This window comes from Pseudoduganella aquatica (assembly GCF_009857595.1).
GTDB lineage: Bacteria > Pseudomonadota > Gammaproteobacteria > Burkholderiales > Burkholderiaceae_D > Rugamonas > Rugamonas aquatica_A.
Genome location: NZ_WWCU01000043.1, coordinates 1 through 49412, shown reverse-complemented (window position 1 = coordinate 49412; position 49412 = coordinate 1). Strand labels below are relative to the sequence as shown.

Sequence of the window (49412 nt, the reverse complement as noted above, 5' to 3'; positions counted from 1 at the left end):
CGCGGCCGGCGCGGCGGTCTCGGCGGCCGGCTCGTGCAGGCCCAGCAGCGTGCCCTTGGTGGCGCCGCCGGTCACGCCCGGCCGCGGGTCGATCTGGTTGCGCAGCGCCAGCGACAGGCTGCCCACGCTGCGCGCCAGGTCCAAATGCTCGGCCTGCTCCGGCGTCACCTCCAGCGTGACGGCGTTCACCACGCGCGGCTTGGTGTCGTCGCGGCTCACTTCCTGCGCCACCGCCAGCACCAGGATGCGCTCGAGCACGATCTTGGAAATATCGCGCTGCTGTTGCTGCTCGCCGGCCTGGGTGTGCACGATGATGTCGACGAAATTGCCGGGCAGCGCAAAGCCGGCCACGCCCACCACGTCGTTGACGCGCACGGTGATGGCGCGCTTGCCCTCGGCGATCAGCGCCGACAGGCCGCCCAGCGTGCCGGCCGGGGCCAGCTTGGCCTCGCTCAGCGGTTCGCCGCGCAGCACGCTGGTCTTCAGCACCCGGCCGCTGAGCCGGGCCGGATCGCGCAACGCGCCCGGCGGCAGCGCGTCGGCCGGCCAGTCCGCCAGCTTGAACATGTCCGGCGCCAGGCGCTGGCCCAGGTTGACGTCGGCGGCGGCCACCACGATGCGGCCGGCCGCGCCCGGCGTTTGCCGCAGCAGCCAGCGCGACGCCAGCAGCACCGCCGCCAACCCCAGCACCGCCGCCAGCCCCAGCATCAGGTACGCGCGCCGGTTTTTCATGCCGCCCTCGCCCGCCAGCAGGCTTGCTCGGCATCCGCCTGGGCCTGCACTTCGGCCGGCCAGCAGGCGGCGAACATGCTGGACCAGGCCTGGTCCAGCGCCGCCACCGACAGGCGCGGCGCCTGGCCCGCGTAGCCGGCGAAGTCGGCGATGCGGCCCAGGATCTCGCGCGGATAGCTGGCCAGCAGCGGCTGGCCGCTGCCCCGGTGCAGCTCCTCGATCAGGTAGCGCAGGCCGGCGTCGTCCAGCGCCACGCCGGCGGCGCGGCACTGCAGGCGGAACAGGCTGCGGTAGCTGGCCTCGCTGAGCGCGCCCACATGGATCTTGTAGCCCAGCCGGCGCAGCGCCGAGCCGTCCAGCAGCGCCTGCGGCGCCAGGTTGGTGGCGAACACCAGCATGGCCTGGAAAGGCATGGAGAATTTATGGCCGCCCTGCAGCGACAGCTGGTCCTGGCCCGCGTCCAGCGGCTGGATCAGGCGGTTCAGCAGGGCCGGCGCGCTCAGGCGCTGGCGGCCCAGGTCGTCGATAATGAACAGGCCGTGGCTGGCCTTGCAATGCGGCGGCGCCTGGTAGCAGCCGGAGAAGGCGTCATGGCGCAGCTCCAGCATGGACTCGTCCAGTTCCGCGCCCAGCTGCACCACCGGCCGCTGGCACAGCACCCAGCGCGCGTCGGTGCTGCGCCGCTCCAGCGGCTGGCGCCCGGCCGCGCCCGGCGGCAGCGACGGCGGCAGGTGCACCGCCGGGTCGTACAGCTGGATAATCTCCTGCCCCACCGCCACCGCGTGCGGCACCAGCACCGTGCCCTGCAACAGCCGGCCCAGCTTGCGCGCCAGCGTGCTCTTGCCGCTGCCGGGCGGACCGTACAGCAGCATCGAGCGCCCGGCGTGCATGGCCGCGCCGATCAGGTTGCGCACCGCCGGCTCCAGCCCGGCCTCGCCGAACACCGCCTCCACGTCCTCGGCGCTGGGCACCGGCAGCTGGGCCGCCTGGCGCGCGGCCATGGCGCGCCAGGCCTCCAGCGTCACCGGCGCCGGTCCCTGGTAGGGCGAGCGCTCCAGCCAGCCGGCGGCGCGCAGCTTGCCCGCCGCCGTCAGCTGGTACTGCACGTCGATGTCGGCGTCGCCGCGCCAGGCCACTTCGGCCAGCTGCTCGGCCACCATGAAATCAAGCGCCTCGCGCAAGACATTGATCGACAGCCGCAGCCGCGTGGCCAGGATGGGCAGATGGGTGCGCCCGGCCACATACATGGCCTTGGCGGCCAGCTCCACGATCAGCTGCAGCTCCAGTCCCGTTTCACGCAAGCACTTGGGCTGGGGCGGCAGCAGCGCGCTCTGGATGTCCTCCTCGCAGCGGGCAGCGGGCAATGCAGGGGCAAACTCCATCATGCGATTCTCCTGAAAAATGTTGCGATGAGGAATCGATACTAGCAAGGGCGAACGGGGTCGATATTGAGCTACAGCAAAGGCTAAGCGCGGCAGTGCGGCGCCAGCACCACGCCCGCCGTGCCCAGCGCCACGGCCACGCCGTAAGGCATGCCGCCGACGCTGCGGCCAGGCTGCAAGGGCACCGGCTGCAGGGGCACGCCCGCCAGGCGCAGCAGGGCCGGCAGCAGCATGGCGCGCAGATTGGCCAGGCCGCGCCGCCACTGGCCGCTGGCCGCCATCAGCAGCAAGCCCAGCACGCCGCCGGCCGCAAAGCTCAGCAAGGCGATATCGACCGCCTGCAGCGGACCGCTGAAAGCGCCCACCATGGCCATCAGCTTGACGTCGCCGGCGGCCATGCCGCGCAGCAAGTACAGCGGCAGAAAGAGAAAGAAGCCGGCCAGCAGCCCCGCCAGCCACTGCGTCAGCAGCGCGTGCGGCGGCCCGGCCAGGCCGTGCAGCACCAGCGCCAGCAGCAAACCGCCGAGCACCAGGGCGTTGGGAATCTTGCGCAGCGCCAGATCAGTGGCGGCCGCTTGCAGCACCAGCCACAGCAACAGCACCTCGGTCGCGGTCCACATCGGGTCCTCCCAGTGGTAGTGGGCGCGCCGCACCGGATCAGCGGCGCGCCCGGCAGCGCGTCAGACCACGTTCATGGCGGTGATGATCTCGCCGAACGCCGCCACGATGGCCGCCCTGAGCGGCGTGAACGCGACCGCGATCACGCCGGCCATGGCCGCCGCGATCAGGCCATACTCGATCGCGGTAATCCCTTCTTCATCCCTGGCAAAGTCCCGGGCTGCCTGCATAAAACTGTTCATGATGGTCCCCTTGAAAAGAAATCAAAGCTACGCCCTGGCGCAGCCGGTCTGCAGTCCGGCGGCCATTGAATGCACTATATCCCTGCCAGTTTCGGCGGCGTTGATTGAGCGCAAGTTTTCCGCACGGAATCATTCGAAACGCGCGTGCAGGGCCAGTGTGGTAAGAAGGAAACTGTTTTAAATCAAACTTTCGAGGGATGGTGGCGCTAGCACGCGCTTGTGTCCGTCATTGAGGGGTAGAATCGTGGCGTTTCAGCAGAAATATCGCACGCTGGAATTGCCTATCTTACAAAAAGCGATTATTCTGCTTAGCTGTCTTTTGGAAAGGCCTCGTGCTTATGAGCACTGTGCGCCTTGGTGCCGTGATCAGAGAACGACGATGGATTCCCTACTGAAACACATGGTGGATATGACTGGCCACCGCGACCACACGATGCTGGACGTCTCGGTGATATCGGCCGTCCAGGAGCTGGCCGGTGCGCGCCAGACCCGCGTGCTGACGCTGACGTCGGTGCGCGGCCAGCTGTTCGTGCGTCCGCGCGCCATCATCGTGTGCGGCAGCCCGGCGCGCATGGAGGATCACGCCGATCCGTCCTGCGCCGGCGATCCCATCAGCCTGTTCCCCGCGCTCGCGGCCTGCATCGCGCGCCACGAACAGTCGGCCGACCAGGTCGACGCCGACGGCAACCACACGCTCTGGCTGCCCATATGGCTGGGCGACAAGGCCAACACCTGCCTGGAAATCGTCAATCCCACGCCCTACACCAGCGAAACCATCCACGTGGTGGGCGGCATCGTCAGCGTGTACCGCAACTTCCAGAACCTGCTCGACTACAGCGAGCGCGACTCGCTGACCGGCCTGCTCAACCGCAAGACCTTCGACGACCAGCTGGCCAAGATGCTGCAGGCCAGCACCGCCGAGCAGGACGCGCTGGCGCTGCCGCCGGGCGAGCTGGAGCGGCGCCGCCACAACGACGAGGAACGGCAATGGCTGGCCGTGGTCGACGTGGACCACTTCAAGCACGTCAACGACAAATTCGGCCACCTGTACGGCGACGAAGTGCTGATTCTGATCGCCAACCTGCTGACCTCCTCCTTCCGCGCGCAGGACCGCGTGTTCCGCTTCGGCGGCGAGGAGTTCGTGGTGCTGCTGCGCTCGACCTCGCAGGCCAACGCGGCGCGCATCATCGACCGCTTCCGCAGCAATGTGGAAACGCACGAATTCCCGCAGGTGGGCAAGGTGACGGTCAGCATAGGCTATGTCAGCATCAGCGCCTACCAGGCGCCGGTAATCATCCTCGGCCAGGCCGACCAGGCGCTGTACTACGCCAAAAGCCATGGCCGCAACAAGGTCTGCCACTATGACGAACTGGTCAGCGGCGGCCTGCTGCAGCTGATCGAATCGAACGACGAGGCCGAGTTCTTCTAGCCCGCCAGGGTGAGGAAACGCATCGGATCGACATTCCACTTGGCGGGCGATTCGTGGCCGACGATCTTGTCGCCGCCGCCAAAGCCCACCCCGCGCGCCAGATCCACCGTCTCCGGCTTGATGTAGACATTCTTCTTGGTGTGGAAGAACACATTCACCTTGGGCGCCAGCAGATTGGTCTCGTGCGGCTCGATCACCACGCCCAGGCGGCCCGACTCCAGCATCACCATGGTGCCCACCGGATAGATGCCCACGCAGCGCATGAATTCCTGCGCATACTGCGGATTGAAGTGGAACTTGCTCCACTCGTAGATCTTGCGCAGCGCGGCCGCCGCCGACATGCCCTTGTGGTAGCAGCGATCGGCGGTGATGGCGTCATATACGTCCACGATGGCGGCCATTTGCGCCAGTTCGCTGATGGCGTCGCCGGACAGCTTGTTCGGGTAGCCGCTGCCGTCGCGCCGCTCGTGGTGGTGCAGCGTGATGTCGAGCGCGATGTCGTTCACCTCCGGCGACTGGCGCAGGATGTCGAAACCGTCCTGCGGATGCTTGCGGATAATGGCGAACTCCTCGTCCGTCAGCGCGGCCGGCTTGTTCAGCACCTCGTCCGGCACCAGCGCCTTGCCGGTATCGTGCAGCAGGCCGCCCAGGCCGGCCTGGCGCGTGATTTCCGCATCCATGCCGCGCGAATTGCAGAAGGCCACCAGCAGCGCGCACACGCTGACCGAATGCAGGAACGTGTAATCGTCCTTGTTCTTGATGCGCAACAGCCCCACCAGCGCGCCGGGATTGCGCAGGATGGATTCGGTAATGTTCTGCACCACCGGCTGCACCTGGCCGATCTCGATGGCCTTGCCCAGGCGGGCGTCGCGCATCACCGTGCGCACCAGCGTCGAAGCCTGGTGGCGGATCTGCGCCGCGCGCGACAGCTCCTCGCCCAGCGACACCCGGGTCACCACCACCGGCTTGGCGGCCAACTCGGTCAGCTCGCGCTCGGTGGCCTGGTTGGCCTCCTCCAGCGTGGGCGCATCCTGCACGTCCAGGCCTTTCGAACTATCGATCACCACATCGTGGATGCCGGCCTTGAGGATTTTGCGGATCTCGTCTTCGCTCGTAATCACGAAACGGTTACGGATGAAGGGATGGGTCATCCAATCGCAACTCAGGTCATGAATGAACATACCCACGGTCAACTGGGAAGAATCAACTTTCTTGAGCATACGCGGGCCTGCGGGAGCTGTGGAGATCGGGAGGGGTTAGAATCAGTATAACAAATAGTTTCTCCCCGGATTCATACTTTTGTCCTAAACATTGCACCCGAGCCACATGGAATTACGCCAACTCCGCTATTTCGTCGCCATCGTCGACCACGGCTCGCTGTCGCGCGCAGCCACGGTGCTGCACGTGGCGCAGCCGGCGCTGACCCAGCAGCTGCGCCAGCTGGAAGAAGAACTGGGCGCCCAGCTGCTGCACCGCTCCGCCCAAGGCGTGCTCAGCACGGACGCCGGAAAAGTCTTTTACGAACACGCGCAAGCCATCCTCAAGCAGGTGGCGGACGCCAAATCGGCCGTTACCCAGTCGGCCGAGCGTCCCAGCGGCAGCGTCACGCTGGGCCTGCCCCACAGCATATCGGGCGCCTTGGCGCTGCCGCTGCTGTCGGCCGCGCGCGCGCAGTTCCCCGAAATTACGCTGCAATTGACCGAAGAACTGACCGGCAACCTGGCCGAGCAGCTCAAATCCGGGCGCGTCAACCTGGCGGTGCTGTTCGACGACGGCCAGCTCTCGCCCTTCGTCTGCACCCCGCTGGTGGAAGAAGAACTGCGCTTCATCTGCCGCGCCGGCTCGTCCTGGGCCGAAGGACGCACCAGCGTCACGCTGGAACAGGCGCTGGCGGCGCAATTGATACTGCCCGGCCCGCAGCACGGCGTGCGGCCGCGGATCGAAAGCGTGGCCCGCAGCGCCGGCCTGGCCACCGCCAACGTCATCGAAATCAACTCCATCGCCATACTAAAATCCGCCATCCTCGCCGACATGGGTGCCACGATATTGCCGGTGGCGCCGGTGCTGGCCGAAATCGAGCGCGGCGCCATGGTCGCGCTGCCGATAGAACAGCCCGCGATCTCGCGCACGGTGGTGCTGTGCGGCTCCAAGAACATTCCCCTCACCAACGCCGGCGCCGCCGTCAGCCGCCTCGCCTGCCAGGTCGCCGCCGACCTTTGCCACAGCCACTACTGGCTAGGCGCCCGCCTGCTCTAACCCTGCTGTTTCTTTGATGGGGCTATCATTTTTTCTTATACCCCCATTGGCATTCGGTATTTCCGTATACGTCAACTAAGCCCTACACTGAAATATTGGTAATGCCGCCCACCGGCGGCGTTACGGCTGGACCTGCTTGCGCTTACCCGGCGCGGCGATGGAACGGCAAACCACCCGAACACCATTTGGAGACATCACCATGGCCGAAAATACGGCACTCGCGCCCTCGCGCCTCAGCACCGTCACGCTCGACGACAAATACACCGCCACCTCCGGCAGCATCTTCCTCTCCGGCATCCAGGCCCTGGTGCGCCTGCCCATGGTGCAGCAGATCCGCGACGCCGCCGCCGGCCTGGACACCGCCGGCTTTATCTCCGGCTACCGCGGCTCGCCGCTGGGCGGCCTGGACGAGACGCTGTGGAAGGCCCAGCCGCATCTGCAGGCGCACAAGGTGCAGTTCATCCCCGGCGTGAACGAGGACCTGGCCGCGACCGCCGTGTGGGGCTCGCAGCAGGTGGACCTGATCGGCGAGGCCAAGTACGACGGCGTGTTCGCCATGTGGTACGGCAAGGGCCCCGGCGTGGACCGCTGCGGCGATGTCTTCAAGCATATGAACCATGCCGGCACCGCCAAGCACGGCGGCGTGCTGCTGGTGGCCGGCGACGACCACGGCGCCTATTCGTCCACCCTGCCGCACCAGTCCGACCATATCTTCTCGGCCTGCATGATCCCCGTGCTCTATCCCTGCAATGTGCAGGAATACCTGGACCTGGGCGTGCACGGCTGGGCCATGTCGCGCTTCTCCGGCTGCGCGGTGGCCTTCAAGGCGCTGGCCGACACCGTCGAGTCCTCCGCCTCGGTCGACGCCAACCCCTTCCGCGTGGAAGTGAAGCTGCCGAAGGAATTCGTCATGCCGGAAGGCGGCCTGAACGCCCGCCTGTCGTCCATTCCGCTGGGCCAGCAGGCGCGCAACCAGGAAGCGCTGATGCAGGACTATAAGATCTACGCCGCCCTGGCCTATGCCCGCGAAAACAAGCTGAACCACACCACCATCGACTCCAAGGACGCCAAGCTGGGCATCATCGCCTCCGGCAAGTCCTACCTGGACGTGCTGGAAGCGCTGGAGGAGCTGGGCATCGACGAAGCCATGGCCGCCACCGTCGGCCTGCGCCTGTTCAAGGTGGCCATGCCGTGGCCGCTGGAGCCGGACAGCGTGCGCGAATTCGCGCAGGGCCTGGACGAGATCCTGGTGGTGGAGGAAAAACGCCAGTTCGTGGAATACCAGCTCAAGGAGCAACTGTACAACTGGCGCGACGACGTGCGCCCGCGCGTGATCGGCAAGTTCGACGACAAGGGCGAATGGGTGGCCCCGCGCGGCGAATGGCTGCTGCCGCCCAAGGCCGACTTCTCGGTCTCGCAGGTGGCGCGCGTGATCGCTTCCCGCGTCAAGCAGTACATCACCGACACCAATATCCAGGACCAGATCAAGGCCCGCCTGACCTTCCTGGACGCCAAGGACGCCGTGCTGAAGAAAGCCATCAGCACCCCGTTCCGCCCGGCCTTCTACTGCTCCGGCTGCCCGCACAACACCTCCACCAAAGTGCCGGACGGCAGCTTCGCGCTGGCCGGCATCGGCTGCCACGTGATGGCCACCTCGATCTACCCCGAGTACAACAAGCTGACCACCCACATGGGCGGCGAAGGCGCGCCGTGGATAGGCCAGGCCGCGTTCTCGAAAGTGCCGCACGTGTTCCAGAACCTGGGCGACGGCACCTACTTCCACTCAGGCTACCTGGCCATCCGCGCCGCCGTCGCGGCCAAGGTCAACATCACCTACAAGATCCTGTACAACGACGCCGTGGCCATGACGGGCGGCCAGCCGGTGGACGGCACCGTGTCCGTGCCGATGATCGCGCAGCAGATGGCCGCCGAAGGCATCAAGCGCATCGCCCTGGTAACCGAAGACCTGGGCCGCTACACCGACCGCTCCGCCCTGCCGTCCATCGTCTCCCTGCATGACCGCAAGGAGATCGACGCGGTGCAGCGCGAACTGCGCGAGATCGAAGGCGCGACGGTGCTGATCTACGACCAGACTTGCGCCGCCGAGAAGCGCCGCCGCCGCAAGAAAAACGAATTCCCGGACCCGGCCAAGCGCATGGTCATCAACGAAGCCGTGTGCGAAGGCTGCGGCGACTGCGGCATCCAGTCCAACTGCGTGTCCATCCTGCCGAAGGAGACCGATTTCGGCCGCAAGCGCACCATCGACCAGTCGTCCTGCAATAAGGACTACTCCTGCGTGAAAGGCTTCTGCCCGTCCTTCGTGACGGTGGAAGGCGGCGCGCTGAAGAAATCGAAAACCGGCGTCAGCAAGGACAAATCGGCCGACGGCTGGGACGCGCTGCCGCAGCCTGTGCTGCCGGCATGCGAGCAGCCGTACAACATCCTGATCAACGGCATCGGCGGCACCGGCGTGATCACCGTCGGCGCGCTGATGGGCATGGCCGCGCACCTGGAAGGCAAAGGCGCGTCGGTGCTGGACATGACGGGCATGTCGCAGAAGAACGGCTCCGTCACCTCGCACGTGAAGGTGGCCAGCTCGCCGGCCCACCTGCGCGCGCAGCGCATCGCCACCGGCGAGGCGGACCTGGTCCTGGGCTGCGACATGCTGACCGCCGGCGCCGCCGACGCGGTGTCGAAGATGCGCCCGGGCCGCACGCTGGCCGTGGTCAATCTGCACGAGCAGCCGCCCGGCACCTTCGCGCAGCAGGCCGACTGGCAGTACCCGGCCGCCGAAGTGCGCGCGCTGATCGAGGAGTCGGTGGGCGCCGCGCAATACGGCAGCGCCGACTTCATCGACGCCACCAAGCTGGCCACCGCGCTGATGGGCGACTCCATCGCCGCCAACCTGTTCATGCTGGGCTACGCGTGGCAGAAGGGCCGCATCCCGCTGACCGAAGCGTCGCTGCTGCGCGCCATTGAGCTGAACGGCGTGGGCGTGGAAGCGAACAAGAAGAGCTTCCTGTGGGGCCGCCGCGCCGCCGTGGACCTGAAGCGCGTGGAGAAGACCGCCATTCCGGGCCAGGCCATCGTGGTGCAGATGCCGCAAAGCCTGGAGTCGGTGATCAAGAAGCGCGTCGAGTTCCTGACCGGCTACCAGGACGCCGCGTATGCCGCCTCCTACGAGGAGCTGGTGCAGCAGGTGCGCGCCAAGGATGCGGGCCTCAACCTGGGCAACAAGCTGTCGATGGCCGTAGCCAAGTCGCTGTCCAAGCTGATGGCCTACAAGGACGAATACGAAGTGGCGCGCCTGTACACCGACGGCCGCTTCGTCGAGCAGCTGCAGTCCCAGTTCGAGGGCAACTTCTCGCTGAAGTTCAACCTGGCGCCGCCGCTGCTGGCCAAGAAGGACGCCAAGGGCCATCTGGTGAAAGCCGAATTCGGCTCGTGGATGTGGAGCGCGTTCAAGATGCTGGCCAAGCTGAAAGGCCTGCGCGGCGGCGCGTTCGACATCTTCGGCTACACGGATGAGCGTAAGATGGAACGCGCACTGATAGTCGAATACCGCGAGCTGGTGGGCGCCGTGCTGGCGCAGTTGAATGCAGGCAACTACGACACGGCAGTGGCGCTGGCGCAACTGCCGGAGAAGATCCGCGGCTTCGGCCATGTGAAGGAAAAAGCCGTGGCCGAGTTCCACGCCGAGAAGGCGCGCCTGCTGGCGGCGCTGGGCGGCGGGCACCAGCACGCCGCGTAAAGCTGGCGGGTTACGCGGGGCACGCCCCGCTAACCCGCCCTACGCAAGGACGCAACGCCTGCGGCGTGGCCGCAATTTCGCTTGACTTGACGTTAACGTAAACGTCATATAATCAGCTACTCCCGTTCCAGAACGACAAGGACACCCATGAACGACCTCTCCGCTCCGAAACTCGCCGCCGTGCCCGAGCAGGCCAAGCTGGCCAACAAGGTACGCTTCGTCACCGCCGCCTCCCTGTTCGACGGCCACGACGCCTCGATCAACATCATGCGCCGCATCCTGCAGTCGAACGGCGTGGAAGTGGTCCACCTGGGCCACAACCGTTCGGTGGACGAAGTGGTCACCGCCGCGCTGGCGGAGGACGTGCAAGGCATCGCCATCTCCAGCTACCAGGGCGGCCACGTTGAATACTTCAAATACATGCTGGACCTGCTGCGCCAGCGCGGCGGCGCGCACATCAAGGTGTTCGGCGGCGGCGGCGGCGTGATCGTGCCGGAAGAAATCGCGGACCTGCATGCCTACGGCGTGACCCGCATCTTCAGCCCGGAAGACGGCCAGCGCATGGGCCTGGCCGGCATGATCCAGTGGATGGTGCAGCAGTGCGACATCGACCTTTCCACCTATTCCCCCACTACCCTGGCGCCGCTGCGCGAGGGCAGCATGGCCGACCGCCACCGCCCGCTGGCGCAGCTGGTCACCGCGCTGGAGAATGAGAAAGCCTCGCCCGAGCTGCGCGCCGAACTGCGCGCCGCCGCAGAAGACCTGCCAGTGCCCACGCTGGGCATCACCGGCACCGGCGGCGCGGGCAAATCCTCGCTGACCGATGAACTGATACGCCGCATCCGCCTGGACCAGGGCGACGCGCTCAACATCGCCGTCATCTCCATCGACCCGTCGCGCCGCAAATCCGGCGGCGCGCTGCTGGGCGACCGCATCCGCATGAACGCCATCGCGCCGTGGGCCGGCCAAAGCCGCGTGTTCATGCGCTCGCTGGCCACGCGCGAAGCGGGCTCCGAAATCTCGCAGGCGCTGCCGGACGTGATCGCCGCCTGCAAAGTGGCGGGCTTTGACCTGGTGATCGTCGAGACCTCCGGCATCGGCCAGGGCGACGCGGCCATCGTGCCGCACGTGGACGTGTCCATGTATGTGATGACGCCCGAATTCGGCGCCGCCTCGCAGCTGGAAAAAATCGACATGCTCGATTTCGCCGACTTCATCGCCATCAACAAATTCGACCGCAAGGGCGCGCTCGATGCGCTGCGCGACGTGGCCAAGCAATACCAGCGCAACCGCGAACTGTGGAGCAAGCGTCCGGAAGAAATGCCGGTGTACGGCACCCAGGCGTCGCGCTTCAACGACGACGGCGTGACCTCGCTGTACCAGGGCCTGGTGGGCAAGCTGGCCGAATTCGGCATGAAGACCGTGGCGGGCAAGCTGCCGGCTGTGGACGTGCGTTTCAGCAGCGGCAAGAACGTGATCGTGCCGCCGGCCCGCGCGCGCTACCTGGCCGAGATTTCGGACACCGTGCGCGGCTACCACAAGAACACCGCCAAGCAGGTCAAGCTGGCGCGCGAACGCCAGCAGCTGCGCGAGTCCAAGCGCATGCTGGCCGAAGCTAAAGGTATGGACCTGGGCGCCGACTTCGACACCCTGATCGCGGACCGCGACAGCGCCATGGAAGCGGGCGCCAAGAAGCTGCTGGCGCAATGGCCGGACATGCAGGCTGCCTACGCGGGCGACGACTATGTGGTGAAAATCCGCGACAAGGAAATCCGCACCCGTTTGATCTCGCATACGCTGTCCGGCACCAAGGTGCGCAAGGTGGCGCTGCCGCGCTATGAAGACGACGGCGAAGTGCTGCGCTTCCTGATGTCCGAGAACGTGCCGGGCTCCTTCCCCTTCACCGCCGGCGTGTTCGCCTTCAAGCGCGAGGGCGAAGATCCAACCCGCATGTTCGCCGGCGAAGGCGACGCCTTCCGCACCAACCGCCGCTTCAAGCTGGTCTCCACCGGCATGGACGCCAAGCGCTTGTCCACCGCCTTCGACTCGGTCACGCTGTACGGCGCCGACCCGGCCATCCGTCCCGACATCTACGGCAAGGTGGGCAACTCCGGCGTGTCGATTGCCACGCTGGACGACATGAAAGTGCTGTACGACGGCTTCAACCTGTGCAGCCCGAGCACCTCGGTATCGATGACCATCAACGGCCCGGCGCCGACCATCCTGGCCATGTTCATGAACACCGCCATCGACCAGCAGGTGGAAAAATTCGTTGAAGAAAACCACCGCCAGCCCAGCGCCGACGAAGCGGCCAAGATCAAGGACTGGGTGCTGCAGAACGTGCGCGGCACCGTGCAGGCCGACATCCTGAAGGAAGACCAGGGCCAGAACACCTGCATCTTCTCGACCGAGTTCTCGCTCAAGGTGATGGGCGACATCCAGGAGTACTTCGTGCACCACCAGGTGCGCAATTTCTACTCCGTGTCCATCTCCGGCTACCACATCGCCGAAGCGGGCGCGAACCCGATCTCGCAGCTGGCGTTCACGCTGTCGAACGGCTTCACCTTCGTGGAAGCCTACCTGGCGCGCGGCATGCACATCGACGACTTCGCGCCCAACCTGTCCTTCTTCTTCTCGAACGGCATGGACCCGGAATACACGGTGCTGGGCCGCGTCGCCCGCCGCATCTGGGCCGTGGCGATGCGCGACAAGTACGGCGCGAACGACCGCTCGCAGAAGCTGAAGTACCACGTGCAGACCTCGGGCCGTTCGCTGCACGCGCAGGAGATCGACTTCAACGACATCCGCACCACCTTGCAGGCGCTGATTGCGATCTACGACAACTGCAACTCGCTGCACACCAACGCCTACGACGAAGCCATCACCACGCCGACCGATGAATCCGTGCGCCGCGCGCTGGCGATCCAGCTGATCATCAACCGCGAGTGGGGCCTGGCCAAGAACGAGAACCCGAACCAGGGCTCCTTCATCATGGACGAGCTGACCGATATGGTGGAAGAAGCGGTGCTGCAGGAGTTCGAGCGCATCGCCGAGCGCGGCGGCGTGCTGGGCGCGATGGAGACCGGCTACCAGCGCGGCAAGATCCAGGAAGAGTCCATGCTGTACGAGCATCAGAAGCACGACGGCACGCTGCCCATCATCGGCGTGAACACCTTCCGCAATCCGAAGGCCACCGACGTGCCGGCGCCGATCGAACTGGCGCGTTCCACCGACGATGAAAAGCAGTCGCAGCTCAAGCGCCTGGAAGACTTCCACACGCGCCACGCAGCGGAAGCCCCGGCCGCCCTGGCCGCGCTGCAAAAAGCCGCCATCGACAACGAGAACGTGTTCGGCAAGCTGATGGACGCCGTGCGCGTCTGCTCGCTGGGCCAGATCACGGCCGCGCTGTTCGAAGTCGGCGGCCAGTACCGCCGCAATATGTAATACTCCCCCGGCGCCGCAGCAGCCCGCTGCGGCGCCCTTCAGTCAAGGGAGCATCATGCAACTCTCTGCAGCCATCCCCATCCTGCGCAGTTTTTCCGAGGCCAAGGCCAAAGAGTTCTATGTCGACTTTCTCGGCTTTGAAATCGCGTGGGAGCACCGCTTCGAACCGGACACGCCGCTCTACATGGAGCTACGGCGCGGGGCGCTAACGCTGCATTTGAGCGAGCATCACGGCGACGGCTCGCCGGGCATGGCGCTGATGGTGCATGTGGACGACCTGGATGCGCTGCATGCGGAGCTGAACGCCAAGCAGTACCGGCACATGCGGCCCGGCATCGAAGAGCGCGACTGGGGGCGCGAGATGACGGTGTGGGATCCTTTCGGCAACCGCATCCGTTTCACGGCGCTGTCGGCCTGAATGGCTAAGTGAGCTCAGCTGAAGAAAAATCAATATCTCCGCCATGCCTTCCCCTATGCTGGGTCAAACCGGAGGGACCATGACGACCATACACATCTCCTTGCCCGACCAACTGGTGCACGACGCCGGTGAACTCGGACTGCTCGATCCCGTCACATTGGCCGAGCTGCTGCAAAACGAAATCCGCCGCCGCACCTTCACGGACATCTTCGCCGTCTCGCACCGCCTGGCGACGGAATCCGAACCCGAACAAGACCCCGAGCCGCCACAGCGCCACCGCAAGTAGCAGGTGCGCCTTAGGCGGGGCAGCGGCCGACCGTGGCGCCGGGGAGGAGGATGGGCTGCCACAGCACTTGCAGTTCGCCGGCCGGGGTGCCGGTGGACAGGGCCAGCAGCATTTCTATCATCTTCTTGCCGGCGCCCGCCGGGTCGGGCTGGTCTATCGTGGTGACGTTGGCGCCGGCCAGCGTGTCGGCCAGGCTGCCCCAGACGATAATCGACATCTCCTTGCCGATCTCCACACCCGCGTCGAGCAGCGCACGCACCGCCCCCACGCCGGACAAATGGTTGTCCACGATGACGGCGGTAGGGCGCGGCGAGCAGGCCAGCAGCTGCTGCATGGCCTGGTAGCCGCTGCGGCGGTCTATGGTGTCCGAAATCAGGTAGCGCGGATCGGCACGCAAGCCGGCGCCCGACAGCGCGGCCAGGAAGGCGTCATTGCGCTGGCAGGCGAAGTTCATTTCCAGCGGGGCGCTCAGCAGCGCGATGCGCTGATGCCCCTGCTCCAGCAAACAGGCCGCCGCCATGCGGATGCCCGCCTCGTTGTCGTAGTCGAACCAGGCATACGGCGTGTCCAGCGCGGTGCGGCCGTGCGCCACGAAGGGAAAGCCCGCCTTGCTCAGAAAGGCGATGCGCTCGTCGCGCACTAGCGTGCGGCTGACCACCAGGCCGTCCACGCGCCGTCCGCGCACGATCTGCTCGTAGGAGGCCAGCTCGTTGCCGGCCGATACGGGGCCGATGATGAAGTTCATCTTGCGCGCCTCCAGCGCCTCCGTCATGCCGCCCACCGTGTGCAGGAACATGGCGTCGCCCAGGTCCGCCGGCAACAGCGGGTAGATAATGCCGAACACATTGGTGCGCCCCACCGCCAGCCCGCGCGCCATGGGATTGGCTTCGTAGCCCGCCTCGCGCGCAGCCGCCAGCACGCGCTCGCGCGTGCGCACGTTCACTTCCGGGTACCCGTTCAGTGCCCGGCTCACGGTGGTTTTGGACATGCCGAGCAAGTCGGCAAGACTCTTGAGGTTCATGGCGGAAGCTTCAATGCTGACCGCTGATTATAGCCGAGCCGTCATAGCCGTCCGCCCCGGCATCCACCGATTTTTTGAAAAAATACAACATAATCAAGATGATAGAGATGGGCGCCAGCGTCAGATAGAAGGCAAAGTGGCCGCTGAAATTGCCGAACACATAGCCGGTGATCAGCGAGCCGGTGGTGCCGCCCAGCGCGGAAAAAATCACCAGCAGGCCGGTCATGGCCGAGTGCTGGTTCTTGGGCAGGGAGCTGAGCATGACGGAGTTGATGCCGGGGTAGATGGGCGCCATGAACAGGCCGATCAGCGGGAACAAGAAGGCCGCCACCGGCGCGGTGGACCAGCTGACGTTGGGGTTGTGCGCAATGTCGTGCGTGAGCGGCAGGGCCAGCAGCACCATGGCGCCCATGCCCAGCACGCAGGCGTTCATCACCGGATACCAGTTCAGGCGCCGCATCAGCACGCCCGCCGACAAGCGCCCCACCGCCAGGCAGGCCGCGTAGATGCTGGTCACCTGTACGCTCATGGCGGCCGGCAGCTTGAGGATTTCGTTGTTGAAGGTGGGCAGCCAGGTGCCCACGCTCTGCTCGATCAACACGTACAGGAAGGCGGTGATGACGAACACGCACACCAGCGGCTTGAAGAACAGCTTGAGCATGGCGGCGAAGTCCTGCGCCAGGCTGCGCTCGGCCGGCAGCGCGGCGGTGCTTTCGTCGAACTCCGTGGTGAGCACCAGCGCGAAGGTCATGGCGCACAAGGCGGCCAGCACCCAGTAGACCTGCAGCCAGCTTTGCGACTGCGGATTGTCGGAGTCGATGAAGTAGCCGAACACCCAGTAGGCACTGAGCACGCCCACCATGAAGAAGCCCTCCAGCGTGTTCATGATGCTGGCGTGCTGCTTGCGGTCCGCCGCGATCAGGCCCAGCGTGGAATACACCGACACCTTCACCAGCGCAAAGGCCACGCCCACGCACAGGAACAGCAGCTTGGTGGTGAGGAAGGCGGGCGACAGCGGCATGGCCACGCAGGCCAGGGTCACCAGCGCCAGCCCGGCCAGCATGGCCTTCTTGTAGCCGATGCGCGGCAGGAAGGACGCCACCAGGAAGGACACGATGGCGATGGGCAGGTCCTTGAAGCCTTCCAGCACGCTGGCGCCGGACTTGCTCACGCCGTAGTTGGCGATGACCTGCAGGATCACCGTGCCCACGCTGTTGAGCAGGATGGCGAAAACGAAGTAAATCAAAAACAGGGCGAACAGGATGCGCTGCTTGTTCATGTTGTCTCCGGCATTTTTATGATTGTAGTTTTATACGGCGAGGCTGAAGCGGTCCAGGCCGGGTATCACGCGGTCGGCCTGGGTAAGCACCGCCGGATCGCCCACGCCCAGCGCCGTCATGCCCGCCGCCTTGATGGAGGCCACGCCGGCCACCGCGTCCTCCACGCCCAGGCAGCGCTCCGGCGCCACGCCCAGTTCCGACGCGGCCTTCAGGAAGATTTCCGGGTCCGGCTTGCCTTTCGCGATCTTCGCCGCGTCCACCACGTAGTCGAACTTGCCGGTAATGCCCAGCATCTCCAGCACGGCAAAGGCGTTCTTGCTCACGGAGGCCAGGCCTATCTTCAGGCCGGCGGCGCGGCAGGCGTCCAGCGCGGGCACGGCGCCGGGCAGCAGGTCGGCCGGGGACATGGTGGAAATCAGCTGCACGTAGTGGCGGTTCTTCTCGTCGGCCAGCGCCAGCTTCTCCTCCTGCGTGTAGCTGCGCGCGGCCGACGCCAGGATCAGGTCCAGCGATCCCATGCGGTCTATGCCTTTCAGGTGCTCGTTGAAGGCTTCGTCGAAGGGCACGCCCTGCGTCTCGGCCAGGCGCTTCCAGGCCAGGTAGTGGTAGCGCGCGGTGTCGGTGATGACGCCGTCCAGGTCGAAGATCACTGCGTCGAACTTGTTCATGCGAGTTCCTTTACATAGTCGCCGGCGCTGAGCGCCACCGGCTGGCCGCGGTGGCTGAAGGCCAGCGCATCCCCGTGCAGCAGGGTGTACTCAGTGCGGCCGGCCTCCACGCGCACCTGCAGCAGGCAGCCTTGCAGGTGCAGCTTGAACTGGTAGTGCCGCCACTGCTTCGGCAGCGTGGGGGCGAAACGCACCGCGCCGTCCACCACGCGCATGCCGGCAAAGCCGTAGGCCACGCCCATCCAGGTGCCGGCCATGGCGGCGGTGTGCACGCCGTAGTGCGTGTTGCCGTGCGTGTCGTCCAGGTCCAGGCGCGCGGTCTCCATGAAGTAATCGTAGGCCTTGTCCTGGTAGCCCACTTCCGCCGCGATGATGCTGAAGATGCAGGACGACAGCGAAGAATCGTGCGTGGTCACCTTCTCGTAGTAGTCGAAGTCGCGCCGCTTGTCTTCCGGCTTGAACTCGTCGCTCAGCAGCAGCAGGGCCAGCACCACGTCGGCCTGCTTGCATACCTGGTGACGGTAGATCACCAGCGGGTGGTAGTTCAGCAGCAGCGGATAGTGCTCCTTCGGCGTGCCGGCGAAGTCCCATACTTTCTTGTCGAGGAAGCTGTCGTCCTGCGCGTGGATCTGCAGCGCTTCGTCATATGGCAGCAGCATCCGCGCGGCGGCGCGGCGCCATTGCGGTACTTCGTCCGCATCCAGCTGCACCAGCGCGGCGATGCGCGCGAACGCCTCCGGCTGTTCCTGCGCCAGGCGCTCGGCGATGGAGGCGGCGAAATTCAGATGCATGCGCGCCATGGCGTTGGTGTAGTAGTTGTTGTTGACCAGCGCCGTGTATTCGTCCGGCCCCGTCACCTCGTTGATGCAGTAGCGGCCGGCGCGGTCGTAGGCGCCTATGCCCATCCAGATGCGCGCCGTCTCCAGCACGATCTCGGCGCCGTACTGCAGCAGGTAGTCCTCGTCACGCGTCGCTTCCATGTACAGCTTGATGGAGTAGGCGATGTCCGCATTGATGTGATATTGCGCGGTGCCCGCCGGATAGTAGGCCGAGCATTCCACGCCGGCGATGGTGCGCCACGGGTACAGCGCGCCTTTGGCGTGCGACATCTGGCGCGCCCGCTCGCGCGCCAGCGGCAGGCCGGCGTAGCGGTACTCCAGCAGGCTCTTGGCGATCTCCGGCTTGGAGTACAGGAAGAAGGGGAAGATGTAGATTTCCGTGTCCCAGAAATAGTGGCCCTCGTAGCCCTCGCCGGTCACGCCCTTGGCCGAGATATTGGTCTTGCCGTCGCGCCCCGCCGATTGCAGCAGGTGAAACTGGTTGAAGCGCATGCCCTGCTGCAGCGCGTCGTCGCCGCTGATCTCCACGTCGGCGTGCTGCCAGAAGTCGGCCAGGTAGTGCTCCTGTTCTTGCGCCAGCGCGCGGAAGCCTTTGTCCGCAGCGGCGGCCAGCGTGGCCCTGGCGCGCGGCAGCAGCTCGGCTTCCGGATAGTCGCGCGAGCTGTGGTAGCTGCCGTATTTGTTCAGGCGGATGGCTTCGCCCTGCATGGCGGCCACGGTGTAGACCTGTTCCAGGCGCTGGCCATCCGCGCCATCACGGCGCTGCGCCAGCTCGAACACGCCGCGCATCTCGGTCTGCACCGCGCTCACCAGCTGGAAGCCGCTGTTGACGGTGCGCTGCGTGAGCGCGGAGAAATGCGGCGCCTGTTCGGCGTCCACCAGCGCCAGCGACTGGCCGCTGATGGCCGAGCCCACGCGCGGGTCGTCGCCCGCCTCCAGGTTCTTCACCGCGCCGTCCACGCTGGACACCAGCACCACCTTGCCGGAGAAGTTCAGCGGCGTCACTTCGTATTCGATGGCGAACAAGTGCTTGTCCGTCATGCTGACCAGGCGGCGGCTGGCGATGGCCACGCGGCGGCCCTGCGGCGAGGTCCATTCCAGCACGCGGCGCAGCACGCCGGTGCGGAAATCCAGCATGCGTTCGTAACTGTTGAGGGTGCCTTGCAGCGGATCGAAGCGCTCGTCCTCCAGCCACAGCGCAATGCCCTTGGCGTTGGGCACGTTCAGCATGAACTGGTTGGTCTTGGCCAGGCCGTATGCCGCTTCCGGATAGTGGATGGCTTCCGATTCGTAGAAGCCGTTGAGGTAAGTGCCGTCCAGCGAGGTGCCGGCCGGCCCGGTGTAGCCCTCTTCGTGCGTGCCGCGCAGGCCGATATAGCCGTTGCCCAGCGCAAACAGGGTTTCGTCAAGGAAGTGCGACGCGGTATCGAAGGCGGTCTCGCGGATGCACCACGGTTCCAGCGGGTAAGTGTGTTTAGAGGGCACGATACTCGTCCTTTCGATGATTCAAACCGGTTTGGATTTCGGTTTTTAAAAAACCAGCGGCTAAGGCTGGGGTCGGACCCGCCGGGGTCCGACCCCGGCGGGTTATCACTGCTCTTAAGTCTGCCGCACCATCAGCATGGTCGGCAGCATTTCGGACTGCACAGGCTGGGACTCGATCAGGCCCAGCATTTTTTTCGCCAGCAGCACGCCGCCGTCGCGCAGGTACTGGTGCACGCTGGTCAGCGGCGGCACGAAGCTGGCGGCGCTGGGCGTGTCGTCGTAGCCGATGACGGACACCGACTCCGGCACCCGCATATTCTTTTCCGCCAGCGCCCGGATGGCGCCCATGGCCAGCGAGTCGCTGGCGGCAAACACGCCGTCGAACACCGGCCCCTTCTTCTTCAGCAGCGAGGAAATGCAGTCAAAGCCGGCCTCGAAAGTGAAGGCCTTGGGCCGCATGATGTGCACCGTGCCCTGCCCGCCCAGCGCGTCGATAAAGCCGGCGCAGCGCTCCTGCACCTCGGCGTGGTCCACGTCGCCCAGGAACACCAGCTTGCGGCGGCCCAGGTCGATAAAACGCTGCGCGGCGCTGACGCCGCCGGCCCGGTTGTCCGAGCCGACCACGATATAGTCGCCACCCGGCTCCGGCGCGCCCCATACCACCAGCGGCAGGCCGGTCTTCTGCAGCGCGTGCACCGCCTCGCCGTGCGAGCCCTGGCCCAGCAATATCATGCCGTCCGCGCCCTGCACCGGCGCCGTGTCCAACAGCTGCTTGGAGGTCAGCACCACGCTGTAGCCGGCCGTCGTCAATTCCTGCGTAATGCCGCCCAGCAGCTCCAGCGGATATGGGTCCGACATCGGCCGCCCCTTCACGGGCGTCATTTCCACCACCACCGCCACCGAATAGCTGCGGCGCATGCGCAGGTTGCGCGCGCTCACGTTCAAGCGGTAGCCCTGCTCGCTGGCAATCTGGCGCACCTTGTCGCGGGTCTCCTGCGTGACCAGCGGGCTGTCGCGCAGCGCACGCGACACGGTAATCTTCGATACCCCCGCCAGCTTGGCCAGGTCCTCCATGGTCTTAGGTGCAGGCATGCATTACTTTCTTGTCTTCTTTTCAGTACTTGCGACGCATTATGACAGATTTTTTGACACGCAACACACCAAATGACATCGATAACAATTTTATTGACATCGATATCATTTGTGGATTTAATGGCTACACTGTCGCAGCAATGACCTCTGCGAAGCGTGTGGACAGTGGCATCATGTCCGTGAGACAGCACGATTACCTCGATAAGAAAGAGAAGCATATGAACAGCTCGAAACAGTTTCTGTTGTCGTCAGTGACGCTGGCCGTCCTGACCCTGATGAACCAGGCGGCACAGGCGCAGGACGCCACACCGCCCGCCGCCGCCCCGGCCAAGGACTCCGTGGCCGCCGAACTGCAGCAAGTGGTGGTGACCGGCGTGGCCGCCTCGCGCGGCGTGCGCAAGCTCGACTCGGCGTTTTCCATCACCACCGCCAGCGAAGAACAGCTGAAACAGGCCTCGCCCAGCAGCACCGCCGACGTGATGAAGCTGGTGCCCGGCGTGTACGCCGAAGCCACCGGCGGCCAGTCCGGCGCCAATATCGAAGTGCGCGGCTTCCCCTCCGGCTCCGATTCGCCCTTCGTCTCGGTGCAAATGCAGGGCAACCCCATCTATCCGGTGCCCACGCTGTCCTTCTTCGAGGGCTCGTCCGCCTTCCGCCTGGACGACACCATCGAGCGCGTGGAAGTGCTGCGCGGCGGCCCGAGCACCATCTTCTCCAGCGGCCAGCCGGGCGCGACCATGAACTTCATCCTGAAAAAGGGCACGGACACGCCGGAAGGCAGCATCCGCTTCACGGCCGGCACCGGCGAACTGCGCCGCGTGGACCTGTACTACGGCGGCAAGATCGGCGACGGCTGGTACGGCAGCGTGGGCGGCTTCTACCGCACCGCGCACGGCGTGCGCGACGCCGGCTTCCCGGCCGACGACGGCCACCAGATCACCGCCACGCTGACCCGCAAGCTGGACCAGGGCGAACTGACGCTGTACACCCGCAGCACCAGCGACAAGAACGCCTTCTACACCGGCGTGCCGCTGATCTCGGCCAACGAAGGCCGCAGCATCAGCGCCTTCCCCGGCTTCGACCCGCTCAAGGGCACCTTGATGAGCGGCGAAATGCGCCGCTTCACGCTGGAAGCGGCGCCCGGCAAGACCCTGACCTACGACCTGGGCGACGGGCGCGGCCTGAAAGGCAACGTCTTCGGCGCCGAGTTCGACCAGACCTTCAGCGGCTGGACCGTATCGAACAAGTTCAACCGCTTCGACGCGGACATGAACACCATCGCCATGTTCACCGGCAACAATCCGCTCACCATGGGCGCCTACAAGGCGGCGGCCATCGCCTCGGCCAACGGCAACGCGGCCACGCTGGCGGCGGCGGGACGTCCGGCCACGTCGGCCACGGCCACCTTCACCAACGGCGGCGGCGCGGTGTCGGACAGCACCCAGGTGGTGCAGGCCGGCCTGTGGGCGGTGGAGAAAAAGCTGAAATCGTTCACGGACGAGCTGCGCGTCAGCCGCGAATGGATGCAGGGCAACACCGTCACCGTGGGCGCCTATTTCGCCAGCTACTCCTCGGACGACGTCTGGTACCTGGGCAACAGCCATCTGATGACGGCCGTGCCAAACGCCAGCCTGATCAACGTCAAGCTCAACAACGGCGTGGTGGTGTCCAACAACGGCACCGACGGCAATGTGTTCTACGCCCCGAACGCGTCCTACGACGGCAGCAACACCGCCTTCTACGTGAGCAATGAATGGAAGGTGAACGAGCGCATCAAGGTCGACGCCGGCGCGCGCCGCGAGCGGCAGAAGATCGACGGCTCGGTCTCCAACCTGGTCTCGGCCGACACCGACAACAACCCGCTCACCGTGTACAACAACGGCACCTCGATGCCCAACGGCGCCTACACCGCGCTGGGCCGCAAGGACACGGCCAGCTCCTTCACCATCGGCGGCAACTACAAGCTGAGCAAGGACGCCAGCGTGTTCGCGCGCGCCAACACCGGCCACACCTTCATCACCTTCGACGACCTGCGCAACGCAGGCAGCCAGAAGGCGGTGGACGACCGCAGCGGCCTGCCGACGCCGAAAATCAAGCAGCTGGAAGTGGGCTTCAAGACGGTGGGCGAGCTGTACAGCGCTTACATCAACGCCTTCCACACCGAGTTCGACGGCATCGCCTTCCAGCAAATCCTGTCCAACGGCAGCATTCTGAATTCCACCAGCGGCTCCAAGGGCAACGGCCTGGAGTGGGAAGTATCGGTACGCCCGGTGCGCAACCTGACGCTGACCTTGACGGGCGACTACCAGAAGTCCGAATACAAGGACAATCCGGCCACCGAAGGCAAGACGGTGCAGCGCCAGCCCAAGCTGCAGTTCCGCTTCACGCCGACGTACAAGATTCCGCTGGGCGAGGACAACTCGGTCAAGCTGTATGGCACCTACACCAAGATCGGCGAGCGCTGGGCCGACCAGGCCAATCTGCAATACCTGCCGTCCTACCGCACGCTGGACCTGGGCGCGCTGTTCTCGCTGGGCGACAAGATCGAGCTGCGGCTGGCCGCCACCAACGTCAACAACGAGCTGGGGCTAACGGAAGGCAACTCGCGCCTGAGCAGTGGCAACAGCGGCCCGATCAATGCGCGTCCGCTGTTCGGCCGGGCGGTGGAAGGATCGCTGCTGTACCGTTTCTAAACGGAACTCCCCTGTAGGCTTGGGCAAGGCCGTCCCCTTCCGGCCTTGCCTTTTTTTGTATTGCAACCTCGCCAATTTTGGCCTACGCTTGAGATACAGTCCGCTCTGAGGGTGCACCGTGGTTACCGTCACGTCCGTCAATACGCTGCGCAATGCGGTTGCGATTGCTGAACGTAAAGTCCAGCAGGACCAGACGCGTGTGGACCAGGACGCCAGCCGGCTGCAGGACAGCCGCGCGCAGCTGGCAAAAGACCAGGAGCAGCTCAGCACCCGGCAAAAAGCAAGCCGCGCGGCCGAGAGCGCCAACGCCCCCACGCCGGCCCCGGTCCGGCTCGACAGCACGATCACCAAACCGGTGCCCGCCACCCTCGACGGCCTGCCCCGCGCCCCCCAAGTCAACGCCCAAGGCCAGACGGTCGGCCGCCTCATCAACGTCACAGTCTGACACCCCTCAGCCGCCTCTTACAAGCGCTCCCAGCCGCATTTCCCTCCCCCCGGGGTCAGACCCCTCCCCCCGGGGTCAGACCCCGAAATGCTTACAGTGCGGCTCAGTTTGCTTTGTTCCCAGAGCCTAGCCGCCACCAAATCGCCTTCAATTAGGACAAATCCTCTATGCCCCATCCCGAAAGCCGAAGCACTCAGCGGACTCCTACAAGCGAGCTGAGCCGCATTTTTCCGCATTCGGGGTCTGACCCCGGTGTGAGGGGAATGCGGCTCGGCTTGCTTTGCCTTAGAGGGATTGCAGCCACCATTTGCCGGTGGCGGGGATGTGGCGCAGGTTGAGCTGCTGGCCGATCTCGGGGGTGGCGAGCACTTGGCCGCGCTGCTCGGCCAGGGCGCTGATGCGGTCGAACGGTTCGTTCCACGCATGCATGGCCAGGTCGAAGGTGCCGTTGTGGATCGGCATGAGCAGCTTGCCACGCAGGTCGATATGGGCCTGCATCGTTTCTTCGGGCTGCATGTGGATGTCCGGCCATTGCGGGTCGTACGCGCCCGTCTCCAGCATCGTCAGGTCGAAGGGGCCGTATTTGTCGCCGATCTCTTTAAAACCCTTGAAGTAGCCGGTGTCGCCGCTGAAGAAGATGCGCTGCCCGCCGGCCCGGATCACCCACGAGGCCCACAGCGTCTTGTTGCCGTCGCTTAGCCCCCGGCCCGAAAAATGCTGCGCCGGCGTCGCCGTCAGGCGCACGCCGTCCACGGCGGTCGATTGCCACCAGTCCAGCTGCTGCATCTTGGCGGCTGGCACGCCCCACTTGACCAGCGTGTCGCCCACGCCCAGCGGGGCGAGGAAGTGCTCGGTCTTGGCCGCCAGCGCCAGCACGGCGGCGTGGTCCAGGTGGTCGTAGTGGTCGTGCGACAGGATCACGCCCTTCAGCGCCGGCAATTCCTCTATGCTGATCGGCGGCTGGTGGAAACGCTGCGGTCCCAGCCATTGGAACGGCGAAGCACGCTCGGAGAACACCGGGTCGGTCAGCCAGAACCCGCCGTCGAGCTTGAGCAGGATGGTCGAGTGGCCCAGCCGGAATACGCTGTTGTTGGGCGCCACCAGCAGCTGCTCGCGCGTGATGGCGTGCACCGGCACCGCCTTGGCCGGCGCGGTATCGGCGGGCTTTTCGAAGGCCATGCGGTACAGGATGCGCAGCGTGCCCATGAAGCCGGCCTTGTGCATCTGCACCGGGTTGCGGAATTTGCCGTCGCGGTACTGCGGCGAGGCGTGGTCGAGTTCTTGCGGGGACAGGGTGCAGTAAGCCATGGTCAGGATTCCCATTAGAAAGGTGAGCGATGCGAGGCGTTTCATCGGCAGGCCAAAAAGTACACTGCACAGTGTAGTTTCATTTTTTGAGAAAGTAAACTACCCGGTGTAAAATACCTGCATGGACACTACCCGCCTCACCGACCGCAAGCACCAGGCCATCGTCGGCGCCGCCGTGGCCGAATTCCGCGCCAACGGCTTCGACGCCACCAGCATGGACAAGATCGCCGCCACTGCCGGCGTGTCCAAGCGCACCGTCTACAACCATTTCCCCAGCAAGGACGCGCTGTTCGCCCATATCCTGCAGCAGCTGTGGGACAGCAGCGCGGCCCTGCAGGCCTTGCGCTACCGCGCGGACCAGCCGCTGCGCGCGCAACTGCTGGAGCTGATGGGAACCAAGATGGCGCTGCTGCGCGACGGCTATTTCCTCGACCTGGCGCGGGTCGCCATCGCCGAGGGCATCCACCACCCGGAGCGGGCGCAGGAAATGGTGGCCAGGCTGGCCGACAAGGAGGAAGGCGTGGCGGCCTGGCTGCGCGCGGCGCAGGCCGACGGCAAGCTCAAGCCGCTGGACCCGGTGTTCGCCTCGCATCTGCTGCAAGGCCAGCTGAAGGCCTTCGCCTTCTGGCCGCAGGTGACCATGGGCCAGCCGGTGCTGGAGCCGGCCGCCGAAGCCGCCCTGATCGCGACGGCGGCCGATATATTCCTGGCCTATTACGCGGCGTAGCCGGCCAACTCAGCCAAACCGGACCGCGTACACCGGCGGCATATTGCTGGAGATGGTCTGCCAGTAGTCGCCGCCGTTGGCCGACAGCCACACGCCGCCGGTGGTGGAGCCCATCAGCAGCGTTTTGCCGTCCTCGGCCACCGCCAGCCCGTGCCGGTAGACCAGGTCGTAGCAGTGTTCCTGCGGCAGGCCGTTGCGCTGCGCCGTGAAGCTGGCGCCGCCGTCGGTGCTGCGCGTGGTGGCCATGGCCGCGTCCACCGGGATGCGCTGCTGGTCGGCCACGCCGGGCGCGAACCAGGCCGTGTCGCCGTCGCGCGGGTGCACCGCCACCGCGAAGCCGAAGCTGGACGGCTGCACGTCCTTCACTTCCGTCCAGCGCGCGCCGTTGTCCACGCTGCGCCAGATGCCGCTGTGGTGCTGGCACCATAATTTATCCGGCTCGCCTTCGCAGCGCACGATGCGGTGCGGGTCCTGGGCCACGCCGTCTTCGGCCAGCTCGGGCGGCATATAGCCGGCCACCATGCCGCTGGCGCGCAGGCGCCAGCTGGCGCCGCCGTCCGTGGTGAGCCACACGCCGCCCACCGACACGCCGACCAGGATGCTGCGGCTGTCGCGCGGATCGACGCAGATGCTGTGGATGCCCGCCACGTCGTAGCCGCCGCCCATCCACTGCCGGCGCTCGGGCAGGTTCCACAGGGATTCCACCAGCTGCCAGCTGTCGCCCCGGTCGCTGGACTTGAACAGGCCGCCCGGCAAGGTGCCGGCCCACAGCACGCCCGGCTCGTCCTTGCCGCCCGCTTCCAGGCACCAGATCTGGCGCAGCGTCCAGTCCACCGTGTCGTCGCTGCCTTCCGGCTTGGGCGGATAGACCGGCACGCCCACTTCGGTCCAGCCGTCGCTGCCGGCGTCGCGCCGGTGCAGCTTGGTGCCGAAGTGGCCCAGGTTGAGCGCGGCGTACAGCGTGCCGTCGCGCTCGTCCGCCAGCACCTGGCTGACCGGCTCGCCAAGGAAATGGTGGCCCTCCAGCTGCCACACGCCGTTCCGCGGCGCCAGTTCGAACAGGCCCTTGCGGGTTGCGAGGTATGCGCGGTCTGCCATGGTCAGCCTCCTGAAAGTGCTTGCAAGATATAGATCTGGGAATCGGGCCGCAGCGGGTCGTCCAGCCGCTTGCGGTCGCGGCTGCGCTGGCCGTCGATGAAGATGACGACGTTTTCGCGCAGGCAGCCCTGGTCGTCGAGCACGTAGCCGCGCAGGCGCTCCTTGCCCTCGAAGGCGGCGGCCAGCGCGGCGCGCAGGTCGGCGGCCTGCACCTCGATCCGGGGTACGGGCAGGAAGCGGGCTAGTTGCTGCGTAAAGATAATCTGCGCCATGCGTGGCTCCACCAGGCTCCTGGACCGGAAATTCTAGCGCGTATCGGGGGCGCTTGGGACTAAAATGCAATCAGGGCAACCACAGGAGCAACACATGTCGATCACGCGTGCGGAACTGGAAACGCTGATGCTGGAGGTGGAGCAGGAGGACCCGATCGATTTCGCCGACCTGCCTTTCGACGAACAGGATTTGCGCGGCCTGGTGGCCAGCCACCTGGTCGACATGGCCGACGCCATGGAGTCGTTCAGCGAGGAGGACCGCCGCCTGACCTTGATGGCGGTGGCGGCCAAGCTGGTGCTGGAGAATCTGGTGCTGCACATCCAGATGCTGCGCCAGCACGGCTTGCCGCTGAGCGGCACGGCCGATGCGCTGCTGGGCAGGCTGCGCCGGGGCGATCTGGGCGATATGGGCGGCGGCGAGCCCGATTGACCCCGCCTTAGGCCGCGTCGATGCGGCGCGCGGCCGGCACCGCCAGTTCCAGGTCGGACTGGGCCACGGCCACGCAGGGCAGGATGTGGCCTTCGCGCTTTTCGTCGGCGCTCAGGCCCGGCCATTCGACCAGGTAGCGCACGCTGCCGCTGCCCATGTGGCAGATGCAGGTGCGGCAGGTGCCGTTGCGGCAGGAGCTGGGCAGGCGGATGCCGGCCTGCTGCGCCGCCATCAGCACGGTGGCGGCGCCGTCGGTCTCGAACTGCCAGCCCTGCATGCTCAGGCTGACCTTCATTTCACCTGGCAGGCGCTGCGCGCGGCGGCCAGGCGCTCGTCCTTCTTGCGGTCGATGGCGGCGGACTGGCCGTTGTTCATCAGTTCTTCCACTTCGGCTTGCGGCACGCTGTCCCAGTAGTGGCTGGACACGCACTCGCAGTATTTCGGCACCAGCTTGAGGTTGCGCGGCGCGCCCGGCCCCGTGTTGCCGGCGCGTACGCAGGCGTTGCGCTCGATTTGCTTCACGCCGTCCAGGCGCGGGTTGGCGGCGGGCGCGCTGGAAGCCGGCGCGGCGGCGGCATGGGCGGCGGCCAGCAGGGCCGCCAGGATGATGGTCAGACGCATAAAAGTTTCCCGGATGAATTACTCCGTGCATCTTACACCGACTTGGCCCGCGCCCCTTGCCCGCTGCGCCGTCAGGCCAGCTGGCGCACCCTGGCGGCGCCGGCCAGTTCCTTGAGCTTGAACACCGCCATCGCCTGCGCCACGCATTCGGTCTGGTGGGCCAGGCTGGTGGCGGCGGCCGCCGCCTGCTCCACCAGCGCCGCGTTCTGCTGCGTGATGTCGTCTATCTGTATCACCGCCTGGTTGACCTGCACGATGCCGTTGCCCTGCTCCTTGGTGGCGGTGGAGATCTCGTCCATCACGCTGGTCACGCGGCTCACGGACTTGATCACCTCGCTCATGGTGGCGCCCGCGCTGCCGGTCAGCACCGATCCGGCGCTCACCTTCTCGATCGACAAATCGATCAGCTCCTTGACCTCCTTGGCCGCGCTGGCCGAGCGGTGCGCCAGGTTGCGCACCTCGCTGGCCACCACGGCGAAGCCCCGCCCCTGCTCGCCGGCCCGCGCCGCCTCCACCGCCGCGTTCAGGGCCAGGATATTGGTCTGGAAGGCGATGCCGTCGATCAGGCCGATAATGTCCAGGATCTTGCGCGAGGAAGTGCTGATGTCGTCCATCGTCGTCACCACCTGCGACACGATGTTGCCGCCCTGCTCGGCGATGTGCGAGGCGGCCTCGGCCAGCTCGTTGGCGCTGGCCACGCTGGTGGCGCTCTGCTGCACATTGGTGGTGAGCTGCTCCATGCTGGCGGCGGTCTGCTGCAGGCTGCTGGCCTGCGACTCGGTGCGGCCGGACAGGTCCTGGTTGCCGCTGGCGATCTCGGTGGTGGCCTGCTTGATCTCGTCGAAATTGCTGCGCACGTCGCCGATGATGCTGTGCAGGTTCACATTCATCTGGCGCAGCGCGGCCAGCAGCTGGCCCATGTCGTCGTCGCGCGGCACGTCGATCACGCCGGTCAGGTCGCCGCCCGCCATCTTGCGGGCCGCCGCGGTGGCGCGCGCCAGCGGCGCGACGATGGCGCGGTGCAGGCTGTACCAGAAATACAGCACGATGGCCGCCGCCAGCAGCGCGGCGCCGCCCAGCCAGCCGCCGTAGGCGCCGTCCATGCTCCAGAAGGCCGCCGCGAACACCAGCATGCTGGCGCTGAGCCAGGCGCAGTTGATGCCGAGGTGGCTGGCCACGGACAGCTTGCGCAGTTCATTGAAGCGCGCCAGCACGTCGCTGCGCAGCACGCGGCCGTTGCGGATGCGCAGGCCGTTCGGGTTGCCGTTGCGGATCTCGCGGTACAGCTCGGATGCCTGCGCCACCTGCTCGCGGCTGGGCTTGGTGCGCACCGACATATAGCCCACCGGGCGGCCGTTTTCCACCACCGGCGTCACATTCGCCAGCACCCAGTAGTAGTCGCCGTTTTTGCAGCGGTTCTTCACCATGCCGGTCCACGGCATGCCGCCCTTGATGGTGGCCCACAGGTCGGCAAAGGCTTCGGCCGGCATGTCCGGGTGGCGCAGGATGTTCTGCGGCGCGCCCAGCAGCTCGGCTTCCTGGAAGCCGCTTACTTCAATGAAATAGGGATTCGCATAGTTGATATTGCCCTGCAAATCGGTGGTCGAGACGATGGTCTTGCCGTCCTCGAGGACGTATTCGTTCTGTGTGACAGGGGTGTTCTGGCGCATCGCATATCCTCGCTGGAGTGGGCGGTCGATACGCGAGGCGGGGGCAGGGGCTCGCTGGGGAAGTTTCAGTATAGCCAGCGATTTGCCCCGAATTATCTCCAATTGTTGCAATCGTGAATTTTTTTAGCGCCCGGCGTCGATGCTGCGGTTGATGATGGGCAGGTCCAGCTTGCGCGGCCCGGCGCGGCGGCCGGACGGCGCCTTGTTGCGGTAGACCACCAGCTCCTTCTCATAGGCCTTGACGTTGTTCGGCGTGGGGATGCGCGCCACCACCTCGAACCGGGCCTGCGCCAGCACGCGCTCGAAGCGCTGCATCACCGCCAGGTCGTTCCAGAAGCCGGGCTGCACCACCAGGTAGCTCACGTTCAGGTCCTGGATCTGGCGCAGGATGTCGTCCTCGCTCAGGTCGTGCTCCGTCACGCCCAGCTCGCGCCGCACGGCCACGTTCAGCAGGATCTTGTCCGCGCGCACCACGGTCAGGTCGCGGCGCTCCTCGTGGGTGCGCATATTGAACACGAAGGAGCCGTCGCGGTAGCCGGAGAACAGCACGCTGCTGTCCCTGGGCGCCTGCGCGGCGACCAGGCGCGCGGCCTCGGCGAAGCCGCGCACATAGGGCACCGGACGCAGCAGCGTGGTCTGCAGCAGCGCCGCGCCGGCCAGCGCGGCCAGCGCCGCCAGCTGCCAGGACGGCCGTGGCAGGCGCGCCAGCAGCAGCGCGGCGGCCAGCACCAGCGGCGGCAGGATGAACACGCTGTGGCGCGCTTCCTTCAGGTCGATGGCCGAGAAAAACAGATAGCCTGCCAGCAGCCAGAGCAGCCAGAACACCAGGTCGCCACGGCTCAGGCCGCCCTCCCCTCCGGCACTGCCCAGTCCGTCCAGGCCGCGCCGGCGCACTGCCGCCACGGCGCCGGCCAGCAGCCCGGCGGCGGCCGCCGCCAGCACGGCCCAGCCCATCTGGCCGGGGAACTGGCGCAGATACCACAGCCAGCCGGCCAGCGAATTGCGCGACACCAGCGAGTCGTTGATGCCGGACGCGGACTGGATGTTGGCCTGGCCGAACTTCACCGTCAGCACCAGCAGCGGCACCAGGCCGATGCAGGCCAGCAGCGCGGCCAGCCACAGGTGGCGGTCCTTCAGCATGGCGGCGCGGCGTTCGTACAGCAGGGTGCCGGCGTAGGCCAGCGCCAGGAAGCCGGCCGTCAGCTTGGTGTACATGGCCAGCAGCAGCAAGGCGGCCGCGCCGTACAGCAGCAGCGGGCGCGCCGTGCGCCGGTAGCGCGTAAACAGCACCGCGCTCCAGATGAAGAAGGCCAGGCTGGGCACTTCCAGCATCACCTGGCGGCCCCAGAAGGCGATCTCCGGCAGCGCCGCCAGCGCGGCGGCGGCCAGCGCCGCGTGCCAGGCCGGCAGCCAGTTGCGGAACAGCGCCCACGCGCCCCAGGCGAAGGCCACGTAGTGCAGCGCCACCACCAGCAGCGCGGTCGCTTCGGACACGCCGAACAGGGCGTAGAACGGCGCGCTGATGGCGTAGAACAGCGGCGGGTAGAACAGGATGGTGAGCGCCGGGTACTGCGCGTAGTAGTCGTAGGCGTAGCGCGACGGGTCGGACCAGGGCGCAGCGGCCACCAGGTCCTTGACGAAGACGCCGTTCAGGGCGTGGCGCGGCGCGTCGCTCCACCAGTAGGATCCGTCCGCGTGCGCGCCCATGAACAGCAGGCCCACCAGCGCGGCCAGCAGCAGGTGGATCAACAAGGTGCTGCGCGGGGTGTTGAGCGGAGGCGTCATGAGCGCTTCCCTGCGCTGTCGTACACCGCCATATAGTTGTTGACCATGGCCGCCATGCTGAATTCCTCCACTGCGAGTTGGCGCGCCGCCGCGCCGTGCGCGCCGCGCAGCCCGGCGTCGCCGCCGTAGGCCGCCAGCAGGCCGCTCAGCGCGTCCACGTCGCCGGGGGTGAAGAAGCGGCCGCAGACGCCGTCCTTCACCAGTTCCAGGTTGCCGCCCACGCCGGTGGCCAGCACCGGCAGGCCGCAGGCCATGGCTTCCAGGATGGTGTTGGAGATGCCCTCGGACAGCGAGGGCAGCACGAACACGTCGAAGCTGGCCAGGATGGCGGGCACGTCGTCGCGCGCGCCGGGCAGCCACACTTGCGCGCCCACGTCCAGTTCCGTCACCAGCGCCTGCAGTTCCGCTTCCAGCGGCCCGCCGCCGACAATGGCCAGGCGCAGGCGCGGCCACAGCGCCGGCTGCGTTTCGCGCAGGCGGGCGAAGGCGCGCAGCAGCGTGGCCTGGTCCTTCACCGGCTGCAGGCGGCCGACGGTGCCGATCAGGATATCGTCCGGGCCGGCAAAGCCGTCCGGCAGCGCGGGGCGCGGCGCGCCGGGCGTGCGCGGGGCGAAGCGCGCGGTGTCCACGCCGTTGTAGACCTGGCGGATGCGCGGCTGCGCCACGCCGACGCGGCGCGCCAGGTAGCGCGCCAGGTCCTGCGACACGGTGATGTAGCGGTCCACCAGCGGCGCGTGCAGGCGGCGCAGCAGCGCCGGCTTCCACTGGCTGCCGTCCAGGTCGCCCACGTCCCAGCCGTGCTCGCCGTGCACGCAGGTGCGCACCCCGGCCAGGCGCGCCGGCAGCAGCGCGTCCAGTCCCGACATATTGCGCGAATGGACGATGGCCGGCCGCAGGCGGCGGAACAGGCGCAGCATTTCCAGCCGCATGCGCCAGATGCCGATGCGCGAGCGGTGCAGCGCAATCACTTCCACGTCGGCGCGCGCGATGCGCAGGCGGAAGTCGTTGTAGTTCTCCACGCACACAATGGCGTGGCGGTAGCGTTCCGGCGGCATGGTGTTGATCAGGTTGACCAGGCCGTTCTCCAGCCCGCCCATCACCAGGTGGTGGATCACGTGCAGCACCAGCGGACGGGTATCGGCCTGCGCGCCCGGCGGCGGGCTCAACGGTGCGCTCAAGGACGCACTCCGCTCGGCTGCCACACGGGCGAGCTGCGGCCCTGCAGGATGTCGCGGAACAGGCGCAGCTGGCCCTCGGTGGTGGCGTCCCAGCTGAACAGCTCGGCGTAGCGGCGGGTGTCGGCGCGCTCGGGCGGGGCGGCGCGCAGCGCCTTGACCGCGTCGGCCACGCCCAGCGGCGTGCGTTCGCGCATCAGCACGCCGGCCGCCGGCGCGGCCACCACTTCCGGCGTGCCCCACACATTGCTGGCCACCACCGGCGTGCCGCAGGCCATGGCCTCCAGCAGCACATTGGCCCAGCCTTCGCGGCTGGAGGCCAGCACCATGGCGTCGGCCGCGTTGTAATAGCGCTTCAGTTCCGGCTGCGCCACCGGGCCGAGGAAGCGCACCCGGTCGGACACGCCCAGCTGCGCCGCCAGCGCTTCCAGCTTGGCCCGGTCCGGGCCGCTGCCGGCGATCAGCAGTTCCGCGTCCGGCAAGGCCGGCAAGGCCGCGATAATCAGTTCGTGGCCCTTGCGTTCGATCAGGTAGCCGACCGACAGCAGGGTGTAGCGGTCCAGGCCCAGTTCGCTGCGCACCGCGTCGCGTTCCGGCAACGGTGCGAAACGCTGCAAATCCACGCCGTTGCGCAGCGGCGTCACGCGGTCCGCCGCCACCCCGAGCTGCACCATTTCATCTTTTAAGGCCTGGCACACGGTAATCATGCCCTGGGCGTTGCGCGCAGCCCACAAAATCATGCGTTTAGGCAAAGAATATTGCGGGATCAAATTAATGTCCGTGCCGCGCGCGGTGATCACCACCGGCTTGTTGAAGTACTTGCCCAGCATGACCGCCGCCACGCCGTCCGGATAAAAATAGTGCGCGTCGATCAAATCGAAGTCATAGCCTTCGTCCAGGATGCGGCCGATCTCGGCTTTGGCGGCGCGCGCCAGCAGCAGCGGCGCCACCCGCATGCCCACCTTGGGCAGGCTGACATAGCGCGGATGGCTCACCTGTATGCCGTGCCGCTCCTCGTGCCGCGGCACTTTGGCATAGGTGGCGTACTGGCCGAAACGCGGATTGCTGGACGGGAACCACGGCACCGGCGCGACCACGCGCGAGGTGGCCTGGCCGCTGGCCAGCAGATAGCGTAGCCGGGTTTCGACAAAGATACCGTGGCCGGGTTGTTGCTCGTTGGGAAATAAGGTGCTGAAGGTAAGTAGCTTCATTTTATGGGTAGCGGACGGTGGGCAGACGGTGGGCGTTTACGCCGCACTGCGGCACGTTTACTGATAATAAAATTGAAAGTACAATTACGCAAGAGCTACGCTTGGACGGCCAAGCACATTCCTCCCCTCGCCTCCCCCGGCGTTCCAGTCTACGGGCACACTATATGAATATTTCTGTGATAGGTTCGGGCTATGTCGGTCTCGTGACCGGCGCCTGTTTCGCCGATGTTGGCAACACTGTGCTGTGCCTGGACGTGGACGAGCGCAAGATCGCTCTCCTGAACAGCGGCGGCATCCCCATCCATGAACCCGGCCTCGATACGCTGGTGGCGCGCAACGCCGCCGCCGGCCGGCTGCTGTTCTCCACCAGCTACGACGACGCGGTGGCGCATGCCGACGTGATCTTCCTGGCGGTGGGCACGCCGCCGGACGAGGACGGCAGCGCCGACCTGCAGTACATCCTGGCCGCCGCGCGCAGCATAGGCCAGCGCATCACCCGCCCGGTGATCGTGGTCGACAAGTCCACCGTGCCGGTCGGCACCGGCGACAAGGTGCGCGACGCCATCGCCGGCGAGCTGGCCAAGCGCGGCGCCGAGGTGCAGTTCGACGTGGTGAGCAATCCCGAGTTCCTGAAGGAAGGCGCGGCGCTGGAGGACTTCACGCGCCCGGACCGCATTATCGTCGGCAGCGACAACCCGGCCGCGCTCAAGCAGATGCGCCTGCTGTACGCGCCGTTCAGCCGCCAGCACGAGAAATTCATCGAGATGGACGTGCGCAGCGCCGAGCTGACCAAGTACGCCGCCAACGCCATGCTGGCCACCCGCATCAGCTTTATGAACGAGCTGGCCAACCTGGCCGAGCTGCTGGGCGCGGACATCGAGTCGGTGCGCCTGGGCATGGGCAAGGACCCGCGCATCGGCCCGCAGTTCCTGTACGCCGGCATGGGCTACGGCGGCTCCTGCTTCCCGAAAGACGTGAAGGCGCTGATACGCACCGGCGCCGACCATGACCAGCCGCTGCGCATCCTGCAGGCCACCGAGGACGTCAACGAGCGCCAGAAGAATGTGCTGTTCGACAAGCTGGTGCGCCATTACGGCAGCGCCGGCGCGCTGCACGGCAAGACCATCGCGCTGTGGGGCCTGGCCTTCAAGCCCAACACCGACGACATGCGCGAAGCGCCCAGCCTGGTGCTGATACGCGCGCTGTTCGCGGCCGGCTGCAAGGTGCGCGCCTACGATCCGGTGGCCAGCGCCGAGGCCGAGCGCCTGCTGCTGGCCGAGCACGGCCAGGCGCGCTGCGCCGACCTGCTGTTCCTGGCCGCCTCGGCCAAGGAGGCGGCCGCCGGCGCCGACGCGCTGGTGCTGGTGACCGAGTGGAAGGAATTCCGTTCGCCGGACTTCCGCTACCTGGCCGAGCAGCTGCGCGACAAGGCGGTGTTCGACGGCCGCAACATCTACGACCTGGAAGCGGTCAGCGCTGCCGGCCTGTCCTATGAAGGCATAGGACGCATCAACCACGCCGTCCATCCATGAACGCCGCGCAAAAAGTGCTGGTGACCGGCGCGGCCGGCTTTGTCGGCAGCGCCGTGGCGGCGCGCCTGGCCGCCATGGGCCACGCCGTGGTCGGCTGCGACAACTTCAACGACTATTACGATCCGCGCCTGAAAACCGGCCGCGTGCAAACGCTGCTGGCCCCGGCCGGCGTGGCCTGCCACAACGTGGAGCTGGCCGACGGCGTGCAGGTGCAGGCGCTGTTCGAGCGCGAGCAGCCGGCGCTGGTGGTGCACCTGGCCGCGCAGGCCGGCGTGCGCTACTCGCTGGACAATCCGGCCGCCTATGTGCAGTCCAACCTGGTGGCCTTCGGCCATATGCTGGAAGCGTGCCGCCACCACAAGGTGCAGCACCTGCTGTACGCCAGCAGCAGCAGCGTGTACGGCGCCAACGCCAGCCTGCCGTTCAGCGAGGACGACCGCTGCGACGGCCCGGTGTCCATGTACGCCGCCACCAAGAAGGCCAACGAGCTGATGGCGCATTCCTACAGCCACCTGTTCGGCCTGCCCGCCACCGGCCTGCGCTTCTTCACCGTCTACGGACCCTGGGGCCGGCCGGACATGGCCTACTTCAGCTTTGCCGAGAAGATGATGCGCGGCGAAGCGATACCCGTGTTCGCCGAAGGCAAATTGAGCCGCGACTTCACCTATATCGACGACATCGTGGAAGGCGTGGTGCGGCTGCTGCACAAGCCGCAGCCGGCCGGCGAAGGCGCGGTGCCGCACGCCGTGTTCAACATCGGCAACCACCAGCCGGTGCGCGTGCTGGAGTTCATCCAGACGCTGGAGAAGGTGCTGGGCGTGGAAGCGAAAATGAATTTCCAGCCGATGCAGCCGGGCGACGTGCCCGCCACCTATGCCGCCATCGACAAGCTGCGCGGCTGGGTGGGCTTCGCGCCCACCACCACGCTGGAAACGGGCTTGTCCCGCTTCCGCGACTGGTATCTGCCGTGGCGCGCGCAGCGCGACGCGGCAGCGCCAACGACAGCCGGCTGACGCGCCGGCTGCGTCAACCCCGCTGGCTCAGCGCGGCGTAGACCGGCTTGTAGCGCGCCACGCTGGCGCGCCAGTTGCGTTCCGTTTCCACGTAATTGCGTCCGCTGGCGCGCAGCGCGGCCCAGCGCTGCGGCTCGGCCAGCAGCGCCAGCACCTTCTGCGCCAGCGCCTGCGGATCGCCGGCGCGGAACAGCACCCCGGTCTCGCCGTCGATAATCAGCTCCTTGTGGCCGCCCACGTCGGACGCGGCCAGCAGCCTGCCCTGCGCCATGGCTTCGAGCGGCTTGAGCGGCGTGACCAGGTCGGTCAGCCGCATTTTCAGGCGCGGATACACCAGCACGTCGATCAGGTCATAGTAGCGCTGCACTTCGCTGTGCGGCACGCGCCCGGTGAACACCACCTGGCCGGATATGCCCAGCGCCTCGGCCTGCGCCTTGAGCGCGGCGTCCTGCGGGCCGCCGCCCACCAGCAGCACGCGGATGTCCGGATTGGCCGCCAGCATGGCCGGCACGGCCTGCAGCAGCACGTCCAGCCCCTCGTAGGCGTAGAAGGAGCCGATAAAGCCCAGCACCACCTTGCCGTCCATGCCCAGCGACGCGGCCAGCGCGGCGTCGCGCTGCCCGCCTATGCTGAAGTCCTCGATGTTGACGGCGTTCGGTATCACGGTCAGCTTCTGCGCCGGGATGCCGCGCGTGATGATTTCGCCGCGCAGGCCTTCGCAGATGGTGGTGGCCGCGTCCACCCGCTTGAGCGCATAGGTTTCCATGGCGCGCGTGAAGCGGTAGCGCATGCCCCATTCGCTGGCCGTGCCGTGGTCCACCGCCGCGTCCTCCCAGAAGGCGCGGATCTCGTACACCACGGGGATGCCCAGCTTCTTGCCCACCCTGAGCGCCGCCACCGCGTTCAGCGCCGGCGAATGCGCGTGCAGGATGTCCGGCCGCACCTGGCGCGCCACCTCCAGCAGGCGCGCGGCCAGCGTGTCGATCACGGCCAGCTGGCTGAACACCGGCAGGCGCGCCAGCATGCCGGTGGACGGCGCGGTGCGGTAGAACTCCAGCCCGTCCACGCTTTCCTTGGCGGGGCCGGCGGCGCCCTGCTTGGAACTGGTGATGTGGCAGGTTTCCCAGCCCAGCGCGCGCTGCTGCTGCAGGATGGAGCGGGTGCGGAAGGTGTAGCCGCTGTGCAGCGGAATGGAATGGTCCAGCACATGCAGGATGCGCAGCGGTGCGCCGGCGGCGGCGGCCGTGGCGGTGGTGGTGGTAGCTTGGTTCACAGTTGCATTCATGGTTAAGCCGCCATTTCCTTGCGCAGGAAGGCCTCGAACATCAGCACGGTCCAGATGGAGGCGCTGTAGTCGCGGCGGCCGGACTGGTGGTGTTCCACCAGCTCGTGCAGGAAGGCTTTGTTGAAGATGCCGGTGTCGGCCAGCAGGGGGCCGAGCAGCGCGTCGCGCACGCGCTGGGCCAGCGGTCCGCGGAACCAGGCCGCCAGCGGCACGGAGAAGCCCATCTTCTTGCGGTACAGGATGTCGTGCGGCAGATGGGCCTCCAGGCTTTTCTTGAACACGTATTTGCCCTCGCTGCCGCGCAGCTTCATGTCGGACGGCAGGCCGGAGATCCATTCCACCAGCTGGTGGTCCAGCAGCGGCACGCGCACTTCCAGCGCATGCGCCATCGAGGCGCGGTCCACCTTGGTCAGGATGTCGCCCGGCAGATAGGTCTTCATGTCGATGTACTGTATCAGCGACAGCGGATCGTCGGTCGGCGACTTGGCCGCGTGGCCGCGCATCACGTCGATGGCGCGGTAGCCTTGCAGGCCGGCGCGGAAGCCGGGGCTGAACAGCTTGTCGCGCATGGCGTCCGACATCACCGTCACGCCGTGGAAATAGCCTTCCACGGTGTCGCGCGCCAGCGCTTCGAAGGTGGTCTTGGCGCGGAATACGCGCGGCGCCCAGTCGGCCTTGGGATACAGGCGGCCCAGCGTGCCGAACACCGGCTTGCGCAGGCTGAGCGGAATGCGGCCGCGCACGTTCTGCTCGGCCATGGCGTAGCGGTAGCGGCGGTAGCCGGCCAGGTTCTCGTCGCCGCCGTCGCCCGACAGCGCCACCGTGACGCGCTTGCGCGCCAGCTGGCACACGCGGTAGGTCGGAATGGCCGAGCTGTCGGCGAAGGGCTCGTCGTACAGGTGCGCCAGGGTGTCGATCAGGCCGTAGTCGTCGGTGTCCACGGTCTCGGTGTAGTGGTCGGTCTTGTACTGTGCGGCCACCATGGAGGCGTACTCGGATTCGTCGTAGGCCTTGTCGTTGAATGCGATCGAGCAGGTGTGCACCGGGCCTTCATTCAGGCCGGCCATCATGGCCACCACCGCGCTCGAGTCCACGCCGCCGGACAGGAAGGCGCCCAGCGGCACCTCGGCCACCAGGCGTATCTTCACCGCTTCGCGGATGCGGGTCAGCAGCTCTTCCTGCGCGTCCTGCTCGGACATGGCGCCGTGCAGCTTGAACGGCACGTCCCAGAACTGCTTGGGCACGGCCTGCGGCGCGCCCACTTTCTGCAGCAGGGTGAAGCCGGGCGACAGCTTGAGCGCGCCCTTGAAAATGGTCTTCGGCTCCGGCACATAGCCGTAGGCGAAATAGTCTTCCACCGCCTGCGGGTCGATCTCGCGGTTCAGCTGCGGCAGGGTGCGCAGCGCCTTCAGCTCGGAGCTGAAGGCGAAGAAGCCGTCCGGCAGCATGGCGTAGTACAGCGGCTTGACGCCCATGCGGTCGCGGCCCAGGAACATCACCTGCTGGTTGCGGTCCCACAGGCCGAAGGCGAACATGCCGCGGAAGCGGTGCACGCATTCCTCGCCCCACTCCTCCCACGCGTGCACGATCACTTCGGTGTCGCAGCGGGTGCGGAAGGTGTGGCCCAGGCCTTTCAGCTCCTCGGTCAGCTCGCGGTAGTTGTAGATCTCGCCGTTGTAGCAGACCATGACGCTGCCGTCCTCGTTGCCGAGCGGCTGCAGGCCGGCCGCCACGTCGATCACCGACAGGCGGCGGTGGCCGAAGCCCACGCCCGGCTCGATGTACAGGTCGGCCTCGTCGGGGCCGCGATGGTGCTGTGTTTCGTTCATGCGCGACAGCAGCGCGCGGTCGATTTCGCGCGTGCCGCGCGTATCAAAGATTCCGACTATTCCACACATGATGTCCCGCGCTTTCCCAGTTTCAGTATTTATTTATGCCGATTCGCATCGAGCGCGGCATCCACCCGCGCCAGGTTCGCCGCCACGAAGGCGCGCATGGCGGCGCGCGCCACTTCCGGCTTCTCCTCGTAAGGCGAGAAGACCATGACGGCCGCGCCGTCGTCGCTGCCCTGGAGCGCCTTCTGCTTCACCTGCAGCACCTTGCCCAGGTAGTCGTTGGCGGTATAGCGCCCGTCCACCCAGTACCAGTTCCACACCAGCATACGGCCGCCGGCGCCGGACAGCGTGCTTTCACGCACGGCCAGCACGCGCCCGCCCAGGTTTTCCTCGCGCAGCTCGGAGGCCACGCTGTGCCAGTTGGGGTCTTTTTCCGCCGCCATGCGGTTCACCGAGCTGATCAGCTTGGTGTTGTGGTCCTGCTTGCGGTAGTAGAGCAGGTTCAGGCCGACGGGATGGCCGGCCGGCCCGGCATAGAATTGCTGCAGTTCGGCGCTGGCGGCGGGGTAGCTCGGCTTCCACTGCGCGAACGGCGCGGCCGGCTGCCAGGTGCTGGCGAAGCCGGACAGGCTGGCCGGCGCCGCTGCGCTTTCGCGCTGCTCCAGCCAGGCGGCGTAGGCAGGCCAGGCGCCCACGCATACGGCGATCGCCAGCAGGGCGGCGGCGAAGCTGCGCATGGGCGCATTGCCCGCCGAGGCGGCCGCTTCGGCGGCGGCGCGGTCCGGCGCGGCCTGCTCGTCGGCCGGCGCGTCCTCGCGCCACAGGCTGCCCAGCCAGAACAGCAAGAACATCACCAGGCCGAAAAACAGCCAGCCGTAGATCAGGTGGTCGACGCCGACCGCCAGCGTCATGCCGCTCAGATGGCCCAGCATGACAATCATATAGGCGCGCAGGCCGTTGGCGACAATCGGCACCAGCATGGAGGCTACGATGAACAGCGCGCGCCGCCGGGTGCTGCGGAAAGTGAGGTAGGCGTACAGGCAGCCCAGCGTGATGGAGGCGATCAGGTAGCGCACGCCGCTGCATGCTTCCACCACCGACCAGTTGCCGGTCGGGATGGAGAAGCTGGTGCCGTCGCGCAGCACCGGGATGCCGGTGGCACGCAGCGCCCACACCGTGAAGTCGGCGGTGACGCCGATCAGCGGATTGATGAAGACGTCGCCGAAGGGCACGGCAAACAGCACGAAGGCCAGCGGGAAGGCCAGCGCCCAGGCGATGCGCTTGCCCAGCAGCGCCAGGACCACCAGCGGCAGCATCGCGACGAAGGCGTAATGGCGCACGATCTGCACGTCGCCGAATTCGCCCAGCAGCCAGGCGGCCCCGCAGGCGGCCAGCGCCAGCAGCGCGGGCCAGCAGGGCGCGGCGCTCAGCTGCGCGATGGCGGCGCGGCGCTGCCAAGCCAGCCACAGGCTGATGGGCAGGATCACGTAGCCGTGGGTGAAGGTGCCGGAGCTGTCCCAGATCTCGACGATGGAGCGCGCCGTGGAAAAATAGGCGAGCACGGGTAGCAGCAGCGCCGCCACGGCCAGCAGCAGCAAGGCCTTCTGGCTCTTGCCGGCCTTGGGTGCAGGGCCGGGAGGGGATGCGGTTGCAGATGCAGGTGCGGATGCGGGCGCGCCGGCATCGGCCGCTGGCAGGGAACTGGATGTCATGCTTCTTTCCTCACGGGGCGGCCGGCCTCCAGCAGGGCGCAGACCTGGGCCAGATGGCTGTTCCAGCCATACAGGTGTTCGACGGTGGCGCGCGCGGCGCGGCCGATGGCGGCATCGGGCTGGTCCAGCGCGGCGTTGACGGTGGCGATGAAGGCCGGCGCATCGGCCGCCAGCAGCAGCGAGCGGCCCGGTTCGGCCTCGATGCCCTCCAGCGCCTGCGGCGACACCACCACGGTGCGCGCCATGGCCATCGCTTCCAATACTTTGTTCTGGATGCCGCGCGCGATGCGCAGCGGCGCCACGCACAGCGAGGCGTGCGCCACATAGGGCCGCACGTCCGGCACGGTGCCGGTGACCACCACGCCGGGCAAGCCGGCCAGTTCCTGCACCTCGGACGCGGGCCGCGCGCCGACGATGTAGAACACCGCCTGCGGATGGCGCGCGCGCACCGCCGGCAACACGTCCCGCGCGAACCAGGTCACGGCGTCGATATTCGGCCAGTAGTCCATGGCGCCGGTGAACACCAGCGGCAGCTCCTGCGCCGTATACGGATGGTCATGCGGCTGGCCCTGCGGGCCTTCGGGCGAAAAATAGGCCGTGTCCACGCCGTTGCTGAAGTGGCCGGTGCGCGCCGCGCTCTCCGGCGCCAGCGTACGAAACAGCTCAGCCTCGGGCGCGGACACGAACAGCGCCGCGTCGCACTCCAGCGCCACGCGGCGCTCGTAGGCCAGCAGCTGGCGCGCCTCGTGCGCGTACAGCATGCTCATGGGCCAGGACTTCTTCTCGGCGTACTGGCGCCACTTGTCGGAATCGACGTCGACGAAATCGACCACCCGGGTGGCGTCCGGATAGGCCTCGGCGTACTGCGCCATGGCCGACGAGAACACCACGATGCGCGTGATGCCCTCGCGCCGCACGGTCTCGTCCACCCAGCGCCGCAGGCCGGCGTCGCGGTAGTAGTCCAGCGACAGCGAACGGTTGCCCAGCAGCGCGCCCAGGCTGCGCACGCGCGCCTTCTTTGGATTCAGTGGCGCGAAGTGCGCGCTGGCCGTCATGGCCTGCAGGCGCGGCACGTGCTGCCAGTCGTCCTGGTCGTCCACAAAGGTGGCCAGGTGCACGCGGTAATGTTCGGCCAGGTGTTTCAGCAAATGGTAGGAGCGGATCTTGTCGCCCTTGTTGGGCGGGTACGGTATCCGGTGCACCAGCAGCAGCAAGTTGTCCATGGCGCTATCCCAGGCTGCGGACGATGTGCGGCCCAAGCAGATTGGCCAGCGGCAGCGGCAGTCGCTTCCACAGCTTGATGAACAGCTGGTACTTGGGATTGAGCGGATTGTTGTCCGGAAGCTCGGTAGCCGCGTGCATCTGGTACTCGTAGGCGAGCGGCGTGGCGGTGAAGCCCCAGTTCTTCTTGAAGTCGTAGGCGCCGGTGCCGATCTTGCTGCGGCCGAAGTCGAACAGGCGCACGCCGCGTTCGACCGACGCTTCCATCAGGTTCCAGTACATGAAGTCGTTGCCGGCCACGTCGCGCGCGATGGGCATGCTGCCGCCGTAGTAGGGCAGCACTTCGTCGCGCCAGAAGAAGCTCATCACGCCGGCCACCGGCTCGCCGTCCTTGACGATGATGCGGATTTCGCACTGCTCGCCGAACAGCTCCTTGATCAGCGCGAAGTATTTTTTCGGGAACACCGGCGTGCCCAGGCGCAGCACGCTGGTGGCGTAGATGTGGAAGAAACGGTCCACGGTCTGGTCGATTTCCGCCGCGAGGCCGCACTTGATGCCCTTGCGTACCATGGCGCGCTGCTTGCGCGGGATGGCGTTCATGTTTTCTTCGTGGTTCTCGCTGATGGCCTTGCGGAAGGTGACGTACAAGTCCTTCACGTGCCAGCCCGGCTTGCCGGTCGGCTCGATGTTGCGGTATTCCAGGTGGCCCGCGCCGAGGTCATCGGCCAGCTTGCTCGCGGCCGCGTCCAGCATGGCGCGCGCGCCGTCGTTCAGCGCCACCACGCCGCCGTGCACGCAGAACGGCAGGGAACTGAGCGAGTGGCCGAACAGGCGGCTCTTGATTTCGCACAGGCCCAGGATGCCCTGGATCCGGCCGTCCTGCTCCACGTAGTAGAACCAGGTCTTGTGGCCGTAGCAGCGCTGTATCAGCGTCTGCCAGGCGGCCAGGTGGAAAAAGGTGGCCTGCGGCGCGGCGCGCACGAAGGCGTCCCAGCGGCCGTGGTCGGCCGGCGTGAGCAGCTTCAGGGTGGCCACGGCAGGCGCCACATCGACGACGGAGCTCATGCCTTGCCCAGGAAAATGCGGTCCATGCGGTCCCACGCGAAGTCGCGCGTGAGCGCCTGGATGCGGCCGTCCATGCGCGCCAGGTTGACGTAGTGGCGGAAGCGCGTCTTCAGGTTGATGCCGTCGGGACGGGGCTGGCCGGGGTCGATCTCCCACGGGTGGAAGTAGAAGATCGCGGGCTGGCCGTCGTCCTGGTTCACCTTGCGCATCATCCAGCGCGACAGCGAATACGGCAGCAAGCGGAAATAGCCGCCGCCGCCGGCCGGCAGGTTGCGCGCGCCCATGCGCACGGTGGTGATGGGCACTTCCAGCAGGCCGCCGGCGTTTTCCGGATGCCAGGCGAAGCGCGGCGCGTCCGGCATGCCGTAGTGGTCGTGCTGCACCGGGTAGATGCTGGAACTGTAGCGGTAGCCCGCCTCGCTCAGCGCGTCCAGCGCCCACAGGTTGCCGTGGCCGATGGAGAAGCTGGGCGCGCGGTAGCCCAGCACGGCCTGGCCGCCCAGGTCTTCCAGGATGGCCTTGCTGCTGCTGATGTCCTGCATGAAGGCGGCGCGGTCCTGGTCGGAGGCGCGCAGGTGGCCGTAGCCGTGGCTGGCCAGCTCATGGCCGCCGGCCACGATGCGCTTGACCATGGCCGGATAGCGCTCGGCGATCCAGCCCAGCGTGAAGAAGGTGGCGTGCACATTGCCCGCCTCCAGGATGGCCAGGATGCGGTCGATATTCGCTTCGACGCGGCACTCGCGCTCGGGCCAGCTGTCGCGCGCGATATAGGGCGCGAAGGCGGAGACCTGGAAGTAGTCTTCCACGTCGATGGTCATGGCGTTGCGGATGGCGCTGCCGGGTACGGCCGGATGGTTCATGATGTCTGGCATCCGTTCTGCATCCAGGCCTGCAGCGCGGCGGCGATGCGCACGGCGGCCTGGCCGTCCCAGAAGCGCGGCACGCGGCCGGCCTCGCCGCCGCCGCCCATCACTTCCTCGTAGATGGCGAGGATGCGGGCCGGATCCTGTCCGGCGATGGTGTTGGTGCCCTGCTCCACGGTGATGGGGCGTTCGGTGTTGTTGCGCAGGGTGATGCAGGGCACGCCCAGCGCGGTGGTCTCTTCCTGGATGCCGCCGGAATCGGTCAGCACCACGCGCGCCTGCTTCATCAGTCCCAGCATCTCCAGGTAGCCCATGGGCGGCAGCAGCAGCACGTTGGGGCCTTCCACCAGGTGGTTCAGGCCGGCCTTCTCTATCATGCCGCGCGTGCGCGGATGCAGCGGGAAGATCACCGGCGTGCGCCGGGCAATGGCGGCCGCCGTTTCCAGCAGCGTGCGCAGCACGGCCGGGTCGTCCACATTGGACGGACGGTGCAGGGTCAGCACGGCGTAGCCTTGGGCGCCGTCGGCCAGGCCGGGACGGCCCGCGTCGGCAACGATGGTGGCGGCCGGAATGGCGCGCGGCAGGTTGCGCACCAGCGTGTCGATCATCACATTGCCGACGAACTGGATGCGGTGCGCCGCCACGCCTTCGCGCAGCAGATTTTCCTCGCCGCTTTCCTCGGTGGTGAACAGCAGGTCCGAGATCTGGTCGGTCAGCACGCGGTTGATTTCTTCCGGCATGGCGCGGTCGAAGCTGCGCAGGCCCGCCTCCACGTGGATCACCGGCACGCCCTTCTTGGCCGCCACCAGCGCGCAGGCGATGGTGGAGTTGACGTCGCCCACCACCAGCACGGCGGTCGGCTGCACCTCGTCCAGCGCGGGCTCGAACTTCTTCATCACCTCGGCGGTCTGCTGCGCGTGGCTGCCGGAGCCGACTTCCAGGTTGATGTCCGGCGACGGAATGCCCAGCGCTTCGAAGTACTGGTGGTTCATGGCCACGTCGTAGTGCTGGCCGGTGTGCACCAGCTTGACGTCGACGTGCGGGCGCAGCGCGGACAGCGCCGCCATGATGGGCGCCATCTTCATGAAATTGGGCCGGGCGCCCACTACGCACAGGATGCGGAAAGCGGAACTCATTCTATATTGTCCTGTTTGGCATTGTTGTTGGCCGTGGCGGGGGCCGGCGCGGCGACGATTTTCTTCAGTATATTGAGCACGGACACCACGGATTTCTCCAGGCGCATCATGCGCTCGTCCATGCCGTCCGGGTAGGCGGCGTTGACGGCGGCCATGTCGGCCTCGTCCACCACCACCTTGGCCGGACCGGCCGGCTCCTGGAACTCGGTGGCGATGTCCTTGACCACCTCTTCGACGTGCTCGCCGGTGAATTCATGCAGCTCTTCGAGGAAACCCATCAGCAGCAGGCGGTCGCACAGCGCGTTGGTCATGCGCGGAATGCCGCCGCTGTAGGCGTAGATGCCGGCGTGCGCCTCGGGCGTGAAGGCCGGGTCGTTGTTCCAGCCCACCGTGTGCAGGCGGTGTTCGATATAGGCCTGGGTTTCCTGCGCGTCCATCGGCCCCAGGTGGTAGGTGGCGATCACGCGCTGGCGCAGCTGCTGCATGTCCTGGCTGTGCAGCGTGGCGCGGAACTCCGGCTGGCCCAGCAGGAAAGTCTGCAGCAGCGACTTGTCGTCGGTCTGGAAGTTCGACAGCATGCGCAGCTCTTCCACCGTGCGCGGCGTGAGGTTCTGCGCCTCGTCCACCACCAGCAGCGCGCGGCGGCCCTGCTGGTCGCAGGCGCGCAGGAAGGCTTCGAGCCGCGTCAGCAGCGTGCTCTTGCTGGCGTCCTCGCTGGGCAGGCCGAAGGCCGACAGCACCATGCGCAGCGTGTCTTCCGAATTGAGCGCGGTGTTGACGATGTGCGCCGCCACGATCTGCTGCGACGACAGGGTGTTGAGCATATTGCGCACCAGCGTGGTCTTGCCCGCCCCCACTTCGCCGGTGATGACGATAAAGCCCTCGCCCTGCGACAGGCCGTACTCCAGGTAAGCCATGGCCCGCTTGTGGCCCTTGCTGCCGAAGAAGAAATGCGGATCCGGCCGCAGCCGGAACGGTTTGGCGCTAAGGCCGTAGTAACTTTCGTACATCCTTGCCAGACTCCACTAGAACTGCTTGCTCAAGGACGCCGATATGGCGTTCTCGGTGTAGTCGCGTCCGGCGACCGCGGTGGCTCCCTTGGTACGGCGCAGCTCCAGATTGCCGTTCAGCTTGCGGGCGAACTGGCGCGTCAGGTTCAGCCGCACGGAGCGGTTGTTGTCGCGGCGGGCCAGCGACAGGGATTCGGAGCGGTTGTAGTTGGCCGACAGGTTCATGCTGGTGAACGGCGATATGCGCCAGTTGTAGGTGGCGGTGCCGCCGCTCTGGCGCGTATTGTCGTTCAGCGCGCTGGAGCTGCCGCCCAGCAGGCCGGCGTCCACGTCCAGCAGCGACAGGCCGCTGCGGCGCGAGCTGGTCAGGGCCAGGATCAGCGTGCTGCGCACGCCGTTGAAGGCGGCCGTGGCCTGCAGCTGCTTCTGCAGCATGTAGCGGTTGCTCAGGTAGTTGATGCTGTTGGCCAGCGTCGGCGGCAGCCCGGCCGCGATGATGTAGGCCTCCACCGCCTGGCGGCGCGCCACCGGATCGGGAATCTGGGCCTGGAACAGCTGGTCCAGCATGGACGCCGTGTTGACGGCGGACGGCAGCTGGAACTGCGCGCGCGTGGTGGTCACCGCGTCGCTGTAGTTCAGGCTCCAGACGCTGAGCCTGGTGCGGTGCGAGGCGGCCAGGAAGTAGCTGTCGCCGAAGTAGCGCTTGCCCACGTTGAGCTGGACCGAGGTGCGGTTGCTGGGGCGCCAGCTGCCGCCCACCGACCAGTTCGCGCCCTTGGTCACGCCGCCGGGCGACTGGTAGTCGTAGCTGTCGTAGCCGCCCGTCACGGTCAGGGTCAGCTGCGGCGAATACAGGTAGTTCAGCGTGCCCATCATATTCTGGCTGCTGGAGCTTTGCGAGATCGTGTCCTGCAGGTTCTGGCGCATGTAGTACAGGTTCCAGCCTATGGTGTGGTAGGCCGGGCCGCTGGCCAGGTTGACCGAGAACTGGTCGCTGGTGCTGCTGCCGAAGTTGAGCTGGTCGGAACTGACCTTGTCGCGCGCGTAGCGCACTTCGGCGCTGGCCTGCTCGCCGAAGCGGTGCAGCAGATAGGGGCTGACGCGCCAGGTCTTGACCTCGCTGGTCAGGCCCGGGGCGAAGGGGTTGGACGGATTGACGGTGGCCGACGGGCCGAAGGCGGACACGCCCTGCTCGCTGATGCTGGCGGTGCTGTCCAGGAACAGCTTCTCGCTGATCAGCTTGGCGTGCAGCTGGGCCTGCAGATTCTGGTGGCCGCTGTTGGCGGCCTGGCCGTCCGGTCCGCGCACGTCGTTGTCGGCGTACTTGTAGAAATTCTTGGTGTAGTTCAGGCTGAAGTCCACGCGCGGGCCGTGGTTGCGCACCACCAGGCCGGGCGTGGCCTCGGAAATGAACTGGCCCTGCTCCAGGCCCTTGGGGGCCAGCACCACGTTGTCGGACCAGGTTTCGCGCAGGCTCAGGCTGGGCGTCACGCTCCAGTCGGCGCGGCTGGGTTGCGCCAGCGCCAGCGCCGCCAGGCCCACCGCCGCCGCCAAGGCTTTGCGGCGCGGTTTAGCCATAGTGATAATCATAGGTTTCAGTGCCGGGGAATTCGCGGGTCTTGTTGTAGATCAGGTTAACATTGCTCAGGCCCTCGAGCTGGGACAGCGCTTCCTTGACCGCGTGCTGCGTGGTGCGCTCGGCTTCCACCACCACCACGATCTGGCCCATGTGGGCCGCCAGCACATGCGCTTCGCTGGTCAGCAGCAGCGGCGGCGAGTCGAAGATGACGATACGGTCCGGATAGCGGTTGGCGATCTCGTAGACCAAGGTGGTCATGGTCTGGCTGGCCAGCAGTTCGGTGGCGCGCGGGTTGCTGGTGCCGGCCGGCAGCAGGGTCAGCGTGTCGACGTTGGTGCGCAGCATCACGTCGGCCATGTCGATCTTCTCGTCCAGCAGCAAGTCCATCAGGCCGCGCTGGGCCGGCAGGCCCAGGGTGCGCAGCACCGACGGGCGCGCCACGTCGGCGTCCACCAGCAGCACCGTGTGGTCCAGCTCCATGGCGATGCTCATGGCCAGGTTGATCGAGCAGAAGGTCTTGCCTTCGCCCGGCAGCGAGCTGGTGATCATGATCAGGTTGCCCGGCTTCTCGTCGGGCGGGCGCGGACCGAAGGCGCGCTTGATCAGGGGGCGCTTGATGACGCGGAAGTCCTCCACCAGCGTGGTGCGGCCGCCGGCGGCGGTGACCAGGCCGATGTCCTGCATATGCTTGAGGTCCAGCTCCACCCGGCGCGGACCGCGGCGCGGACCGCCGCCGTCGGCTTCGGCGGGCGCGGCCTGGCCCTGGTCGGCCGGCGCGGCAGC

General features: G+C 66.8%; 41 protein-coding genes. 12 read left to right on the top strand and 29 right to left on the bottom strand.

Annotated elements, in window-relative coordinates; all coding sequences use genetic code 11:
* The 4 genes from cpaB to GTP77_RS25670 all read right to left on the bottom strand — a co-directional run.
* On the bottom strand, positions 1-732 hold a 732-nt coding region (gene cpaB / locus GTP77_RS25685; protein WP_161075001.1), incomplete at its 3' end, for a Flp pilus assembly protein CpaB.
* Positions 729-2117, bottom strand: a complete 1389-nt coding sequence (locus GTP77_RS25680) for a DUF8689 domain-containing protein (protein ID WP_229202368.1) — start codon at positions 2115-2117, stop codon at positions 729-731. The genes GTP77_RS25680 and cpaB, both read right to left, overlap by 4 nt.
* Before the next feature lie 80 nt (positions 2118-2197).
* The gene (locus GTP77_RS25675; RefSeq protein WP_161075000.1) at positions 2198-2734 is read right to left on the bottom strand and encodes a prepilin peptidase; all 537 of its coding nucleotides are present in this window, start codon (positions 2732-2734) and stop codon (positions 2198-2200) included.
* A 60-nt stretch (positions 2735-2794) separates the two neighbouring features.
* Entirely contained in the window at positions 2795-2974 is a 180-nt protein-coding gene (locus GTP77_RS25670) for a Flp family type IVb pilin (protein ID WP_161074999.1), read from the bottom strand.
* Between the two features lie 379 nt (positions 2975-3353).
* On the opposite strand from GTP77_RS25670, the gene GTP77_RS25665 reads away from it, so the two are divergent.
* Complete coding sequence (locus GTP77_RS25665; RefSeq protein ID WP_161074998.1) at positions 3354-4403, top strand: GGDEF domain-containing protein; 1050 nt, start codon at positions 3354-3356, stop codon at positions 4401-4403.
* Here GTP77_RS25665 and GTP77_RS25660 read toward each other — a convergent pair.
* A complete protein-coding gene (locus GTP77_RS25660; protein ID WP_161074997.1) occupies positions 4400-5623 on the bottom strand; it encodes an HD-GYP domain-containing protein in 1224 nt (407 codons plus the stop codon). The two genes, GTP77_RS25665 and GTP77_RS25660, sit on opposite strands and share 4 nt — an antisense overlap.
* Positions 5624-5729: 106 nt before the next feature.
* On the opposite strand from GTP77_RS25660, the gene GTP77_RS25655 reads away from it, so the two are divergent.
* The 5 genes from GTP77_RS25655 to GTP77_RS25635 all read left to right on the top strand — a co-directional run bounded on the left by GTP77_RS25655 (position 5730) and on the right by GTP77_RS25635 (position 14558).
* Entirely contained in the window at positions 5730-6659 is a 930-nt protein-coding gene (locus GTP77_RS25655) for a LysR substrate-binding domain-containing protein (protein ID WP_161074996.1), read from the top strand.
* A gap of 199 nt (positions 6660-6858) precedes the next feature.
* The gene (locus GTP77_RS25650) at positions 6859-10410 is read left to right on the top strand and encodes an indolepyruvate ferredoxin oxidoreductase family protein (protein ID WP_161074995.1); all 3552 of its coding nucleotides are present in this window, start codon (positions 6859-6861) and stop codon (positions 10408-10410) included.
* Positions 10411-10557: 147 nt separating this feature from the next.
* Entirely contained in the window at positions 10558-13854 is a 3297-nt protein-coding gene (gene icmF, locus GTP77_RS25645) for a fused isobutyryl-CoA mutase/GTPase IcmF (RefSeq protein ID WP_161074994.1), read from the top strand.
* Between the two features lie 55 nt (positions 13855-13909).
* Entirely contained in the window at positions 13910-14272 is a 363-nt protein-coding gene (locus GTP77_RS25640; RefSeq protein ID WP_161074993.1) for a glyoxalase superfamily protein, read from the top strand.
* A gap of 79 nt (positions 14273-14351) precedes the next feature.
* Complete coding sequence (locus tag GTP77_RS25635) at positions 14352-14558, top strand: hypothetical protein (RefSeq protein ID WP_161074992.1); 207 nt, start codon at positions 14352-14354, stop codon at positions 14556-14558.
* 10 nt (positions 14559-14568) lie between these two features.
* Here the strand turns inward: GTP77_RS25635 and GTP77_RS25630 are convergent, their stop codons facing one another.
* The 5 genes from GTP77_RS25630 to GTP77_RS25610 all read right to left on the bottom strand — a co-directional run bounded on the left by GTP77_RS25630 (position 14569) and on the right by GTP77_RS25610 (position 20943).
* The gene (locus GTP77_RS25630; RefSeq protein ID WP_161074991.1) at positions 14569-15579 is read right to left on the bottom strand and encodes a substrate-binding domain-containing protein; all 1011 of its coding nucleotides are present in this window, start codon (positions 15577-15579) and stop codon (positions 14569-14571) included.
* A 10-nt stretch (positions 15580-15589) separates the two neighbouring features.
* Positions 15590-16858: an MFS transporter gene (locus GTP77_RS25625; protein ID WP_161074990.1), complete on the bottom strand. Its 1269-nt coding sequence runs from the start codon at positions 16856-16858 to the stop codon at positions 15590-15592.
* 30 nt (positions 16859-16888) lie between these two features.
* Positions 16889-17527 (bottom strand): beta-phosphoglucomutase, encoded by a 639-nt coding sequence (gene pgmB / locus GTP77_RS25620; protein WP_161074989.1) that lies wholly within the window; start codon positions 17525-17527, stop codon positions 16889-16891.
* Positions 17524-19851, bottom strand: a complete 2328-nt coding sequence (locus tag GTP77_RS25615) for a glycoside hydrolase family 65 protein (RefSeq protein ID WP_161074988.1) — start codon at positions 19849-19851, stop codon at positions 17524-17526. The genes pgmB and GTP77_RS25615 overlap by 4 nt, the downstream gene beginning before the upstream one ends.
* Before the next feature lie 114 nt (positions 19852-19965).
* Entirely contained in the window at positions 19966-20943 is a 978-nt protein-coding gene (locus GTP77_RS25610) for a LacI family DNA-binding transcriptional regulator (RefSeq protein WP_161074987.1), read from the bottom strand.
* Positions 20944-21161: 218 nt separating this feature from the next.
* Between GTP77_RS25610 and GTP77_RS25605 the strand changes: the two genes are divergently transcribed.
* Both GTP77_RS25605 and GTP77_RS25600 read left to right on the top strand, forming a co-directional pair.
* Positions 21162-23636, top strand: coding sequence for a TonB-dependent receptor (locus GTP77_RS25605; protein WP_161074986.1), 2475 nt, complete (start codon positions 21162-21164; stop codon positions 23634-23636).
* A 118-nt stretch (positions 23637-23754) separates the two neighbouring features.
* On the top strand, positions 23755-24081 hold the full coding sequence (locus GTP77_RS25600; protein WP_161074985.1) for a hypothetical protein: 327 nt from the start codon (positions 23755-23757) through the stop codon (positions 24079-24081).
* A gap of 285 nt (positions 24082-24366) precedes the next feature.
* Here the strand turns inward: GTP77_RS25600 and GTP77_RS25595 are convergent, their stop codons facing one another.
* Positions 24367-25389, bottom strand: coding sequence for an MBL fold metallo-hydrolase (locus GTP77_RS25595; protein WP_223149399.1), 1023 nt, complete (start codon positions 25387-25389; stop codon positions 24367-24369).
* A 121-nt stretch (positions 25390-25510) separates the two neighbouring features.
* Between GTP77_RS25595 and GTP77_RS25590 the strand changes: the two genes are divergently transcribed.
* Positions 25511-26116, top strand: coding sequence for a TetR/AcrR family transcriptional regulator (locus GTP77_RS25590; RefSeq protein ID WP_161074983.1), 606 nt, complete (start codon positions 25511-25513; stop codon positions 26114-26116).
* Positions 26117-26125: 9 nt separating this feature from the next.
* Here GTP77_RS25590 and GTP77_RS25585 read toward each other — a convergent pair whose 3' ends face one another.
* Together GTP77_RS25585 and GTP77_RS25580 are read right to left on the bottom strand one after the other, a co-directional pair.
* Positions 26126-27214, bottom strand: coding sequence for a WD40/YVTN/BNR-like repeat-containing protein (locus GTP77_RS25585; RefSeq protein ID WP_161074982.1), 1089 nt, complete (start codon positions 27212-27214; stop codon positions 26126-26128).
* Between the two features lie 2 nt (positions 27215-27216).
* Entirely contained in the window at positions 27217-27486 is a 270-nt protein-coding gene (locus tag GTP77_RS25580; RefSeq protein ID WP_161074981.1) for a ubiquitin family protein, read from the bottom strand.
* 94 nt (positions 27487-27580) lie between these two features.
* Here GTP77_RS25580 and GTP77_RS25575 point away from each other — a divergent pair, with 94 nt between their 5' ends.
* Complete coding sequence (locus GTP77_RS25575) at positions 27581-27916, top strand: hypothetical protein (protein WP_161074980.1); 336 nt, start codon at positions 27581-27583, stop codon at positions 27914-27916.
* Between the two features lie 7 nt (positions 27917-27923).
* Here the strand turns inward: GTP77_RS25575 and GTP77_RS25570 are convergent, their stop codons facing one another.
* From GTP77_RS25570 to GTP77_RS25545, 6 genes are all read right to left on the bottom strand, one after another.
* Entirely contained in the window at positions 27924-28211 is a 288-nt protein-coding gene (locus tag GTP77_RS25570; protein ID WP_161074979.1) for a 2Fe-2S iron-sulfur cluster-binding protein, read from the bottom strand.
* A complete protein-coding gene (locus GTP77_RS25565) occupies positions 28208-28537 on the bottom strand; it encodes a hypothetical protein (protein WP_161074978.1) in 330 nt (109 codons plus the stop codon). The genes GTP77_RS25570 and GTP77_RS25565 overlap by 4 nt, the downstream gene beginning before the upstream one ends.
* A gap of 71 nt (positions 28538-28608) precedes the next feature.
* On the bottom strand, positions 28609-30207 hold the full coding sequence (locus GTP77_RS25560) for a methyl-accepting chemotaxis protein (protein WP_161074977.1): 1599 nt from the start codon (positions 30205-30207) through the stop codon (positions 28609-28611).
* Between the two features lie 123 nt (positions 30208-30330).
* Positions 30331-31992, bottom strand: coding sequence for a glycosyltransferase family 39 protein (locus GTP77_RS25555; RefSeq protein WP_161074976.1), 1662 nt, complete (start codon positions 31990-31992; stop codon positions 30331-30333).
* On the bottom strand, positions 31989-33170 hold the full coding sequence (locus tag GTP77_RS25550) for a TIGR03088 family PEP-CTERM/XrtA system glycosyltransferase (protein WP_229202366.1): 1182 nt from the start codon (positions 33168-33170) through the stop codon (positions 31989-31991). Before GTP77_RS25550 ends, GTP77_RS25555 begins: the two co-directional genes overlap by 4 nt.
* Complete coding sequence (locus tag GTP77_RS25545) at positions 33167-34378, bottom strand: glycosyltransferase family 4 protein (RefSeq protein WP_161074975.1); 1212 nt, start codon at positions 34376-34378, stop codon at positions 33167-33169. The genes GTP77_RS25550 and GTP77_RS25545 overlap by 4 nt, the downstream gene beginning before the upstream one ends.
* Positions 34379-34542: 164 nt before the next feature.
* Between GTP77_RS25545 and GTP77_RS25540 the strand changes: the two genes are divergently transcribed.
* Complete coding sequence (locus tag GTP77_RS25540; protein WP_161074974.1) at positions 34543-35910, top strand: UDP-glucose dehydrogenase family protein; 1368 nt, start codon at positions 34543-34545, stop codon at positions 35908-35910.
* Positions 35907-36923, top strand: coding sequence for an NAD-dependent epimerase/dehydratase family protein (locus tag GTP77_RS25535; protein ID WP_161074973.1), 1017 nt, complete (start codon positions 35907-35909; stop codon positions 36921-36923). The genes GTP77_RS25540 and GTP77_RS25535 overlap by 4 nt, the downstream gene beginning before the upstream one ends.
* A gap of 13 nt (positions 36924-36936) precedes the next feature.
* Here the strand turns inward: GTP77_RS25535 and GTP77_RS25530 are convergent, their stop codons facing one another.
* The 10 genes from GTP77_RS25530 to GTP77_RS25485 all read right to left on the bottom strand — a co-directional run.
* The gene (locus GTP77_RS25530) at positions 36937-38145 is read right to left on the bottom strand and encodes a TIGR04063 family PEP-CTERM/XrtA system glycosyltransferase (protein WP_161075004.1); all 1209 of its coding nucleotides are present in this window, start codon (positions 38143-38145) and stop codon (positions 36937-36939) included.
* Between the two features lie 65 nt (positions 38146-38210).
* On the bottom strand, positions 38211-40106 hold the full coding sequence (locus GTP77_RS25525) for an XrtA/PEP-CTERM system amidotransferase (protein ID WP_161074972.1): 1896 nt from the start codon (positions 40104-40106) through the stop codon (positions 38211-38213).
* Positions 40107-40135: 29 nt separating this feature from the next.
* The gene (gene xrtA / locus GTP77_RS25520) at positions 40136-41755 is read right to left on the bottom strand and encodes an exosortase A (RefSeq protein ID WP_161074971.1); all 1620 of its coding nucleotides are present in this window, start codon (positions 41753-41755) and stop codon (positions 40136-40138) included.
* Positions 41752-42978 (bottom strand): TIGR03087 family PEP-CTERM/XrtA system glycosyltransferase, encoded by a 1227-nt coding sequence (locus tag GTP77_RS25515; RefSeq protein ID WP_161074970.1) that lies wholly within the window; start codon positions 42976-42978, stop codon positions 41752-41754. The genes xrtA and GTP77_RS25515 overlap by 4 nt, the downstream gene beginning before the upstream one ends.
* 4 nt (positions 42979-42982) lie before the next feature.
* Complete coding sequence (locus GTP77_RS25510) at positions 42983-44041, bottom strand: FemAB family XrtA/PEP-CTERM system-associated protein (RefSeq protein WP_161074969.1); 1059 nt, start codon at positions 44039-44041, stop codon at positions 42983-42985.
* Positions 44038-44913 carry an XrtA system polysaccharide deacetylase gene (locus tag GTP77_RS25505; protein WP_228894360.1) on the bottom strand — a complete coding sequence of 292 codons (876 nt, stop codon included), beginning with the start codon at positions 44911-44913 and terminating at the stop codon, positions 44038-44040. Before GTP77_RS25505 ends, GTP77_RS25510 begins: the two co-directional genes overlap by 4 nt.
* On the bottom strand, positions 44898-46040 hold the full coding sequence (gene wecB / locus GTP77_RS25500; protein ID WP_161074968.1) for a non-hydrolyzing UDP-N-acetylglucosamine 2-epimerase: 1143 nt from the start codon (positions 46038-46040) through the stop codon (positions 44898-44900). The genes GTP77_RS25505 and wecB overlap by 16 nt, the downstream gene beginning before the upstream one ends.
* Positions 46037-47050, bottom strand: coding sequence for an XrtA/PEP-CTERM system-associated ATPase (locus GTP77_RS25495; protein ID WP_161074967.1), 1014 nt, complete (start codon positions 47048-47050; stop codon positions 46037-46039). The genes wecB and GTP77_RS25495 overlap by 4 nt, the downstream gene beginning before the upstream one ends.
* Positions 47051-47065: 15 nt before the next feature.
* A complete protein-coding gene (locus GTP77_RS25490) occupies positions 47066-48628 on the bottom strand; it encodes a TIGR03016 family PEP-CTERM system-associated outer membrane protein (protein ID WP_161074966.1) in 1563 nt (520 codons plus the stop codon).
* A partial coding sequence (locus tag GTP77_RS25485) for an XrtA-associated tyrosine autokinase (RefSeq protein WP_371869402.1) occupies positions 48621-49412 on the bottom strand: 792 nt, incomplete at its 5' end. The genes GTP77_RS25485 and GTP77_RS25490, both read right to left, overlap by 8 nt.

Coding starts and splice junctions, on each gene's coding strand:
- GTP77_RS25580 (WP_161074981.1), bottom strand. CDS start 27,486: ATGGCGCAGATTATCTTTACGCAGCAACTAGCCCGCTTCCTGCCCGTA.
- GTP77_RS25575 (WP_161074980.1), top strand. CDS start 27,581: ATGTCGATCACGCGTGCGGAACTGGAAACGCTGATGCTGGAGGTGGAG.
- GTP77_RS25540 (WP_161074974.1), top strand. CDS start 34,543: ATGAATATTTCTGTGATAGGTTCGGGCTATGTCGGTCTCGTGACCGGC.
- wecB (WP_161074968.1), bottom strand. CDS start 46,040: ATGAGTTCCGCTTTCCGCATCCTGTGCGTAGTGGGCGCCCGGCCCAAT.
- GTP77_RS25495 (WP_161074967.1), bottom strand. CDS start 47,050: ATGTACGAAAGTTACTACGGCCTTAGCGCCAAACCGTTCCGGCTGCGG.
- GTP77_RS25675 (WP_161075000.1), bottom strand. CDS start 2,734: ATGTGGACCGCGACCGAGGTGCTGTTGCTGTGGCTGGTGCTGCAAGCG.
- GTP77_RS25635 (WP_161074992.1), top strand. CDS start 14,352: ATGACGACCATACACATCTCCTTGCCCGACCAACTGGTGCACGACGCC.
- GTP77_RS25610 (WP_161074987.1), bottom strand. CDS start 20,943: ATGCCTGCACCTAAGACCATGGAGGACCTGGCCAAGCTGGCGGGGGTA.
- GTP77_RS25510 (WP_161074969.1), bottom strand. CDS start 44,041: ATGAGCTCCGTCGTCGATGTGGCGCCTGCCGTGGCCACCCTGAAGCTG.
- GTP77_RS25555 (WP_161074976.1), bottom strand. CDS start 31,992: ATGACGCCTCCGCTCAACACCCCGCGCAGCACCTTGTTGATCCACCTG.
- xrtA (WP_161074971.1), bottom strand. CDS start 41,755: ATGACATCCAGTTCCCTGCCAGCGGCCGATGCCGGCGCGCCCGCATCC.
- GTP77_RS25680 (WP_229202368.1), bottom strand. CDS start 2,117: ATGATGGAGTTTGCCCCTGCATTGCCCGCTGCCCGCTGCGAGGAGGAC.
- GTP77_RS25665 (WP_161074998.1), top strand. CDS start 3,354: ATGGATTCCCTACTGAAACACATGGTGGATATGACTGGCCACCGCGAC.
- GTP77_RS25640 (WP_161074993.1), top strand. CDS start 13,910: ATGCAACTCTCTGCAGCCATCCCCATCCTGCGCAGTTTTTCCGAGGCC.
- GTP77_RS25660 (WP_161074997.1), bottom strand. CDS start 5,623: ATGCTCAAGAAAGTTGATTCTTCCCAGTTGACCGTGGGTATGTTCATT.
- GTP77_RS25545 (WP_161074975.1), bottom strand. CDS start 34,378: ATGAAGCTACTTACCTTCAGCACCTTATTTCCCAACGAGCAACAACCC.
- GTP77_RS25605 (WP_161074986.1), top strand. CDS start 21,162: ATGAACAGCTCGAAACAGTTTCTGTTGTCGTCAGTGACGCTGGCCGTC.
- GTP77_RS25650 (WP_161074995.1), top strand. CDS start 6,859: ATGGCCGAAAATACGGCACTCGCGCCCTCGCGCCTCAGCACCGTCACG.
- GTP77_RS25565 (WP_161074978.1), bottom strand. CDS start 28,537: ATGCGTCTGACCATCATCCTGGCGGCCCTGCTGGCCGCCGCCCATGCC.
- GTP77_RS25590 (WP_161074983.1), top strand. CDS start 25,511: ATGGACACTACCCGCCTCACCGACCGCAAGCACCAGGCCATCGTCGGC.
- GTP77_RS25625 (WP_161074990.1), bottom strand. CDS start 16,858: ATGAACAAGCAGCGCATCCTGTTCGCCCTGTTTTTGATTTACTTCGTT.
- GTP77_RS25585 (WP_161074982.1), bottom strand. CDS start 27,214: ATGGCAGACCGCGCATACCTCGCAACCCGCAAGGGCCTGTTCGAACTG.
- GTP77_RS25490 (WP_161074966.1), bottom strand. CDS start 48,628: ATGGCTAAACCGCGCCGCAAAGCCTTGGCGGCGGCGGTGGGCCTGGCG.
- GTP77_RS25525 (WP_161074972.1), bottom strand. CDS start 40,106: ATGTGTGGAATAGTCGGAATCTTTGATACGCGCGGCACGCGCGAAATC.
- GTP77_RS25535 (WP_161074973.1), top strand. CDS start 35,907: ATGAACGCCGCGCAAAAAGTGCTGGTGACCGGCGCGGCCGGCTTTGTC.
- GTP77_RS25515 (WP_161074970.1), bottom strand. CDS start 42,978: ATGGACAACTTGCTGCTGCTGGTGCACCGGATACCGTACCCGCCCAAC.
- GTP77_RS25655 (WP_161074996.1), top strand. CDS start 5,730: ATGGAATTACGCCAACTCCGCTATTTCGTCGCCATCGTCGACCACGGC.
- GTP77_RS25570 (WP_161074979.1), bottom strand. CDS start 28,211: ATGAAGGTCAGCCTGAGCATGCAGGGCTGGCAGTTCGAGACCGACGGC.
- GTP77_RS25670 (WP_161074999.1), bottom strand. CDS start 2,974: ATGAACAGTTTTATGCAGGCAGCCCGGGACTTTGCCAGGGATGAAGAA.
- GTP77_RS25630 (WP_161074991.1), bottom strand. CDS start 15,579: ATGAACCTCAAGAGTCTTGCCGACTTGCTCGGCATGTCCAAAACCACC.
- GTP77_RS25505 (WP_228894360.1), bottom strand. CDS start 44,913: ATGCCAGACATCATGAACCATCCGGCCGTACCCGGCAGCGCCATCCGC.
- icmF (WP_161074994.1), top strand. CDS start 10,558: ATGAACGACCTCTCCGCTCCGAAACTCGCCGCCGTGCCCGAGCAGGCC.
- pgmB (WP_161074989.1), bottom strand. CDS start 17,527: ATGAACAAGTTCGACGCAGTGATCTTCGACCTGGACGGCGTCATCACC.
- GTP77_RS25560 (WP_161074977.1), bottom strand. CDS start 30,207: ATGCGCCAGAACACCCCTGTCACACAGAACGAATACGTCCTCGAGGAC.
- GTP77_RS25595 (WP_223149399.1), bottom strand. CDS start 25,389: ATGGCTTACTGCACCCTGTCCCCGCAAGAACTCGACCACGCCTCGCCG.